Origin of the sequence: Gemmatimonas sp. (assembly GCF_046594945.1) — a bacterium.
Lineage (GTDB): Bacteria > Gemmatimonadota > Gemmatimonadetes > Gemmatimonadales > Gemmatimonadaceae > Gemmatimonas.
The window spans coordinates 1-48,806 of sequence record NZ_JBKJRB010000056.1 but is presented as its reverse complement, the minus strand read 5'-3'; the positions used below and the strand labels follow the sequence as shown (position 1 = coordinate 48,806).

40 protein-coding genes and 2 pseudogenes are annotated in these 48,806 nt (G+C 66.1%); 15 read left to right on the top strand and 27 right to left on the bottom strand.

What is annotated here, in order from left to right; all coding sequences use genetic code 11:
• From ACLL97_RS06475 to ACLL97_RS06390, 18 genes and pseudogenes are all read right to left on the bottom strand, one after another.
• Positions 1-91, bottom strand: a pseudogene (locus ACLL97_RS06475) (hypothetical protein); the annotation flags it as partial.
• A 69-nt stretch (positions 92-160) separates the two neighbouring features.
• Positions 161-676 carry a transposase gene (locus ACLL97_RS06470; protein WP_411279667.1) on the bottom strand — a complete coding sequence of 172 codons (516 nt, stop codon included), beginning with the start codon at positions 674-676 and terminating at the stop codon, positions 161-163.
• Between the two features lie 6 nt (positions 677-682).
• Complete coding sequence (locus ACLL97_RS06465; RefSeq protein ID WP_411279665.1) at positions 683-898, bottom strand: hypothetical protein; 216 nt, start codon at positions 896-898, stop codon at positions 683-685.
• An 82-nt stretch (positions 899-980) separates the two neighbouring features.
• Positions 981-2,558 carry a hydantoinase B/oxoprolinase family protein gene (locus ACLL97_RS06460; RefSeq protein WP_411279664.1) on the bottom strand — a complete coding sequence of 526 codons (1,578 nt, stop codon included), beginning with the start codon at positions 2,556-2,558 and terminating at the stop codon, positions 981-983.
• Positions 2,555-3,220 (bottom strand): uracil-DNA glycosylase family protein, encoded by a 666-nt coding sequence (locus ACLL97_RS06455; RefSeq protein WP_411279663.1) that lies wholly within the window; start codon positions 3,218-3,220, stop codon positions 2,555-2,557. The genes ACLL97_RS06460 and ACLL97_RS06455 overlap by 4 nt, the downstream gene beginning before the upstream one ends.
• Positions 3,217-5,184 carry a hydantoinase/oxoprolinase family protein gene (locus ACLL97_RS06450; RefSeq protein ID WP_411279662.1) on the bottom strand — a complete coding sequence of 656 codons (1,968 nt, stop codon included), beginning with the start codon at positions 5,182-5,184 and terminating at the stop codon, positions 3,217-3,219. Before ACLL97_RS06450 ends, ACLL97_RS06455 begins: the two co-directional genes overlap by 4 nt.
• Positions 5,181-6,506, bottom strand: coding sequence for a DUF4105 domain-containing protein (locus ACLL97_RS06445; protein ID WP_411279661.1), 1,326 nt, complete (start codon positions 6,504-6,506; stop codon positions 5,181-5,183). Before ACLL97_RS06445 ends, ACLL97_RS06450 begins: the two co-directional genes overlap by 4 nt.
• Positions 6,506-7,510 (bottom strand): Gfo/Idh/MocA family protein, encoded by a 1,005-nt coding sequence (locus ACLL97_RS06440; RefSeq protein WP_411279660.1) that lies wholly within the window; start codon positions 7,508-7,510, stop codon positions 6,506-6,508. The genes ACLL97_RS06445 and ACLL97_RS06440 overlap by 1 nt, the downstream gene beginning before the upstream one ends.
• Before the next feature lie 22 nt (positions 7,511-7,532).
• Positions 7,533-8,861: a SpoIID/LytB domain-containing protein gene (locus ACLL97_RS06435; protein ID WP_411279659.1), complete on the bottom strand. Its 1,329-nt coding sequence runs from the start codon at positions 8,859-8,861 to the stop codon at positions 7,533-7,535.
• A gap of 11 nt (positions 8,862-8,872) precedes the next feature.
• Positions 8,873-10,201: a glutamate-1-semialdehyde 2,1-aminomutase gene (hemL, locus tag ACLL97_RS06430; RefSeq protein WP_411279658.1), complete on the bottom strand. Its 1,329-nt coding sequence runs from the start codon at positions 10,199-10,201 to the stop codon at positions 8,873-8,875.
• Positions 10,198-11,619 carry a 30S ribosomal protein S12 methylthiotransferase RimO gene (gene rimO, locus ACLL97_RS06425; protein ID WP_411279657.1) on the bottom strand — a complete coding sequence of 474 codons (1,422 nt, stop codon included), beginning with the start codon at positions 11,617-11,619 and terminating at the stop codon, positions 10,198-10,200. The genes hemL and rimO overlap by 4 nt, the downstream gene beginning before the upstream one ends.
• A 25-nt stretch (positions 11,620-11,644) precedes the next feature.
• Positions 11,645-12,145 carry a YajQ family cyclic di-GMP-binding protein gene (locus tag ACLL97_RS06420; protein WP_396219293.1) on the bottom strand — a complete coding sequence of 167 codons (501 nt, stop codon included), beginning with the start codon at positions 12,143-12,145 and terminating at the stop codon, positions 11,645-11,647.
• A 15-nt stretch (positions 12,146-12,160) separates the two neighbouring features.
• A complete protein-coding gene (locus ACLL97_RS06415) occupies positions 12,161-13,021 on the bottom strand; it encodes an RNA polymerase sigma factor RpoD/SigA (protein WP_411279656.1) in 861 nt (286 codons plus the stop codon).
• A 158-nt stretch (positions 13,022-13,179) separates the two neighbouring features.
• Positions 13,180-13,950, bottom strand: coding sequence for a signal peptidase I (gene lepB, locus ACLL97_RS06410; RefSeq protein ID WP_411279655.1), 771 nt, complete (start codon positions 13,948-13,950; stop codon positions 13,180-13,182).
• Positions 13,951-14,002: 52 nt separating this feature from the next.
• A complete protein-coding gene (locus ACLL97_RS06405; RefSeq protein WP_411279654.1) occupies positions 14,003-15,487 on the bottom strand; it encodes an aldehyde dehydrogenase family protein in 1,485 nt (494 codons plus the stop codon).
• A 9-nt stretch (positions 15,488-15,496) separates the two neighbouring features.
• On the bottom strand, positions 15,497-16,021 hold the full coding sequence (locus ACLL97_RS06400) for a hypothetical protein (RefSeq protein ID WP_411279653.1): 525 nt from the start codon (positions 16,019-16,021) through the stop codon (positions 15,497-15,499).
• A gap of 17 nt (positions 16,022-16,038) precedes the next feature.
• The gene (locus ACLL97_RS06395; protein WP_411279652.1) at positions 16,039-17,415 is read right to left on the bottom strand and encodes a sigma-54-dependent transcriptional regulator; all 1,377 of its coding nucleotides are present in this window, start codon (positions 17,413-17,415) and stop codon (positions 16,039-16,041) included.
• Positions 17,412-18,179: a hypothetical protein gene (locus tag ACLL97_RS06390; protein ID WP_411279651.1), complete on the bottom strand. Its 768-nt coding sequence runs from the start codon at positions 18,177-18,179 to the stop codon at positions 17,412-17,414. Before ACLL97_RS06390 ends, ACLL97_RS06395 begins: the two co-directional genes overlap by 4 nt.
• A 446-nt stretch (positions 18,180-18,625) precedes the next feature.
• On the opposite strand from ACLL97_RS06390, the gene ACLL97_RS06385 reads away from it, so the two are divergent.
• A complete protein-coding gene (locus tag ACLL97_RS06385) occupies positions 18,626-19,312 on the top strand; it encodes a hypothetical protein (protein ID WP_411279650.1) in 687 nt (228 codons plus the stop codon).
• A gap of 14 nt (positions 19,313-19,326) precedes the next feature.
• Here the strand turns inward: ACLL97_RS06385 and ACLL97_RS06380 are convergent, their stop codons facing one another.
• Entirely contained in the window at positions 19,327-20,190 is an 864-nt protein-coding gene (locus ACLL97_RS06380) for an N-acyl homoserine lactonase family protein (RefSeq protein WP_411279649.1), read from the bottom strand.
• Between the two features lie 397 nt (positions 20,191-20,587).
• On the opposite strand from ACLL97_RS06380, the gene ACLL97_RS06375 reads away from it, so the two are divergent.
• The 3 genes and pseudogenes from ACLL97_RS06375 to ACLL97_RS06365 form a co-directional block, all read left to right on the top strand.
• Positions 20,588-22,483, top strand: coding sequence for an Ig-like domain-containing protein (locus ACLL97_RS06375; RefSeq protein WP_411279648.1), 1,896 nt, complete (start codon positions 20,588-20,590; stop codon positions 22,481-22,483).
• 154 nt (positions 22,484-22,637) lie between these two features.
• Positions 22,638-24,206, top strand: coding sequence for a YifB family Mg chelatase-like AAA ATPase (locus ACLL97_RS06370; RefSeq protein WP_411279647.1), 1,569 nt, complete (start codon positions 22,638-22,640; stop codon positions 24,204-24,206).
• A 248-nt stretch (positions 24,207-24,454) separates the two neighbouring features.
• Positions 24,455-24,739: pseudogene (locus tag ACLL97_RS06365) on the top strand (type II toxin-antitoxin system RelB/DinJ family antitoxin); the annotation flags it as partial.
• A 217-nt stretch (positions 24,740-24,956) separates the two neighbouring features.
• Here ACLL97_RS06365 and ACLL97_RS06360 read toward each other — a convergent pair.
• The 3 genes from ACLL97_RS06360 to ACLL97_RS06350 all read right to left on the bottom strand — a co-directional run bounded on the left by ACLL97_RS06360 (position 24,957) and on the right by ACLL97_RS06350 (position 28,060).
• Positions 24,957-25,841: a glutaminyl-peptide cyclotransferase gene (locus ACLL97_RS06360; RefSeq protein WP_411279646.1), complete on the bottom strand. Its 885-nt coding sequence runs from the start codon at positions 25,839-25,841 to the stop codon at positions 24,957-24,959.
• Complete coding sequence (locus ACLL97_RS06355) at positions 25,838-27,451, bottom strand: N-acyl-D-amino-acid deacylase family protein (protein WP_411279645.1); 1,614 nt, start codon at positions 27,449-27,451, stop codon at positions 25,838-25,840. Before ACLL97_RS06355 ends, ACLL97_RS06360 begins: the two co-directional genes overlap by 4 nt.
• A gap of 78 nt (positions 27,452-27,529) precedes the next feature.
• On the bottom strand, positions 27,530-28,060 hold the full coding sequence (locus ACLL97_RS06350; protein ID WP_411279644.1) for an FKBP-type peptidyl-prolyl cis-trans isomerase: 531 nt from the start codon (positions 28,058-28,060) through the stop codon (positions 27,530-27,532).
• Here ACLL97_RS06350 and ACLL97_RS06345 point away from each other — a divergent pair.
• A complete protein-coding gene (locus ACLL97_RS06345; RefSeq protein ID WP_411279643.1) occupies positions 28,059-29,498 on the top strand; it encodes a threonine/serine exporter ThrE family protein in 1,440 nt (479 codons plus the stop codon). The genes ACLL97_RS06350 and ACLL97_RS06345 overlap by 2 nt on opposite strands.
• Positions 29,499-29,524: 26 nt before the next feature.
• On the opposite strand, the gene ACLL97_RS06340 is transcribed toward ACLL97_RS06345, so the two are convergent.
• On the bottom strand, positions 29,525-30,889 hold the full coding sequence (locus tag ACLL97_RS06340; RefSeq protein WP_411279642.1) for an MFS transporter: 1,365 nt from the start codon (positions 30,887-30,889) through the stop codon (positions 29,525-29,527).
• 91 nt (positions 30,890-30,980) lie between these two features.
• Between ACLL97_RS06340 and ACLL97_RS06335 the strand changes: the two genes are divergently transcribed.
• On the top strand, positions 30,981-31,787 hold the full coding sequence (locus tag ACLL97_RS06335) for a 4'-phosphopantetheinyl transferase family protein (RefSeq protein WP_411279641.1): 807 nt from the start codon (positions 30,981-30,983) through the stop codon (positions 31,785-31,787).
• A gap of 102 nt (positions 31,788-31,889) precedes the next feature.
• Here ACLL97_RS06335 and ACLL97_RS06330 read toward each other — a convergent pair whose 3' ends face one another.
• The gene (locus ACLL97_RS06330) at positions 31,890-32,675 is read right to left on the bottom strand and encodes a ubiquinone/menaquinone biosynthesis methyltransferase (RefSeq protein WP_411279640.1); all 786 of its coding nucleotides are present in this window, start codon (positions 32,673-32,675) and stop codon (positions 31,890-31,892) included.
• Positions 32,676-32,703: 28 nt separating this feature from the next.
• Between ACLL97_RS06330 and ACLL97_RS06325 the strand changes: the two genes are divergently transcribed.
• Entirely contained in the window at positions 32,704-33,315 is a 612-nt protein-coding gene (locus ACLL97_RS06325) for a TlpA family protein disulfide reductase (RefSeq protein ID WP_411279639.1), read from the top strand.
• 16 nt (positions 33,316-33,331) lie between these two features.
• Here ACLL97_RS06325 and ACLL97_RS06320 read toward each other — a convergent pair whose 3' ends face one another.
• Entirely contained in the window at positions 33,332-33,748 is a 417-nt protein-coding gene (locus tag ACLL97_RS06320) for a vitamin K epoxide reductase family protein (RefSeq protein WP_411279638.1), read from the bottom strand.
• A gap of 112 nt (positions 33,749-33,860) precedes the next feature.
• Here ACLL97_RS06320 and ACLL97_RS06315 point away from each other — a divergent pair, with 112 nt between their 5' ends.
• The 4 genes from ACLL97_RS06315 (at position 33,861) to ACLL97_RS06300 (ending at position 38,865) form a co-directional block, all read left to right on the top strand.
• Positions 33,861-34,211 (top strand): DUF485 domain-containing protein, encoded by a 351-nt coding sequence (locus tag ACLL97_RS06315; protein WP_411279637.1) that lies wholly within the window; start codon positions 33,861-33,863, stop codon positions 34,209-34,211.
• Entirely contained in the window at positions 34,208-35,734 is a 1,527-nt protein-coding gene (locus tag ACLL97_RS06310) for a sodium:solute symporter family transporter (protein ID WP_411279636.1), read from the top strand. Before ACLL97_RS06315 ends, ACLL97_RS06310 begins: the two co-directional genes overlap by 4 nt.
• A 315-nt stretch (positions 35,735-36,049) precedes the next feature.
• Positions 36,050-37,363: a diguanylate cyclase domain-containing protein gene (locus ACLL97_RS06305; protein ID WP_411279635.1), complete on the top strand. Its 1,314-nt coding sequence runs from the start codon at positions 36,050-36,052 to the stop codon at positions 37,361-37,363.
• Between the two features lie 86 nt (positions 37,364-37,449).
• Positions 37,450-38,865: an aldehyde dehydrogenase family protein gene (locus ACLL97_RS06300; protein WP_411279634.1), complete on the top strand. Its 1,416-nt coding sequence runs from the start codon at positions 37,450-37,452 to the stop codon at positions 38,863-38,865.
• Here ACLL97_RS06300 and ACLL97_RS06295 read toward each other — a convergent pair.
• Positions 38,813-40,594, bottom strand: a complete 1,782-nt coding sequence (locus ACLL97_RS06295; protein WP_411279633.1) for a protein kinase domain-containing protein — start codon at positions 40,592-40,594, stop codon at positions 38,813-38,815. The two genes, ACLL97_RS06300 and ACLL97_RS06295, sit on opposite strands and share 53 nt — an antisense overlap.
• A gap of 28 nt (positions 40,595-40,622) precedes the next feature.
• Positions 40,623-44,687, bottom strand: coding sequence for an ATP-binding protein (locus ACLL97_RS06290; protein WP_411279632.1), 4,065 nt, complete (start codon positions 44,685-44,687; stop codon positions 40,623-40,625).
• A gap of 221 nt (positions 44,688-44,908) precedes the next feature.
• Here ACLL97_RS06290 and ACLL97_RS06285 point away from each other — a divergent pair, with 221 nt between their 5' ends.
• The 4 genes from ACLL97_RS06285 to ACLL97_RS06270 all read left to right on the top strand — a co-directional run.
• Positions 44,909-45,559, top strand: coding sequence for a hypothetical protein (locus tag ACLL97_RS06285; RefSeq protein ID WP_411279631.1), 651 nt, complete (start codon positions 44,909-44,911; stop codon positions 45,557-45,559).
• A 103-nt stretch (positions 45,560-45,662) separates the two neighbouring features.
• The gene (locus tag ACLL97_RS06280) at positions 45,663-47,150 is read left to right on the top strand and encodes a TolC family protein (protein ID WP_411279630.1); all 1,488 of its coding nucleotides are present in this window, start codon (positions 45,663-45,665) and stop codon (positions 47,148-47,150) included.
• Positions 47,151-47,162: 12 nt separating this feature from the next.
• A complete protein-coding gene (locus ACLL97_RS06275) occupies positions 47,163-48,449 on the top strand; it encodes an efflux RND transporter periplasmic adaptor subunit (protein WP_411279629.1) in 1,287 nt (428 codons plus the stop codon).
• An 89-nt stretch (positions 48,450-48,538) separates the two neighbouring features.
• On the top strand, positions 48,539-48,806 hold a 268-nt coding region (locus ACLL97_RS06270; protein ID WP_411279666.1), incomplete at its 3' end, for an ATP-binding cassette domain-containing protein.

Below are 48,806 nucleotides of genomic sequence, written 5' to 3'. Positions count from 1 at the left end.
AGGCGGCGTACGCACGCACCGTGTTCTTCGCGAGCCCGCGATACCGCACCGTGGCAAAGCCCCACCGCCGCTTCACGACATGAAACACATGCTCGACGCGCGCCCCGTGCGCGACCGGGTGCGATGAATCGCGTCGACGTAGGGCGTGCGCTTGCCACTCTTATTCACGAGATACCGCCCGCCACTGAGTTCCCTTTGCACTTTGTCGTCGCCTTTGTAGTACGCCTTGTCGCCGTGGAGCGTCGTCTCTCGGCCCATGCAGCCGGTGCGGGAGCTGCGTGATGTCGGCGGCGGCCGCATGCGTGGTGGTGCGCGAATGTACCAGGCCGTGCCGATCCGTGCCGACGTGCCGCCTCATGCCGAAGTACCACTGATTGCCCTTCCGCGACTGCTTCATCTCGAGGTCGCGGGCCCTGTCCGCATTCTTCGTCGAACTCGGGGCGGCGATGCTGATCATATCGACGATAGTCCTCGCCTTGAGCAACAGCCGTTTCTTCTCGAGCAGCGTCTTGACCGCGGCAAACATTTGCGCGGTGAGCTCGGGCTCCTCCAGCAGATGGCGGAAGCGCAGGATCGTCGTCTCGTCCGGGACGCGGTCATCGAGCAGATCGACCTGCGCAAAGCGCCGCATCGCCTCCCAGTCGTACAGCATGACTTCCGCCTGCGGATCCGACAGATCAAACTACTGCTGCAGGAAGTACACGCGGAGCATCGTTGCCAGCGGCATCGGCCGCCGGCGGCGACCCGCCGTCGGATAGTGCGGGGCCATCAGCGCCAGCAGCGTCGCCCACGGAATCACCGCGTCCATCTCCTGAAGAAACCGCTCGCGGCGCGTCACTTTGCGCTTAGTGTCGTAGGCGATGCTGGACAACGTCCGCTGTTCACGCATCAGGCGCATGGGGCTCAGTCACGTAGAGGCAATTCGACAGCGCCAATATTGTGCGAAGCACCGAAAAACGCACGACTTGTTCAGAGTTTCCCTAGCTGTTCGGTGCTCCCCACCCGCCACCACCCGGCGTCTCGATGCTCAGCACATCGCCCGCGTTCATACTCACCCGACACTTGGCCGGCAGCAGCTCGCCGTTCAACAGATTCCGCCCTGGCTGTGCATCGTGGCCACCCTTCGCCCCCGGCGGTGCCACACGACGACGTTCGGTGAGCAGCGTGGCGGTACACGCCACCATGGCTTGATAGCGGCGCACGATGCCGTCGCCGCCACGGCTTGCGCCGGCGCCACCGCTGCCACGACGCACGGAATATTCCACCACTCGCAGCGGATACGCGCGCTCGAGTGATTCCACCGGTGTGTTGCGCGTGTTGCTCATGCCCACGTGCACGGCGTCGGGGCCATCACCGCGCGCACTGCCGCCCTGCCCGCCGCCAAGTGTTTCGTAAAAGCTCCACCCGGGCGCGCCAAGCGTGACGTTGTTCATCGTGCCCTGCCCGCAGGCGGGAATGGGCAGGTCATGCACGCCGATACTTTCCGCCGCCGCCGACAGCGCGGCGAAGCACACATCAGTCATACGCTGCGACAGCTCCACATTGCCCGCCGCCACGGCGCTCGGTCGCTTGGCGTTCGCCACGCAGTCGTCGGGGATCGTGAGCACCAGCGCGCGCGCGACGCCGTCGTTCACGGGCACATCGTCGTCGCACAACACGCGCAACACGAACACCGCCGCCGCGCGCGCCACGGCGGGCGGAGCGTTCACGTTGCCGCGCACGGCGGGTGAGGTGCCGGTGAGATCGAGATGCAACGTGGCGTTCTGTACGCGCACATGCACCACCACCGGAATCGGCGCGTCGCTCACGCCGTCGCCTTCCAGTGCATCGGCAGCTCGGCCCTCGGCGCCTTCCAACAACTCCAGACGCGCGCGCACACGCCGCTCGGTGTAATCGAGCAGCGCATTCACGGCGTCACCCAACGTCTCGGCACCGAGCTTGGCGTACAGCGCCTGCCATCCGGTACGTCCCGCCGCGCAGGCCGCGCGTTGCGCGCGGAGATCCCCTTCGCGTTCGTCAGGGGTGCGCACGTTGGCGAGCACCAGCCGCATGACATCCTCTTGCGCCACGCCGCCACGCTCGATGCGCACCGGCGGCACGATGATACCCTCCTGAAACAGTTCGGTCGCGCCGAACGGCATACTGCCCGGACTCATGCCACCCACATCGGCATGATGCGCCCGCACGGCGGCGTAGCCGATGATGCGCTGGGCATCGTGCGCGTCGGCGATCACTTCGACCATCGTGAGGTCGGGGAGATGCGACCCCCCGTGCGACGGATCATTGAGCAGATACACGTCGCCCGGTGCCGCACCGCAGGCGCGCACGGCCGCCACCGACTCCGGCATGGCGCCCAAGTGCACGGGAATGTGCGCGGCCTGCGCCACCATGCGCCCGTCGGCATCGAACAACGCACAGCTGGCATCGCGCCGCTCGCGAATGTTCGGCGAAATACTGCTGCGTTCCAGCAGTCCGCCCATCTCCTCGGCGAGCATCGCGACGCCTTGCGAAAACACCGTGAGCTCGAGCGCGTCGAAGCGCGCGCGTGACTGCGTCACGACTTGTCGGGCTCGGGGGCGGGAAAGCCCGCCTGCAGAATCGCGTACTGACAGCGCACCATCCACGCCTCCTGCAAATCCGCCATCTTCGCACCTTTGCCGCGATCGGGGGCCATCGACAACAGTCCCTGCGCCGACGGATGCGGCAACGCGCGACGCGCCAGCTCCGGCATCGGCGCGCGCTTGAACAGCACTTCGATCGTGCGCGTCGCGACCCGACCGAGCGTCACGATGCCTTTGAGTCCGCGCCCGCTCAGGATGTTGATGTCGCGGGTGAGTCGGGCGAGGTTCGCCGTGCCCTCGAGCTCTGAGCGCATCGGCGCGCGAAAGGTGGCGCCATCGTCGGTAGGGCAGCGGTCGAAGGCATTGCCCAGCGCCACGCCCTGCGCGACGGGCACGATGCCGCTCGCCACAAAGAGCGAGCCATCCCACGCCATGCACTCGATCTCCGGCGGCAGCGTCATCGCGCCCAAGCGCACGAGGACGTCGTACAGCACCTTGCCCGCCGCGTCGCCGAGAAACGGCACGCCGCTCTTGTCGGCTCCGCGAGGTCCAGGCGCTTCGCCCACCAGCAGCACGTACACAGGGCCGTCCAACGGCATCAGCATCGGCACCGGCGTGCCGAGAATGCGTCCGATATGCGTGGTCTTCGACATCGTCATCGTTGTTGCTGCTCCAGCATCCACCCTCCGATTTCCAGCGACCGCGCGGTCCAGCCGTCCGCGATCCGCATGGTCGCATCCGGCAGTCGTACGACGGCCGGACCCTCAAGCACCCGCGTCATCGCGCGTCCATCATCCACGTCAATCGGCAACTGGCCATCGCGCGATGGACGCGCAAAATGGACCGGCCATGGTGCACTACTGAGCGTGGTGCGCGCGCTGATGAACTCAACCGGCCGACTGAGGACAAAGCCTGCCCGTTGATGATGCCGCGCCACGAACCGTTCCGCGACGGCCGTCGGCGTGTCGCCCGGCTGCACGGGGATGTCGAGCTCATACCCCTGCCCCTCGTAGCGGGCGCGAAGCCACCAGCGCAGGTCGAGCGCTCCGGCGTTGTGCTCGTCGTCGTCGGTACGCAGCTCGTGCGCTTGGGCTTCAAGCAGCGCCCCCAATGACGCCGTACTGAGCGCATCGACCCGCTGCATCACGCTCACCAGCGACTCACGACGCTCGGGGGCCAACGCCAGTCCGACGGCGCTCAACACACCGGCATGCGGTGGCACGATCACTTGGCGCATACCCAACCGCTCAGCCAGTCCACAAGCATGCAGTGGACCGCCGCCACCGAATGCGATCAGCGGTACGTCTCGCGGATCGACGCCGCGCTCCACCGACACGCGGCGCAGGGCCCGCGCCATCGTGGCATCAGCCGTGGCAATGATCGCCTCGGCCGCCCGCTCCAGCGATACGCCGAGCGGCGCGGCGATGGTATCGACCGCTGTACGTGCGCGTTCGAGACTGATGTGCACCCCGCCACTCCATTCGCCCGGCACAATCGTACCCAGTACCACATGCGCATCGGTGACTGTGGGGCGCACACCGCCGCGACCGTACGCGGCCGGACCGGGCGAGGCCCCGGCGCTCATCGGCCCCGTACGCAATGCCCCACCGTCGTCCAGCCAGGCGATACTGCCACCACCGGCCGCGACCGCCTCGACTAACACGCGCGGCAGTGCGATCGGCACACCGGCCACTGCACCGCCACGCTCCACCAGCGGCTCGCCATCGTCCACCAATCCCACATCGGCACTGGTACCGCCGATGTCGATCGTGAGCGCGCGCGATACTCCCAACGCACGCGCAATCGCGGCGGCACCGGTGACTCCGCCAGCGGGGCCGGACAACGCGAGTGCAGCGGCGTGTGACGCCGCATCATGCGCCGACAGCGTGCCACCAGCCGAGGTCATGACGCGCGGCGCCGGATAGGCATGTTGCGCCAGTCGTTCGGAGAGCCCCGACAGATACCGGCGCACGGCCGGTCGCGCATACGCCTCGGCCACCGTGGTCGCCATACGCTCGTACTCGCGGATTTCCGGCAACGCTTCGTGCGAGCACACCACGTCGGCGGCGAGTCCGGCGTCTAGCAACGCCGCGCGCAGCGCATCGCCAAGCGCACGTTCATGCGTTGGATCGCCGTAGGCGTGCAGCAGCGTGATGGCGACGGTATCCGGTTGCTGCGCTTTCACGGCGTTCACCACGTCGACGATCGCTTCGTGTGTGAGCGCGAGCGTAACGCCCTCGGGCGTAATCCGCTCGCGCACCGGAATCACCTGCGCCGGCGCCACCAGCGGACGCGGGTGATGCTTGGCCAAGTCATACAGCGCTGCGCGCTCCTGTCGGCGCAGCTCGAGTAGATCAGTGAATCCGGCGGTCACACAGGCCACCACGCGGGCACCCGCGCGCTCGAGCAGCAAGTTGGTGACGACCGTGGTGCCGTGTGCGATATGCGCGATCTGCGGACCATCCAGCGCAGCCACGCGTAGCGCCTCGAGCACACCGGCGGCGCGATCACTCGCCACGCTCAGAACCTTCGACGTGTGCACCGTGCCATCGACGTGCAATGCGGCGAGATCGGTGAAGGTCCCACCAACGTCGATTCCGACCGCGACGCGGGCTGACGTCATCGCCTGGCGCGTGCCGCGCGCGACGGAAGCTGTGTCGGCAAGCGCAGCATCGCGAGCGCGAACGCGAGGTGCACGGGCACGATCACCGCCAGCACGACGCCACTCTGTTGATGCAGCGACGGCACGAGCTGCAGCAGCAGCCCCACCAGCGAGAGTAGCGCGACCAGCGCCGACACACCGATGGCGGAGCGACTGCGCGTGCCGCGCCACAGAGCGATCGTTACCACGACCGCCGCCACCAGCATGAGCGGATGCAGCTGCAGTACGGTGAGATTAGCGCCCATGTACGGCGCATGCTTGGTGAGCGTACCCGCCAGCAGCAGCGCCATGCCCAAGGATGCACCGACCAGAAACCACAGCGCTGAGAACGCGCTGAGCACCAACCGCGCGACACCCGCACGCGCACCGGCCAGGAGCACCACCAGCGCGGCGAGCACGAGGCCGAGCACGAGTGCTGTCGGGAGCCGAGATGGTGCCTGATCGGGCATCGCGGAGCGATCAGCGGTGAACAGCACAGAGTCGCTGGTGATGAGCTTCACCGGCGCGCCGTTCGCATCGGTCACGGTAAGGGCGGCGAGGTGATTGGCCAGCAACTCGGGCAGAAACGATTCTTCCCACTTGGTGAGCGTGTGATCCGCATTGCGTCCCAGCGCGATCTGAATGCCAGAATACACCAACGGATCGCTGGCGGTGATACGCGCGGTTTCGTTGCGCCACGTGCGTCCGCTACCGGGCGCCTGAAACGGCGCGTCAAGTTGTCCCTGCAGCGTCCAGTTCACTAGGTCGCGCACGCGCGTGGCGCAGTTGTCGGCGTAGTAGTCGTAGCGGTAGTACTTGTTCGCGTCCTGCGCCTTCCAGCTCACGTAGTCGGCGATCGCGCCGCGTTGCACGGCGCTGAGCTGCAGCACCTGTTGGCGGATCGTGCGATTCTCCCCCATGTATGCGGCGTTGAAATCCGCGGTACGGTAGCCGGCCATCCAGTACTTCGTGTCGCCGGTGAGAAAGCGCCCGAGAAAGTGCGGCTGATTGAAATCGAACATGCCCCAGTTGAAGGCGATGTCCTGACCGGTGCTGCTATCCGTGAGCGCGATCGCGATGTGTCCGAACTTCTCGAACACGAACTCGCCCGGCCCATAGGTGATGATCGCCACCGACATGCGCGCCCCGCGCAGGGCCCGGGCACTGTCGAGGGATGCCGACACGCCTGGTGCGGGCGGTGCGGGCGACTGCGCCGTCAACGCCGACGTCAACGCCGACGTCAACGCCGACGAGGCGATCAGCATCGCCGCCGCCAGGGCCCGACGAACTGTCGTGACCGTCATCAGAAGCGGATCTCTTTCCCGTCGTCGGCGGCCTTGTAGATCGCCTCGACCACCTTCTGCACGAGCACCTGATCGGTCGGTGGCTCGTACGGTGCTTCACCGTTGATCACGGCGAGAAAGTGCGCGATTTCGGCTCGATAGCTTTGCAGAAACGGGCTTTCGCGAGCCGCCGCGCCCGAGGGCGACACATCGACCGCACGACCGTTCAGTTCTTTCGTAACGCGCAGCGGTGCCAATCGCGCTGAGCCGCGCGTTGCATGGACTTCGAACCACCAGCGATCTTCATCACCCACGTACGACCACGACACATCGATGTTGAGCACGAGACCGTTCTCGCACTCGAGGAACACCTGCATCGCGTCTTCCACCGACCCTCCAGCGCGACCGCGACGCATCGACGACACGACGCGGATCGGATTGGGGCCCTCCGCCAGCCACATCGCGAGATCGAGCAACGGAAACCCGTGCTCGAGAAATACGCCGCCGCCCGACTCGGCACGACGATTGCGCCAGCCATCAGCCGTGTTTTTCACGTGCAGCGCGCCGGCGCGAATCGACGTGACCTGCCCCAGTTCCGCGTTGCGGATGAACTGATCGAGCGCTTGCACGTCGGAGCGGAACCGGTGATTGTGTCCGACCACCAACCGCCGATCGGCCTTCTGTGCGGCCGCCAGGCACCGCTCGATCCCTCGCGTGGTGAGCGACAAGGGGCGTTCGCACAACACGTGCAGCTTGGCGCGGAGCGCCGACAGCACATGCGGCTCGTGCAGGTGATTGGGCGTGGCGATGATGACCGCGTCGAGTTCGTCGCTGTCGAGCAATTCCTCGAAATCGGTGAACACGTCGGGCACGTCAAAGCGATCGGCCAAGGCCCGCGCCTTGGCCCCATCGTTATCGCACAGCGCGACCAGCTTGGCACCGCGCAGCTTGGACAGAACAGGGATGTGCGTCAGCTGGGCAATTGCTCCCGTGCCGACGACGGCGATACGGACGCCGTCTTTCATTCACGCCTCCAAAGATGACAGATCAGTCGGCGAACCCGACGACGGTCCCCGGATAGTAATGACGCAGGATCGTGCGAGCGTCGAGGCCGGCCCGTGACCGGCCGATCGCTCCCCACTGACACATCCCGACTCCGTGGCCGTTGCCGTGGCCGCGCAGGCTGACACCGGACAGGTGTCCACGAGCACGGGATTCGCGGTCAACTGAAAAATACGTGCTGGACAGGATCGCGCCACGCGCATTCCGCAGCACATTGCGAATCTCGTTGTTGCGCACGGTGACGTCGCCGCGATCGGTCCGCAGCACCAGCGCCGTGGCGCGACCAGATGCCGTCCGACCCTCGACTCGCATTTCCGTGACCACGCCCGGACGCGGATCGCGCGCACCGGCAGCCACCAACGCCCGCCGCACCGTTTCGCTGAGCTGCCCTTCGTCGAACTCCGCCGTCCAGTGGTTCCGCGGCGAAATGTCGCAGTAGGGGCGCCCAGTTTGCGGATCGGTATCGTCCACCGACTGGAGATACGGTTCCTCGCGAACATCCCGCCACGATTCCTTCGGCGCCGCCGTCCGTCCACCGCACGACGAGTAGTAGGGAGCGTCCACCAGCAGGCCATCGTAGCGGATCACCAGCCCGGCCGTGTTGTCGATTGCCTCGTTCACGATCGGCGCCTCGACATCCATGCCGGCGTACACCTGATTCTGTACGGTGGCCACCATGTGCCAGCCCGAACGCGGCTCAACCGCCGCGTCCGACGGCACACGGATATAGCTGTAGCTCCGCGCCGCGATCGCCTGCGCCTCGAGCGCGGCCCGATCGGCCGGCTGTCGCGTGCCCAGCTCGATCGGCACGACGCCGCGGAGGTAGTCCTCGACCGGCAAGCGGTTGACCACGAGAATGCCGCTATCGGTGGGCGTGAACCAGAGCTCGCCTCGATAGCGACGATTGTCGTAGCGCAGCGCGGAGCCCGCATCCGACGCACGGGCTACGAACGGCCCTTCGCGCCAGGGCGTGGCATCTCCGTTGTCACCGGCCACCCGCAGCAACCCGCCCTGTTGCTCGATCCGCCAATTCTCGGCGCCCTGTCCACTCACCAACTTCGTGCGTCCACCTTGCTCATCGATCCGCCAGCGCCCGGTGGCCGACACCGGCGCCTGCCCTGCTTTCCCGGCCAGCGCGATGCGCGCCATCCGGTCTCGTCCGTCCAATCGCCCATGCGCCTCGCCCGTGATCGGGCCCTCACCGACGGGGAGCGGTGTGCCGGGGCCAGTGCTGCCGCCACGAGGAGCGCACGCCACCGTGAGGGCAGCGGCGGCCACCAGCGTACCGAAGGCACCAGCGATGAGCGCGCGCATGAGCTCCCGGGCTAGTCCCGTTGCGCGACGGCCGCGCCCAGCGCGTCGTCGAGTCGGGTCAGTGTTTCGGCGATTTCCGCATCGCCATGCGCCGACGACATGAAGGCCGCCTCGAACGCGGACGGAGCGAGCGACACGCCACGTCGACGCGCCGCATGAAAGAACCGCTTGAACAGCGTGGTGTCCGACAACTTGGCGTCGTCGTACGTGTGCACGGGTTCATCGCGGAAGAAGAAGCCCCACATCGAACCGGCATGGCTGGCCGAGAACGGCACGCCATGTCGGGCCGCAATGTCGCGCATGCCCTGCACCAGCACGGCCGTCTGCGCGGTGATGCCGTCGTGCACGCTCGGCGTGAGTGCGCCGAGCGTGGCGAGTCCCGCCGCCATCGCCAACGGATTCCCCGATAGCGTGCCGGCCTGATACACCTTGCCCGTGGGCGCCACGTGCTGCATGAGCTCACGTCGGCCACCATAGGCCGCCACCGGCAGCCCCCCGCCGATCACCTTGCCGAGGGCCGTGAGATCAGGGGTGACACCAAAGCGCTCGCGAGCGCCGCCGAAGGCGATACGGAAACCGGTCATGACTTCATCAAAGACGAGCAACGCCCCGGTTTCGTCAGCGATTGTTCGCAATCCGGGGATGAAGCCGGGGAGCGGCTCGATAAATCCGCTGTTGCCCACGATCGGCTCGAGCATGATCGCCGCGAGGGGAAATTCGCGGGCAATACGGGCCACCTCTGCGAGGTCGTTGTATCGGCAGGTTAGCGTGAGCTTGGCCAGCGCCTCCGGGACGCCCGGCGAATCGGGCAACCCGAGCGTGGCCACGCCAGACCCGGCACGCACCAGAAATGCGTCGGCATGACCGTGGTAGCAGCCTTCGAATTTCAGAATGTACTCGCGCCCCGTGATAGCACGGGCCAGACGCGCAATGGTCATCGCCGCTTCGGTGCCGCTGGAGGTGAAGCGCACCATCTCCATGTGCGGCATCCGCTCGGCGATCATGTCGGCCAACTCCACTTCACGTTCGGTCGGCATGCCGAAACTCGTGCCGTCCTGCATCGCACGCGACACGGCCTCGAGGACCACATCGGGCGCATGCCCCAGCACCAGCGGGCCCCACGACAGGATGTAGTCGAGATACTCGTTGCCGTCGGCGTCCCACACCCGCGCCCCCTTGCCGCGCTTGGCCACGAACGGCTCACCGCCCACGCCACCGAAGGCGCGGACGGGGGAGTTCACGCCACCCGGAAAACGAGCCCGCGCTCGCGCCATGATCTCGGCGGAACGCGCGCTCGGGCGCGACGTCAACATGGCGGCGAGCTCTGTCGGACTGCTCATCGGCCGAAACTCCCCACGGAAGAACTGTCGGGAATGCCACTGCCGACCAGCGGCAGGATGCGCGACGCGCGACGAATCGGCGCCGCCGCTTGCTCGGCCACGCGCACCAGTGTGGCGCGGAAATCATAGTCATCCACGACCTGCTCGATCCGCACGTCGGCGAAAGAACCGGGCATCATGATGCCCGACGCTGCGCTGATCGGCACGTGCACGAGCCCATCGATGTCATCGGCCTGCCACGGGGCGCGGCACAGCATTTCTCCGGCTACGTCGGAGGCGCGCTCCACGAGCACCCGCGCTTCGACGCCGAGGAAGCGCTCGTAGCGCTCCGACGTGATGGCGCGCTGCAGCTCTTCGATGCGCTCTTTGCGCTCCTGCTTGATCGAATCGGCGACATCGTCGTCCATGCGGTGGGCGCGGGTGCCTTCCTGCGGCGAATACGTGAACACGCCCACGCGATCGAACTGCATCTCCTCGAGAAAGTCACACAGGATCTCGAAGTCGCTTTCCGTTTCACCGGGGAACCCCACGATGACCGACGTGCGCACGGCGAGATCCGGCACGATCGCGCGATACTGCGCGAGTCGCTCACGAATCGTCTTCTGACGTTCGGGGCGACGCATGCGCGCCAGCACCGCATCGGAGCCGTGCTGCATGGGCGTGTCGAGATAGCGCACGATGCGTGGATGCGCGGCAATGACCTCCAGCAGCCGCGGCGTGATGCCAGTGCTGTAGAGGTACATGTTGCGGATCCACGGGATCGATGTTTCGCCTACCAGCGCTTCGAGCAGCTCGGGCAATGCCACACCATCCCGACGATCGCGACCGTAGTGGGCCAGATCCTGCGCCACCAGATTCATCTCGAGGGCGCCCTGTACTTCCAGCAGCTGCGCTTCCTTCACCAGATCATCGAGCGCGAACGACCTATGCTTGCCGCGCATGAGCGGAATCGCGCAGAACGCGCAGCCGTGGTCGCACCCTTCGGAGATCTTCAGGTAGCGCACATGCGGCAAGTCACCACCGAACAGGCGCACGCCGGGATGCTCCACCAGCGACCCACCCAGCAGTCCGCGCTCCACCAGCTCGGGAATCAGACGGTCGATCTCGGAGTTGCCGAGAAACAGGTCGACCTCAGGCAGCGCCTCCTCCAGCTCGGCCTTGTGCCGCTCCACCATACAGCCGATGGCGAACACCGCCTGACACTTGCCGTCGTCCTTCAGACGCGCGGCGGCCACGATCGCTTCGATCGATTCGGCCTTCGCGGCGTCGATAAAACCGCAGGTGTTGACCACCACGACATCGGCGTCACGCAGGTCGGTGACCTGTTCGCCGCCATGAGCGACGAGATCAGCCAGGTACCGCTCGGAGTCTACCGTGTTTTTATCGCACCCGAGGGTGACCAGACCGAACTTGAGCATCCTCGAAAGGTAGCTCAGCCGCTCTTTATCGGAAGTTGCCGAACTGCAGCTCCACCTCGAAGTCTGCCTTCCGAAGCACGGCAATCGCGTCCTGCAGTGCATCCTTGTCTGGGCTCGACACGCGCACCTGATCGCCCTGAATGCTGGCCGTAACCTTCTTGAGCTTGGCATCCTTGATGGTGGCCGACACTTTCTTCGCCTGATCGGAATCGAGCGCCATCTTCAGCTTGATCTCGCGGCGCAGCACATCGCCGCCACCAGGCTTCACGTCGCCGATGTCGAGATTTTTAACCGGCACGCCACGCTTGATCAGCTTTCCGCGGAGGGCGTCGAACAACGCCTCCATCCGCATGTCGCTGTCGGTTGCGAGGTTCACGATGCTGTCGCTGCGCTTGAACTCGATCTCGACCAGAGCGCCCTTGAAGTCGAATCGCTGCGCGATCTCCTTCTGCGTCTGATTGACCGCGTTGTCTACTTCCTGCAGGTCGACGCTCGTGGTGACGTCGAAGGAATACGTAGAAGCCATAGAATTTGTGCGGGCTCAGCCCAGGAAGCTTTCGAGCGACTTGGATCGCGAAACATGCCGGAGACGCGAGAGCGCCTTCTCCTTGATCTGACGCACACGCTCGCGGGTGATGCCCAGCAGCGAGCCGATCTCTTCGAGCGTCATCGGCTCCGTGTCGTCGATCCCGAAGTACAGACGCAAAATCTTCGACTCGCGCTCCTTGAGGCTGCCGAGCGAATCCTCGATCGCTTCGGTCAGCGCCTTCTCGAACGTCTGCTCATCCGGCGTCGCGTGGTTCAGGTCGGGCAGGTAGTCCAACAGCCGGTTGTCTTCGCCCGGCGTGAGCGGCGCGTCGAGTGACAAATGCACCTGCGAGATCGACATCGTCTTGGCGACTTCTTCCTCGGTGATGTCCATCCCTTCGGCGATCTCGGCGTGTGTCGCTTCGCGCCCCAGCTCCTGCAGCAGGGTATTCGCCCGTTTCCCGATGCGATGCAGCGTACCGGCCCGGTTCAACGGCACGCGCACGATACGCGACTGCTCGGCCAGCGCCTGCAGAATTGCCTGACGAATCCACCACACAGCGTACGAGATGAACTTGATGCCCTTCGTTTCGTCGAACTTGTGGGCCGCGCGAATGAGGCCAAGGTTGCCTTCATTGATCAGGTCGGACAACGACACGCCCTGATTCTGATACTTCTTCGCCACCGACACCACGAAGCGGAGGTTCGAGCGCACCAACTTGTCGAGCGCTTCCTGATCACCAACCCGGATGCGACGTGCAAGCTCCGCTTCTTCTTCGCGGGAGATCAGCGGGTACGCGCTGATGTCGCGCAGGTACTGATCGAGGGAGCCTTCCTCGTACGACACCTTCTTTTTCGTGGACGTCACAGCCATGGCGGAGCGGCTCGTGTGGCAGAGAGACTGGACACGCGACCGCGCGGCGGGGGGAGCGCGGCGTCCTGCATACAACAACCGACTTCTACTCCGTTAACTGTGAACTACCAAGGCCCCGTTCGTCAACGCATGCCGCCGCTAAATCGGCCGCGAGATCGCTAGTGAACGATGGCCCCGAGACGTCCCCACCGGATGCGCGTGAGCCACGGTGCACGCGCCGTGGAGTCCGGCGTGAAGCTGAAGTAGATGATCCACGGCGTGCCGCGCAGCAAACTGTCGGGGACAAAGCCCCAGTAGCGGCTATCGAGCGAAGTATCGCGATTGTCGCCCAGCACGAACAGGTGCTTCGCCGGCACAACGATGGGCCCCCAATTGTCCCGCGACGGGCGATAGATCGGCGGCATCCCCGCGTCGGCGGCCGCCGCCGTCCTGGTGAGGTAGCCTCGCTGCCAGCGGAATTCGTCGGTCATCGGATCGACGGTGGGAACCGCATGCGACACGTACGCCTCCTGCAGGAAGACGCCATTTCGCAGCAGCGAACCGCCCTGCATGGACAGCGTATCACCGGGCCGCCCCACCAGTCGCTTCACGAAACTCTTGGTCGGATCGGCGGGCCATTCGAACACCAGAATGTCGCCGATCTGTGGTGCCCGCCTCGCCGGCAACCGACGCGCGGAGTACGGCACCTCGGCGCCGTACAACCACTTGTTCACCAAGAGAAAGTCTCCCACGAGCAGCGTACGCTCCATGCTGCCCGACGGAATCTTGTACGCTTCCACCACAAAGGTGCGGAGCACGAGAAAGAGCAGCACCGCCGGCGGCAGTACTTTGGCCCACTCCCAGAGAAAGCCGAACGAGAACGCGCGCCGACGCGAGCGGCCATTGGCCGCCCGCAAGGCGTTCGCGCGGTGATCTTTCCTCGGCGTCATCAGCCCCTCACCAACTCATCGTCACGTTGCGCGATCGCCTGCACCACGCTCATCAATAGTTGTCGATCTGTGCGCGCTGAAGTGCACCGGAGTAATCCACGTAGCCCACCTTGGTCTCCGAGTAGAACTCGTACACTTCCCAGCCGCCTTCGCGATGTCCGTTACCCGTTTCCTTCACCCCACCGAACGGCAGGTGCGCCTCGGCGCCGATCGTGGGCGCATTCACGTACGTGATGCCGTTGTCGAGATCCTGGAGGGCCCGGAACGCCACATTCACGTTGTTCGTGTACACCGACGACGACAGGCCGTAGCGGACTCCGTTATTTACCGCGAACGCTTCCTCGACGGTCGCGACCTGAATCACCGACAGGACCGGGCCGAAGATTTCTTCCTGTTCCAACCGGGATCCTGCGGTCACGTCCGTAAAAATCGTCGGCTGGAAGAAGAACCCGCGATCGAGCGCGCCGCCCGTAGCCCGCGCGCCGCCGCAACGCAGCGTGGCGCCCTGCTCCCGCCCCAGCTGGATATAGCGCTCGACCTTCTCACGCGCCGCGTCGTTGATGAGCGGTCCGACCTCGTTGCCGGGGAGACGTCCGTCGCCGAGCACAAGCGCCGTCGCCCGTGCTACCAGACGCTCGACGAGGGTGTCATGAATGCCGCGCTGCAAAATGAGGCGGCTGGTGGCGGTGCAGCGCTGACCCGTGGTGCCGAAGGCGCCCCACAACACCCCGTCGATCGCCAAATCGAGATCGGCGTCGTCGAGCACGATCTGCGCGTTCTTGCCACCCATCTCGAGCGACAACCGCTTGTGCAGGCGACCGCACGTCTCGCCCACGACGCGTCCCGTTTCAGTCGAACCGGTGAAGGAAATCACCGGCACCTGTGGATGCTCGACGAGCGCCTTGCCGACCACTTCACCCATCCCGTGCACGAGCTGAATCACGTCGGGCGGCAGTCCGGCCTCGAGCAGAATCTCCACCAACACGGTAGCCGTGTGGGGGACATCTTCGGCCGGCTTGAGAATGACCGAATTGCCGCAGAGCAGTGCCGGGAAAGCCTTCCACGTGGGGATGGCCATCGGGAAGTTGAACGGCGTGATCAGCCCGCACACGCCGATCGGGCGACGCATCGTCATCGCCCACTTGCTGGCGAGTTCGCTGGGCACCGTGTGGCCGAATAGGCGGCGGCCTTCGGTGGCCGCGTAGTACGCCGTATCGATCCCTTCCTGCACATCACCGCGCGTTTCGGCGAGCGGCTTGCCCATCTCGCGCGTCATGAGGTTGGCGATCTCTTCCTTGCGCGCCGCCATCAGATCGCCGACCCGGCGCAGCACATCACCGCGCGCCGGTGCCGGGGTGCGCTTCCAGCGGTCGAACCCACGCTGCGCGCTCAGCACGGCGGCGTCCACGTCGGCCGCGCCAGACGCCGGAAAGCGGCCGATCAGGTCCTGCTGGTCGGCCGGATTGCGATTCTCGAAATAGTCGCCGGTCGACGGCGCGACCCACGCGCCACCAATGAAGTTCTGAAAAGTCGTCATCCCCGTAAGCTAGCCAGAAACGGGGGCGACGGTGGGGAGTCCCGATGGCGCCGGGCAACTCCAGCCTTCGCTACGCTCGGTCGTTGGAATCGCGTACCCGGTGCGCGGCAGGACCTCGCGGGCGCCCAGCACGAGCCCCCAGACCACCACCAGCAGCGACGCCACGTGCGCGAAGCCAAGTCGATGCCTCCACGTCCCGATCGCGCTCCAGAGGCCCAATAGCGCCACCGCGCCGGTGGCCGCCGCAAAGCCAATCAGGGGGCCGCCGCACTGGGCCGGCCACGGCCAGAACATCAACCCAGCCGCGGCACCGACGGCGATCGCCACCTGCACCCAGCCTCGCCACGCACCCGCCGTCGGCGCCAGCGGGGCCGCCCTCCGCGCTGGCGCCGCTACCGTCGGTGCCGCGACCGTTCGCCCACCTGCTTTGGTCGGTGCCACGGCCTTGCTCTCGGCCAGCAGCGCTTCGTCGGAGACCGACGCCAGCTGCTGGTCGATCTTGGCCATTTCGGCTTCCCAATTGCGATCGCTCATCCGGGTCGGGCTGAAGGTCAGGCAGGTGTGCTTTCTCTCGTGAGCGCATAACGCTCGATCTTCTTGTAGAGATTCGACCGGGGCATGTCCAGCGACCGCGCCGTCTCCGACACATTCCAGTCGAACGCTCGCAACTTGGCCAGCAAGAACGCCCGCTCGGCGGCGACTTTGAACTCCTCGAAGGTGGTGCAATCGACAAGGTTACCCAACCCCGCCGGTTCGGCCGACCGCTTCCCCACCAACCGTTCCACATCGGCGGCGGTGATCGTCGCGGCGCTCGCCAGTATCACCAGGCGTTCCACCGTATTGCGTAGCTCGCGCACGTTCCCGGGCCAGTCGAGCTCCGACAGTCGCGCCAGCGCCTCGTCGGTGATGCCGCGCGCGGGCAGTCCGTCTCGCGCCGCGAACTGCTGTAGGAAATACACCACCAGCTGTTCAATGTCCTCGCGACGCTCGCGCAGCGGCGGCACCGTAATGGGTACCACGTTGAGCCGATAAAAGAGGTCTTCGCGGAAGCGGCCGCTCGCGATTTCGTCTTCAAGATGCTTGTTCGTGGCCGCGAGCACGCGCACGTCCACTTGAATGGGCTTGCTGCCACCAATGCGGGTCACGAATCCGTCCTGCAACACGCGCAGTACCTTCGCCTGCGCACTCAACGACATGTCACCGATCTCGTCGAGAAACAACGTGCCGCCGTCGGCCTGCTCGAACTTGCCCGCGCGATCGGCGATGGCGCCCGTGAAGGAGCCCTTCATGTGACCGAACAGTTCACTCTCGATCAGCTCCGACGGGATCGCCGCACAGTTCACTTCCACGAACGGCTTCTTGGCCCGCAGCGACCCGCGATGAATCGCCCGCGCCACGAGCTCCTTGCCCGTGCCATTCTCGCCGGTGATGAGCACGCGCGCCGGCGTGCCCGCCACCTTGTCGATCCGTTCCAGCAGCGCGCGGATCCCGTAGGTGCGTCCCACAATCTCGTACCGCGACTCGATCGTTTCGCGCAGCCGCTCGTTCTCTTCGCTGAGCAACCGTGTTTCGAACGCGTTGCGCAGCAGCACCAACACGCGATCGGTGTCGAGCGGCTTTTCGAGGATGTCATAGGCGCCGAGTTGCGTGGCTTCGACCGCCGTTTGAATCGTGGCGTGACCGCTGATCATCACCACGGTGGCGTTGGGATCGGCCTGACGGAGACGCTTGAGCACCGCGAGCCCGTCGAGTCCCGCCATCTTCACATCGAGAAAGACGAGCTGCGGACGGAAGCTGTCGTAGATCGTGATGCCTTCGGCACCGCCGGTCGCGGTCTTGACTTCATAGCCCTCATACTCGAGCAGCTGGCCGAGGGCCTGCCGAATACCGGGTTCGTCGTCGACGACGAGAATGCGACGGGCGCTCATGGTACTACCGCCTTGTAGAGTGTGACCTTGCCATTGGCGACGCGCACGTCGGCCACGGCCTTGGGCAGCGGAATCGGCAACGCATCGGACGGCAGCGAATCCACGCGTACGGCACGGTGCATCGCCTTGATGAGCGACGGAATCAGCCGCGGCGGCACATCGATCCCCTTGATGCGCAATTCGCGCACGCGGTACTCGGCCAGGCCCGGGCGCACGAGATCGAGCGTGCCGGCCAACCGCAACGTGTCGCGTCCTTCGAGGGCCATCCCAAGCAGGCCGCGCAGCGCCCCGTCACCCGCCACGTCGCGCCGGTCCACCACCGTCCGCAACAGCACGTACTCGTCCACGATCGCCACTTCCGGTCGTGACGCCGACGACGGCAGCGCCTGTGCCAGTCCCGTGGCCAACAGGGCGGCGAGTTCAGGCGCGCGCAGCGACACGTATGTCGGCCCGTTGCGACGTGACAAGCGCGCGATCGTTTCGCGGCCGGCCGATCCCGCTGGAGTCAGTCGCGCCCAGACGATGGCCTTCTCGCGCTTCGCGCGATCGGCGCGGCGGGACTCGTCGTTCTCGGACGCGATGCGCGCGCCCTGATTGCTGTCGAGGCGCTCGCTAGCTCTGGTCGCCGCGTCAGTCACCCGGCTCGCGGCGCCGGACGCGGCCCGTGACAGGACCGACGGCAGTCGATCGCCGTAGAGCCAGTACGCCGCCACGCCACCGACGGCCAGGACAACGATGCAGCCGATTCGAGAGAGACAGCCCAAAGGATGCGGGGGTCGGAGGTGGAACGGGAAGGTACGGCCGACCACCCACCAGCGGCAGCGGTCGTGTCTGGCAACTCCCAGACATGGTACCCCGATTCGCGATGACCGGACCGCGCGCCAGTCGTCCCACGTCGGACCGTCGCCCGCCGGCCACCTGGCCCGTCCCCTTGGCCGCGGCCGCGGCCGCGGGGCGTCCACACGTTGCCCGTCGTTTCACCCGGTGCGCCGCCAGCCTGGCGCTCGTTGGCTGCGGCAGCGCCGACGCCGCCTAGACGGCGAATCTCGAAGGCTCGTGGCGCGAGGGACTCCGGCGCCGCGTCACGAACCGCTGAGGTCGCGCGGTCATTCTGGCGGGACGCGTATTGCGTCGTAGCTTTAACGGATACGGTGCGGCGCACAACGTCGCGTCCACCTTCAGGGTCCACACCAGCGTTGGAGAACACGCCATGACCACCGCGCGACGTGACTTTCTACAGCAATTTGCGCTCGGCAGTCTTTCTGCCACGCTGCTGCCCATGACAGCGCAGGCTGCGTGGGCCGAGCGAGCGGTCGCGGCAAGCACCGGAACGGAAGCGGCGCCGCAGTACGATGTCACGTGGACACGCCGACTGACGGGTAAGTACAAGGCCGTCTACGACAGTCCCGACATTGGTGGTGGACTCGGCGTGTTGCGCGCCGGCATTGTCAGCGCGCAGTACATGTCGGCGTTCAATGTGCCGGCGAGCGCCCTGTCTCCGGTGATCGTGCTACGGCACGACGGCATTGTGCTCGCGATGCAGCAGGACTTCTGGGACCGCTACAAAGTCGGCGAGAAGCATCACGTCACACATCCATGGACCGGAGCACCGTTAACCCGGAGTCCGGCACTGCTTGGTGCAGGTGACGGACTTCCCGCAGGGCTCGAGGCGCATGCGCTCGACAAGCAGCTTGCGCGCGGCGTGATCGTGCTCGCGTGTGCGCTCGCGTTTCAATCTGTCATCGACACCATCGCCACCGCCGATGCGCTGTCGCCCGACGCCGCCGCGACGAAAGCCCGCAGCATGATGCTCCCGGGCATCATCATGCAGCCGTCTGGAGTGTTCGCGACGTCGGTCGCGCAGGACCACGGCTGCGTGTACGTACGCGCCACCTGACGCGCGAGGTCGCGTCAGCGAATACGAACCGCGCCCTTCCCCACCACCGGGAAGCGCGTGAACACGGCGGGATCATGTCCGGGCACCACCACGCCGGTGGTGCCCGCGAGTTCCAGCATGCGTTGCTGCGCCGCAAGATTTGCGGCGCGGTCGAGTGTCTGGGCGATCGGCGTGCGCGTGTCGAGATTTTCGTAGAGGTACGCGTTGTCCGACGCCAGCACGACCGTTCCGCGCGCGGTCTGCACGCCGGCATACTGCGACGCGAAGGTGTGCTTTCCGCCAGTGTACACGCGGATACCGGGCATGATATCCTGCGCGTCGCCGTCCACCAGCTGCACGCGGCCGGCTTGGCGCAGCGCGTATAGCATTGCGGCGTCGAGGGCATCGGCGGCGCGATCAAGTGACACACCACCGTCGCCCACGTGATGCTCGTACTCCTCGCGCTGAATCCAGACGGTCGCATTGGGAAAGAGATCGATGCCGTCGACGTGATCCCAGTGCACGTGCGACACGATGATGTCGGTGACCTGCTCCGGCGTGATCCCAAGCACGCGAATGGCGTCTGACGGCTTCTGGTAGTCCACGGGTTTCCACCGTGCGATGAACTTCTCGCGGTAGAAGCCGGCGTCGACGAGCACGATACGATCGTTCCCGGGCTTGATGACCCACACCGTGAGCGCGACATCGAGTCGTCGGGCGGTATCCGCGCCGGCGATCAGCGAAGACACGGGCATGTTGGCGACCGCGCCGTAGCGTACCGCGTAGATCTCGGGCGCACCCTGGGCCGAGCCTCGTGCCGCGATGGGCCCCCAGGCGGAGCACACCACGAGCAGGGCGGCACGGGCAGCGCGGGTGAATCGTGCGAACGTCGTCAGCATTCTGGTACGGTACGCCCCGCGCGCGCGCGGGGCCAGCCATGCCGGCAACGCGCTGTCTGGGCGTGCACCGCCCGCGAGCTGTCGGCGCTTCGGGCCCGAGGTGACTCGAGGTGGGATCACGGTCAGTCCAACGAACACCAGTTCGTATGAAGTCCGAACAATGTTTGGATCTGGCGCCGAGTGTGCCTCATCGGTCCTTCATGGACAAGAACGGTAAACGCTGGCCGGGGCCCGCGACACCACTTTCTTGACTTTGTGGCAGTTTGCCTCGACTCTTTGTTTTGCTACCAAACAAAGTGCACGCGCGGCGCCGTTGCTTGCTGCTTGGCTCGCATCCCCGCCGCGCGCCCGGACTCCCTCATGTCGTGGTTTCGACATCGCCTTTTGGAGGCCCTGCATGCGTATCTCGCAATTCCGCCGAATTGCCGTCGTTCTCGTTGCCTGTACGAGCGTTCTGCTCGCTGGCTGCGACTCGTCGAGCAGCACCGCGGCAATGACGCTCTCGTCGATCGCCGTTTCCCCCACCACCGCCAGCCTCCCCATTGGCGGTACGCAGCCCCTCACGGTGTCGGCCCCCTACAGCGACAACTCGACGGCCGCGCTCACGTCGGGCGTCACGTTCACCTCGTCGGCCAGCACCGTCGCGACCGCCAGCACGGCGGGCCTGGTCACAGCGCTCGCCGCCAACACCACGACCATCACCACCACGGCGTCAGGCAAGTCGGCCACCGCGCTGATCACGGTGGCCCCTGCGGCGCCGACGCTGTCGTCGATCGCCGTCACGCCGGCCACGGTGACTCTGCTCGTGGCCGCGACGCAGCCGCTCACGATCACCGGCACGTACAGCGACGCCACGACCGGCGCGTTGACCACGGGTGTCACGTTCGCCTCGTCGGCCGCGAACGTGGCCACGGTGAGCAGCACGGGGCTGGTCACCGCGGTCAGCGCGGGTACCACGACGATCACCGCCACCCACACCGCATCCACTCGGACCACGACGCGCCTGGTCACGGTCACGGCGCCCGTCGCGACGGGCTCCGTCGTGTTCTCCGATGCCTATGATGCCGGCATCAGCTTTGCCGATTTCGGCGGTGCCACAAACGCCGTGACGATCGATGCGACGACTCTCTACAACGGCAAGAAGACCATCAAGGCCGTCGTCACCGGCGGCGGTGGGTACTCCGGCGGCGCGTTCGTCGCGACGACGACGCGCAACCTCTCCACTTTTAACGCCCTCACCTTCTGGGCCAGAAGCAGCGCGGCCAACGCCACGCTCAAGGTTGGTATCGGCAACAATGCCGCCACGACGGCGTTGAACGCGGAGTTGATCGGCCTTCCGCTCACCACCACGTTCACGAAGTACATCATCCCAATGCCGAATCCGAGCAAGGCCACGGCGATGAATGGGTTGTTTCACTTCGCCGACGGTCCGAACAACTACACGGTGTGGTTTGCTGACGTGCAGTACGAAAGCCTGCCCGCAAGCCACGTGGCCGCGCCCACGGCGGCCACAGTTGCGTGGCCTGCGCTGAACGTCGCCGTCGGTGCACCACAGCAGCTGAATCCGGGACCGAACACGGTGAGTTTCACCACGCCGGACCTGCCAAACGGCGGGAAGCTCACCGACGTGGCCTGGAGATGGTACACACTCGCGTCGAGCAACCCCGCCGTGGCCACCGTGAGCGTGGCCGGTCTCGTGACCGGAGTGAGCGCGGGCACCGCGACGATCACGGCTACGATGAGCGGGCTAGCGGTGGCATCCAGTTCGACCGTGACGGTCTCCGCACCACTGGCCGCCCCGACCACGATCGCCGCCGCGCCGACCAAGGCCGCCGTCGATGTGATCTCGCTCTTCACCACGGTCTACACGAACCGCGGCGTCGATACGTTCCGCACCAGCTGGAGCGCCGCCAACAGCGAGTTGACAGACCCGTTCACGGTCGCCGGTCGCGCCATCAAGAAGTCCTCGCTCTTCAACTTCGTCGGCATTGAATTCGGCCCGGGCGTGCCCGCCAACAACATCGATGCGACGACGATGACGAGCCTGCACGTCGATGTGTGGTCACCGAATCCATCGACCACGCTCGAAATACAGCTCGTGAACGACGCCACGGGAACGCCGGCCATCGGCCAGTACCAGGCGGGTCAAATCGCCACCGGTAGCTGGGTGTCGCTCAACAGCCCGCTGGCCAGCTTCGTAGGACTCACGGCCAAGAACAAACTGCAACAGATGCTCTTTGTCGCCGGTGGCCCCACGGTGCTGTACGTGGATAACATCTACTTCTTCCGGTAGGTCGTGCGGTCGGTGCTCCACGCTTGCTTTGATTGGGAACTCAAACGGGCGCCCCCGAGGGCGCCCGTTCGTGACTGCGCTCGTGGCGTAGTTCCGATGATGCCCGCCGCATTCGGATGACGGTGCTCCGCGCCAATCGCGCTACACTCGCGCCATGCTTGCCGCCGCCCCCTCCGCCGCCGTCCTCGGCATCGACGCCCTCGACGTGCTCGTCGAAGTGCATGTAGCCAATGGGCTACCTCAGTGGACGCTCGTCGGACTCGCCGCGACGGCAGTGAAGGAAAGCCGCGACCGCGTGCACGCGGCGCTGGTGAATTCAGGATTCACGATTCCACCGCGACGGATCACGGTGAATCTCCAGCCTGGCGATCTGCCGAAAACCGGCACCGCCTTCGATCTTCCCATCGCGCTCGCCCTGCTCGCCGCCAGCGGACAACTCCCCGCCGCATCGCTGCAGCACACTTGTTCGGTGGGAGAGCTGGGACTTGATGGACAGCTCCGGAGCGTTCGCGGGGTGCTCGCTGTGGCGCGGCATGTGGCTGCGACCAGCGACGCCCTGTTGATCGTGCCGCCGGATAATCTGGCCGAAGCACTGCGCGTGCCCAGCGCCCGCGCCATGGCACCACGCACCCTCGCCGAGCTCGTGCGGGCTCTGCGCGACGGCACCGCACGCGGCGACACCCGTCCCCGACGCCTCGACGCGCCCCCGGATGACACACCCGAACTCGGCGATGTCGTCGGACAATCGCTCGCCGTGCGCGCCCTCGAGATCGCGGCCGCCGGATCCCACAACCTGCTCCTGGTCGGACCGCCAGGTGCCGGTAAGACCATGCTCGCCCGTCGACTGCCAGGCATTCTGCCGCCACTCGATGAACAGGAAGCACTCGAGGTGCTCGCGATTCATTCAGTGGCCGGATTGCTGGGACCCGAGCACGTACCCACCAGCGCAACACCCGCGCGCCCGTTCCGCTCACCACATCACTCCATTTCGACCGCCGGACTCGTTGGCGGCGGCAGTTGGCCGCGCCCCGGAGAAGTGAGCCTCGCCCATCGCGGCGTCCTCTTTCTCGACGAACTCTCCCTCTTTCCGCGGCATACACTGGAGTCCCTGCGACAGCCACTCGAAGACGGCGTGGTGGTCGTCGCCCGCGCCGCACGATCGGTGCGATTCCCCTCCCGCTTCGCCCTGATCGCGGCTAGCAACCCGTGCCCCTGCGGCTACGCCGGCAGCGAGGATCGTCACTGCCGATGCTCGGTCGCCGACCTCGCTCGACATCGCGCACGATTGTCCGGCCCACTCGCTGATCGCATCGATCTACATGTCCATGTGCAGCGCGTGCCACCAGCTGACCTGTCCACCCATACGCCACAGGAGCGATCGGCCGACGTGCGAGCCCGCGTGATCGCGGCCCGCGAACGACAGCGGGCGCGATACGCGCACACCGCCGGCACGCAACCGCTCGCCGCACTCACTAATGCCACGGCGCCCGTCCGCCTGATCGCACCCGCCGCTCGGCTCGAACCCGACGCCCGCGCATTGCTCGTGCGCGCTGCCGACAAGCTCGCGCTCAGTGCCCGCGCCTATCATCGCGTGCTGCGCGTCGCCCGCACGATCGCCGACCTCGACGACATCGATGTGGTCAGCCGGCTGCATGTGGGTGAGGCACTCCGCTACCGGCCGGTGGTCGACGAAGCGGCGAGTGGAGAACTTCCCAATGCGTAGTGCAGCGAACCTGCCTACGGTTAAGGGAGCAGAGCGGGCGCATCAGGATAAACGCAGCCGTAACGGCACGTGGTCCACTGCCTCCGCCTTCCTGATACTCTCCAGCCTGCGTTCTAACGCTGCTTCCAGGTCCGACTGTTCAAAATCGATCGAACGACGCATGTAGCCCTGCCGGGCCACGTATTCAGACGGCAGTGAAGCGATTTCCACTACGGGAGCACCGCCTGCCCTAGTCGGGAACCGTACGCGCCCGGGTCGAGCCGAACCTCGGGCACGATGCTGAGGATGTCTTGGCGCAGCTTGGCATATCCCCGACTGCCGCGATCAGCCTGTTCTACGAACAGGTTGCCCGGCGGCACGTATTGCCTTGTGATGTGGCGCTCCCAAACGCCGCCACGCGGGCTGCGATGGTGGACGCCCAAGCTGGACGCGTGATTCGGGCCAGGGACGTGAAGTCGCTGCTCGCTCGTGTCGACGCCGACGATTCACCCGTGTACACGCCGAGCTTTACAGGCCAGTTCAAACAAGATTGAAAGAGAGCCCCGGCGAGCGGTTGGGACATTGAACACTTTGGTCGAGTGATGGTGACGCTGCTTTAGGGCAATGCGCTCGATGCCGTTTTTCGTGCGAACGAGGCACACGCCGTCCTGTTGTAGCGTGGTTGCCGAGCAGGGCACGCCGCCGCGCGCGAGTGCCAGATCCCTAGGCCCGCCCCTACGCGCGCGCCGCGCGCGCTCAACGAATACGCCGCTATCGCGGAACCGTGACCACGAACAGCCACGGCCACAGCTTGCCAGTAAGCAGCACCATATCGCGTGCGCGGTCATACGCGATTCCGTTGGCCGTCCCGCCGCGCACCCCCACAAACGTGCGCTCGTCAGACGTGAGTAGCGCACTCACGTCGACCCATCCTTTCACGGTGCCGCTGGTCGGATCGATGCGAGCGATGAAGTTCGTCTGATATACATTCGCCCACAATTCGTCGTTCACCCACTCGAGTTCGTTCAGCCATCGCACCGGTTGACCCGCTTCGCGCACGTCGAACGTCCGCATTACGGTGAACGTCTTCGGCTCGAGCACGCGCACGATCGACGTGCCGTCGCTCTGATACAGGCTCGATCCGTCGGTCGCGAGCCCCCATCCCTCGCCGTCGTAGCGCACGCTATCGATGACACGCAGGCCGGCCGGCGAGTACACGGTGCCGCGGCCGCGACGCCACGTGAGCTGATACAATCGATCGTTCAGCACCGCGATGCCTTCGCCGAACGCGGCGTCGGGCGTCGCGGTATGCCTGATCACGCGTCCGGTGCGCAGCGCGACTTCACGCACCTCGGATTGGCCTTCGAGACCGGTGCTCTCAAAGAGACGCTTGCCGTCGAGCAACAGCCCTTGTGTGTACGCCAACGAGTCATGCGGGAAGCGCTCCAGCACCGTGGGGCGAACCACTGGCGTGCTTGTGGCAAACGGCACCGCCGGCGCGCTGCCATCGGCGTTCGTGACCGCCGCCGCCATCATGCCCGACGGGAGCGTCGGCCGAGCGCCCGGCGTTGCGCCGGAATCGCCGCCGCCGCAAGCGGTGACAAACGCCATCGTCACCGCCATCGACCACCATCGCGCGCTCACACCGCGAGTCATTTCGCGGTACGCAGCACCACCCGCCCCGCCCGTACCCGCGTCGCCTTCCCGCCACTCACCGCCACCGCGCCATTCACCACCACCGTCTCAATTCCCACCGGATACTGATGCGGCGACGCAAACGTGCTCATGTCCTTTACCGTGGCCGCGTTGAACACCACCACATCGGCCACGTTGCCCACTTTCAACACGCCGCGATCGGTGAGCCCGAGTCGCATGGCCGGCATCTGCGTCATCTTGTGAATCGCCGTTTCCAGCGACAGCAGCTTCTGGTTGCGAACGTACTCGCCGAGCACGCGCGGGAAGGTGCCGTAGGCGCGCGGATGCGGGTGACCGTCGCCGGGACTCGAGATGCGTCCGTCGCTGGCGATCATGGTGAACGGCGCCACCATGATGCGGCGCACGTCCTGCTCGTCGAGCACATGATAAATCGCGTTGCCACCGCCATTGAGCATCGCTTCGAGCACGAGCGCAGCGCCGTTCTCCGGCGTCGGGGCGAGTTTTCGTCGCGCGGCCCAGTCTTTCAGCGTCTTGCCTTCCAGACTTGTGTCCCAGGCCACGCGAGAGAATTGCACGCGTGCCAGATCGCCGCCACCGCGGTCGTTGAGAATGTTGTCGATGATGCCGCGCATGATGCTGTCCTTGAGCGCCGGCACCCCCAGTCGCTTCCGGAACTCGGCATCACCGCCGGCCATCGCCCAACTTGGCACCAGCACCCCGATGCCAGTGTGCGTCGCGGTGTACGGATACTGATCCACCATCACATCGGTACCGGCCTTTCGCGCACTATCGACCAGCGCCAGGGTGAGCGTGCTCTTGCCCCACATCTGCTGGCCGACCGCCTTGTGGTGGGTAAGCACGACCGGAACGTGCGCCCGTTTCCCGATCTCGAGCGCCTCGGCCACGCCATCCAGCAATCCGATGCCTTCCTTGCGCAAGTGCGACGTGTAGATGCCGCCGCTATCACTCGCCACCTGCGCCAGCGCAATCACTTCTTCGATGTTCGAGTACGTGCCGGGCAGATACAGCAAACCGGTACTGAGACCGAAGGCGCCCTGCCCCATCGCGGTGGCGACCAGCAGCTTCATGCGGGCGAGCTCGTCGGCATTCGGTGCGCGCGCTGCCATACCGAGCACCGCACGACGGACGTCGTTGTGACCCACGAGGTACGCCACATTGATTCCGATCGTCGCGGTGCGCACCGAATCGAGGTAGGGTGCCAGCGGCAACGGTGAGCCGCCGTCGGGGCCACCCAGCGCCAACGTAACACCCTGTCGCAAGGCGCTCTCCATGAGCGGGTACTGCAGCAACGGCTCCAAATGGGCGTGGAGATCGATGAACCCCGGCGACACCGTGCGGCCCGCTGCATCGATCACGCGTGCGGCCCGCGCGCGCGCGAGCAATGGCGCCATCGCCACGATGCGATCGCCACGGATGCCGACGTCGAGTCGCTGTGCCGCGCGCCCCGTACCGTCCAACACCGAGCCGCCGGCGATCAGGATATCGAAACGCTCGGCCGCCGCTTGCGCATGCAATGGCGCGGGTCTCAGCGCAGTCGCGGCAGTCAGTGTCGATGCAAGCGCTCGCGCCAGCAGCAGTCGTGCGATCATGCGTCGTCCGGTAAGTGTCCGAATGCAAAAGGGAGCAGGAATTTCCCCGCTCCCTTCCGTACCATCGCGGCGTCGCGCCTACTGCACGCCGAGGAGTTCCACGTCGAACACAAGCGTGGCGTTGGCCGGAATCGGCCCCTGCCCCTGGTTGCCGTACCCGAGCGCCGAGCCGATCACGAGCTTACGCTTGCCTCCTACCTTCATGCCGAGCACGCCCTGATCCCAGCCCGCGATCACCTGTTGGGTGCCGAGCGTAAAGCTGAACGCCGCTCCGCCCACGTTCGTATCGAAGCGGCTACCGCTAATCAGCCATCCCGTGTACGTCACGCGGATCACGCGTCCGGCCACCGCCTCGGCGCCAGTACCAACCACGAGATCCTGCACGAACAAGTTATCGCTTTTTTTCGTCATGTTCGCGATGGTCACGCCGAGCGACGACGCGTACGTCTGCACGGCCGGATTGGACGGGATATTGGGCGCCGTGCTATCGGTACCGCAGGCGTTCAACAGCGCGGCCGCACCGAGCATCGGCACCGCAACCACGCGACGGATGGCGGAGCGGACGACCGACGCGGCGCGACGGGTCAGAAACGGCACAGTATGTTTCATGAATCTCGAAGAAGGAGCGGAGGGAGACCGCGTAACGACGGATGAGGCGCAGGATGTGGTCCTGCTGCCGGTATCCGTAAAAGATAAGCCGTGGCGCCCCGCCTCGGCGTCCCCTACGCTCAGCAACATGGCCCGCCTCACCCTGCCCGACGCCCTCAACACGGCCGAGAACCCATTGGACGTACCGATGGGGTCGACCGGCGGACAGGCGGCGGTGTCGCGTCGGTTTGTGCTGCAGCTGGCGCGGGCCCTCCACAAGCATGGCACGCCGGCGCATCGATTGGAGACGGCCCTTGCTATCACGGCCCGACGGCTTGGGCTCGAGGCCGAGTTTTTCTCGACCCCGACCAGCATCATGGTGGGAATCGGCAATCTCGACGACCAGCGTGTGTCGCTGCTCCGCGTGGAGCCGGGGGAGCCGAATCTCGGGCACCTCTCCACGCTGGGCGACATCACGCGCGGCGTGATCGAGGGCACGCTGTCAGCGGCGGAAGGCCTGAGTCAGGTCGAGGCGCTCGACCTGCAACCACCGCCCTACCCGCAGTGGCTGGTGCTGTTTGCCTTCGTCTGTTCGTCGGCGGCGGTGTCGTGCTTTCTCAAGGTGCGCGTGGGCGACGTGCTCACGGCATCGTTCCTGGGGCTGCTCACCGGTGTGATCGCACTGATGGCCAGCCGCCGGGAAAGCACCCGACACGTGACCGAGCCGCTGGCGGCGTTCGCCGTCACCGCGGTGGCGTTCACGATTGACGACGTGATGGGCACCCGCAGTGGCTTTGCGACGTCGCTGGCGGGGCTCGTGGTGCTGCTGCCCGGACTCACGTTCACGGTGGCGCTTACCGAGCTGTCCACCCGACATCTGGCGTCGGGCACGGCGCGTTTGAGCGGTGCGATTGTCGTGTTTTTGGGGCTTGGCTTTGGTCTCGCGCTGGGTGCGCAGACGGGCGGCTCACTCGGGCCAATGTTGCACGAAGCCCTGCCCTCGTTGCGTGGCGCGTTGTCGCGTGCCGAGCTCCCGGGCTGGACCGAGTGGATCGCGCTGCTCGTCGCGCCTCTCTCGTTTGCGGTGTTGCTCAGCGCAAAACGGCGCGACATCGGCAGTATCGTCGTGGCCTGCGGTGGCGCCTATCTCGTGTCCAAGTTCGCGGGCGCGTCGGTTGGCGAGCAGCTCGGCGCATTTCTTGGCGCGTTCGTGGTCAGCGCCGGCAGCAATCTGTTCGCGCGCTTCACGCGACGCACTGCCATGGTGACGCAGGTACCCGGCCTGCTCATTCTCGTGCCGGGCAGCATCGGCTTGCGCAGCATGCAGTCGTTGCTGGGTCAGGATGTCGAAATGGGCATCGCCACGGGATTTCGCGTGGCAATCATCGGTATTTCACTGGCGGCCGGCTTGCTGGCCGGCAACGTGGTCACGAGCGCGGTGAATCGAATTCGGCGCTGAGCGGCGTGATGGATGCGGGTGCGGCGCTACTCGGTGCGGAGCCGCTGCACCGTGGCACGGAACGCCGGACGTCCCCAAGCCATCAACAGGATCGCCATCGACATGGCGACGACCGTGACGATCGAGAGTGAATACCGCAGCGCCAGCGGATCACGGAACACCTTGTCGGTCATGAGCGCAACAGCGGTCGGCCCCACGACCCCTGAGAACAGATTCACGACGAGCTGATAGAACGAGCTCCCCTGCCCTCGCATCCGCGCCGGCATCGCTTCGGCAATCGCGGCGTTAGCGGCGCCCCACGGCATCGCCGCGAACAGGTTTACGGGTACCAGCATGAGCCCCGCCAACAACGCCGTCGGCATGAGCGGAAAGAGTCCGGCGAACACCAGCATGCCGGCGGCACCAAGCATACCGACGCGCAGCGGTGCATCGATATGGCCCAGACGTGTCCACCGATCGGTGAGGCGACCACCCAGCATCACACCCAGCGGACCAAGGGTGAGCGTGAGCGCTCCCTGCAGCGTGCCGGCCTGTGCCTCGGTCCAGCCGTAGGTGCGAATGAGGAACGACGCCAACCAGGCCACGAGCGCGTAGTTCGCCGACGCCGAGAACGCGAAGCCGAGTGACAACGCCCCGATCGTGCGCAGGTTGGCGCGCATGTAGCGCACGACCTCGGCGAACGGCAGCTGCGCCGCGCGATTGGCTTCGATGGCCGTGGCGTCGAGTACACGTGGTTCGCGAATCGTCAGTGCCAGCAGCGCGACCAACAAGCCCGGCAACCCGACGAAAAAGAATACCAACTGCCACGGGAACACATTGCCCACGAACGGGACCGCCACGAGCCCTGGCTGGCTGAAACGACCGACCACGAACGCGGTGAGTGCGTACGCAATGCCGGAGCCCGCGAACGTACCCAGCATGTACGTGCTCATCGCAACGCCCAGCGATTTCCGCGGAAACGAATCGCTGATGATCGATACGGCAGCCGGACCCAGGGTGGCTTCGCCGGCTCCCACCCCGATGCGCGCCGCAAAGAGTCCGGCGTATGATCGCACGCCGCCCGTGATCACCGTCATCACACTCCACACGGCAGCGCCGAGTGCGACAATGCGGGGGCGATGCCCTCGGTCCACCCACCGCCCGATCGGCAGACCAAGCACGGAATAGAACGCCACGAAGCCGAGCCCCATCAGCAGGCTCACCTCCGTGTCGGTCACGTGCAGGTCGCGCTTGATCGGACGGACCATGAGCGACAGGATCTGTCGGTCGACGTTCCCCGACACATTGGCGATCGTGAGGATAGCGACGGCATACCAGGCCTGCGCAGGCGTCACCTGACGCGAGTTGGCCGATGAGGGTGCCGTCAATTCGGAGCGGAGTGGCGTAGTCACATCCGAAAGCTGCTCTTCCGCGCAGAGAATTGCACGAGAATTGCGAGCCAATCGTGCGACCGACCGGAGCAGATCGCGGGTAGATTGTCGTATGTCCGACGTGTCGCCTGATCCCTCAGCACTACTCTGGCCAGCACCGCAGTTCGTGCCGGCGCCGAGCGACGCCCCGTCGGCGTTCACGCTGGTGCGGGTCAACGTGCCGGTGTTGGTGGATGCCGACCCACGCCGCTGGCTCCCGGCACTGGTGACAGACGCCCGGCTGCATCCCGACGAAGCGGCGCTGGTCGAAACGATGCCGCCGACCCAACGCGCCACGTTCGTGGCAGGCCGTCTCGCCATGCGCGCGGCGTTGGGCCGCGCACTCTCCTCGCAGGGGGCGCCAGATGCCCACGGGCCGATTCTCCGCACTGATCGGGGTGCGCCGGTGCTGCCGCCCACGGTGGCCGGCTCGGTGAGCCACAAGCACGACGCCGCGCTCGGGTTGATGGTGCCGCGCACGCCACTTCCTGCGGGCGCGTCGATGTACGTTGGCGTCGATCTCGAGCATCGCCCCACGGAACGCGATCTCGCCCGTCCCTCTATTGCACGACGTATACTCACCGCCGACGAACTCGACGCCCTGTCGCTGCTCAATCACGATCCGCTCGCGCAACGCGACCGCGTGATGCTGTCCTTCGCGATCAAGGAAGCGGTCTACAAAGCGATCGATCCGACCGTCCAGCGCTACGTGCGCTTCACCGAAGTCGCGTTGCGCTTTAGCAACGATGGCGCGGTTGCCGTGTCATTGCGCCTGCCGGAGTTGGCCAACGGTGAGATCACCGTGGGCGCACAGTACGCGGTCGACGACCGCTGGATCGTGGCGACGGCCGTTGCTTCGACGGAGTACGGCTCGCGGTAACAGCGCAACACGTTCGCGCGAAATCCGCGAAGAACGCGAAGCGACGCGAAGAACAGCGTTTCTTTTTCAATTCTGTTGCTGTGCTTCGCGCGCCTTCGCGAGCTAGGCGATCCGCCGCGCCACGTGCTGCGCGATCCCGCCGAACAGGTAGCGCTTCACGCTCACAATTTCAAAGCCTTCCCGCCGCAGCAGCGCCGAGAATTCATCGGCTGTCATGAAATCCCGGATACTGCGCGCGATGTAGCCATACACGATCGGATCACGGTGCCACAGCCAGCCCACGATGTTGCCGGCCATCGACAAGTACCCCAGGAACAACGCGCGCCACGGGGCGAAGCCCGGACGGTAGAAATCGAGCGTGACCAAGGCGCCGCCGGGCCGCAGCACGCGCGCCATTTCGCGCACACAGAGGGTCGGATCGGGCACGTTGCGCACTCCATAGCTCGCGCTCACTACATCGAGGCTCGCGCGCTCCTGCGGCAGCGCCATCATGTCACCGACCATTGGCGTCACGCGCCCCGACACATCGGCATCGATGGTGCGCAATCGTTCGCGCGCCGCCTCGATCATGCGCGGCGACGCGTCGAGCGCCGTGACGGTGGCCGGTGGGACGGCGCGAGCGAGTTGCGCGGCCACGTCACCGGTCCCGCTGGCCACGTCGAGCATGTGGCGGGCCGTCGGTGCCTCCGCGATTGCGGCGGCAATCGCCCGGCGCTTCCAGCCCGCGTCCATCCCCAGCGAAAACAGTCGCGTGAAGGCGTCGTACCGCGGGGCGATGAGGTCGAACATCGGCGTCACGAACGCCTGCTTGCGCGACGGATCGGCGAGATACGCGTCCACATCGAGTGAGCCTAGCTTTTCGTTGCGCGAACCGGTCGGCAGCGTCATTCGATTCAGGACGGGGTATATTTCAGGTATGACAGCACCGGCGCGTTCTCCTCGCGGCAACATCAGCTTCAGCACGTTGGCGCTCGCGCTGGTCGCGCTTGCCTGTACCGTGTTGATCGCCAAGCGTGCGACCGCCGAGAAGGACGTGGTGAATCTACTGGCCAACCACGGCGTCGTGGCGGGCACTGACACCGCGCCGTCAACGGCGCCTACGGCTGAGCAAGCCATCGGCACCTTCAAGGTGACCGCGTTGAATGGCAAAGTGATTCCCCTTCACACCAAGGGCGAACCGGCCATTCTCATGATCAGCTCGCGCACCTGCAGTTGGTGCAAGCGTGCGCTCAAGGACCTGGGTGTGATGTCAGCCGGACGTCCGCTCCCGCGTCTCAAGCTGCTGACGCTCGAGGGGGCCGGTGAAGGCGTCGCGATGCTCGCCAACGAAAAACTTACCGGCGCGCAGCTCATCGGGCCGGCCGGCAGCTCCGATCAGGTGTTGCTCACGTTCCGTTATCCTGGAACGCCTACCTTCGTGGCGATCGATCGCAACGGACGCGTGGTGCGCACGCTTCCCGGCTACCCGATTCCCGAGGAGATGAAGCACTGGTACGCGGTCATGGTCGGCGATCAGGACGTCCCCTAGCCCCGCCGCCGGGCGCTTAGACTTTGGCGAGCCGCTTGCGGTCCAGCGTGACCAGAATCGCGCACAGCGTGATCGTCACGGCCGAGACCACGCACCATGAGCAGAAGCCCTTCAGGACGACGAATTCGCCGTACTTGAGCCGTAGCGTGAACAGCACCGCCGGCCAGATCATGAGCTGCATGAGCGTATTCGGCCACCTTTCGTCTTCGTACTTCGCCATCGTGCCGATCGTTGCGGCCGCGAACAGGATGGCGTAGCCGACCGCGCCAATAAGGGCCACATCGACCCCCAGGAACCACCCGTAGCGGCTGCCTTGGATGTACTCGCAGCCCCCGGCGCTGCTGCATCCGAGGGCCCCGGTCAGGCCGAGCTTCCAAAGGTGCAGATAGAGCGCGACCAGCCCCGAGATGAGGCTGCCCAACGCGATGCCCATGCGCGGTGTCACGTGATGCGAGGCCGGAGACGGGGGAAGAGACGAGGGAAGAGAGACCGAACGACGGTGGGACTCTACCGCGTAAGATGCCCTGCCCGTACCTTCGCGCGCCATGACGCTTACTCCGACAGCCGACGCGGCGCGCGACGCTCAGATCGCCGCCACCCGCACCCTCGCTCGCACCCGCTGGCGGGTGGCCGCGGTCCTGACCCTGCTGATGGTCGGGGTCTACTTCGGGTTCATTCTGCTCGTGGCCTATCGCCCGGCCCTGCTTGGGGGTCTCGTGAGCGAGGGCCTGTCGCTCGGCATCGTCCTCGGCGCCCTCGTCATCGTGTCCGCCTGGGTGCTCACCCTGATCTACGTGCAGTGGGCCAACCGGGTTTACGATCCGGCGCTCGCCGCGCTCCGCGCGATGCCTGGCTCCGAAGCCGCTGCCCGTGGCACCCAGGGAGGCGTCCAATGACATTGGGCACTCCTGATCCGGTAGCGATCGGCTTCTTCGCGGTTTTCATCGCCATCACGCTCGGCATCACGTACTGGGCGGCTCGGCGCACGCAGACCGCCGACCATTTCTATGCCGCCGGCCGATCGGTCACCGCCGGGCAGAACGGATTCGCCCTCGCTGGCGATTACATGAGCGCGGCGTCGTTCTTGGGCATTGCCGGACTCGTGTCCACCAGCGGGTTCGATGGGTTGATCTACTCCACCGGTTGGCTGGTGGGCTGGCCCGTGGTGCTCTTTCTGATTGCCGAACCACTGCGCAATCTCGGTCGCTACACCTTCGCCGATGTCGTCGCGTCGCGGCTCGATCCGATGCCCGTGCGGATCAGCGCGACCGTCGGCACCTTGGCCACGATCGCGTTCTATCTCATCGCCCAGATGGTCGGTGCCGGCAGCCTCATTCGCCTGCTCTTCGGCATTCCGTACGAAACGGCCGTGGTCATCGTGGGCTGTGCGATGATGGCGTATGTGCTGTTCGGCGGCATGCTCGCCACGACCTGGGTGCAGATCGTGAAGGCGGTGCTGTTGCTCGGTGGGGCGGCCGCACTGGCTATCATGGTGTTGGCCAAGTTCGACTTCGACCCGCGCGTCTTGTTCGCTGCCGCGGCGGCCAAGTACGGCGCCGGTGTGCTGGCCCCCGGAAAGTTGGTTAGCAATCCGCTGGACGCGATCTCGCTCGGCATGGCGCTGATGTTCGGGACCGCTGGGCTGCCGCACATTCTGATGCGCTTCTACACGGTGCCTGATGCGCGCACGGCGCGACGTTCGGTGTTCATTGCCACAGGACTGATTGGCCTGTTCTATCTCATGACGTTTGTGCTCGGCTTCGGCGCGATGGTACTTGTCACGCCCGAAGCGATCAAGGCAATCGACGCGGGTGGTAACATGGCAGCGCCGATGCTGGCCGAGTTACTCGGTGGACGCGCGTTTCTCGGGTTTATTGCCGCCGTCGCCTTCGCCACCATTCTGGCCGTCGTGGCGGGCCTCGCCCTCTCGGGCGCGGCAGCCATTTCGCATGACATCTGGGCCAGTGTGATCCGTAAAGGACATCCTAAGCCTGGCGAAGAGATCAAGGTCGCGCGCATCGCCACGGTTGTCCTGGCCCTCGTCGCGATGGCGCTCGGTATTGCCTTCAAGGGCCAGAATGTCGCGTTCATGGTGGGACTGGCCTTCGCGATCGCGGCCAGCGCCAACTTCCCGGCGCTGGTGCTCAGCGTGTTCTGGCGGCGCACCACCACGGCGGGCGCGGCCAGCAGCATGATCGTGGGCGCGACCTCCACGCTCGTACTCATCGCGTTGTCGCCGGCCGTTCAGGTCGACTTGCTGCACCACGCCACTGCCATCTTTCCGCTCAAGAATCCAGCTCTGATCACGATTCCGCTGTCGTTCGCGACCGGAATCGTGGTCTCGTTGCTGCGCCCAGATCCGGCCAGCGAAGCGAGGCACGAAGCGATCGAAAGTCGTCTGCTGTTGGGGGCTGACTAAGCCACCTGGCAGGAATTTCCGTGTCGGCCCCGGAGGGATTCGCCGAGTGGGACCGGACGTTTAGACCGGCAGAGACTACCGGCTTGCTTGGGGTACCGAGTGTTGGCTTGTGCGTCTGCAGGCTTCGTAAACGATGCCATGACAGCCACTTGGACTTCCTTTGCAGGGCCGCGCAGCCTACTGGCTGCGCTTGTATAGATGAGCGGCACACAGGTTGCATTGGTGATCTACGCCACACGACCGGTGCGACGTGGGCGGGAATTTCCGCGGACCGACGGCGGTTGCGGAATCCCGACAAGCATCAATCCCTCTGTCATGTTCGATCGTCTCGCTCTTCGCACCCCCTTCTGGGGTGTCATCATCATCATCGCGCTGACAGCCGCCGGCGTGTCCGCCGGGCAGTCAGTCGATCGGGTACCGAGCTTCCTGGACGCGGCGCCGTGGCTGTCGGCCGCTGCGCTCATCGTCGCGATCGCCGGCTGGCGGCTGTTGCACCGCGAACTGTTGCATCGAATGCAGGAGGACGAGTCGCTACGCGATCGGATCCGTCGCTTGCAAGACGCGATGCAGTCGAATGTGGACGGCATGTTCCTCCTGCGCGCCGTGCGGACCGCGGCGGGTGAAATCATCGACTTCGAGATCGCCGATGTGAACAGCAGCGGCGCCGCAACCCTCTATCGCACCCGGGAACAGCTGGTCGGTCGCCGCATTCGCGAAGCGCTGCCAACGCCGATGGCCGACACGCTCGTCGAGCGCTACGTCGATGCAATCACGATGCGCACGCCCGTCGTGGAAGAACTTCGCGTGAACCGTCGCGCGGTGGCCGCCAGCTGGCTCTTTCATCAGGCCGCCCCGACTGCCGACGGGCTGGCCGTCACCGTGCGCGATGTGTCGTCGCGCAAGCGTGATGAGCTCCGTCTGCGGAAGGCGTGCTTGACCGACGACCTGACTCGACTGAACAACCGTCGCGGCTTCATGGCCCTTGCCGAGCAGCACCTGCGCATCGCGCGTCGACAGGGCAAAGATGCCGTGGTCATGTACGTCGATATGGACGACTTCAAGCAGCTCAACGATCGTCATGGCCACGCCGCCGGTGATCGTGCGCTGGTGGCCGTGTCACGGCTACTCCAGAACACCGTTCGCGACTGCGACGTCGTCGCGCGCATGGGCGGTGACGAGTTTACGATCCTCGCGCTCGACGCCGACGGCCTGGGTGCCCGTGCGATCCAGAAGCGACTCGACGAACGCCTCGCGCTGTTCAACGCGACGGGCGAGTTGCCGATGCCACTCTCGCTCACGGTCGGACACACACGCGTCCGTCCCAGCGACACGGCATCGGTGAACGAGTTGCTCGCCCGCGCCGATCAGCTACTGTACGCCCGCAAGCGTCGACGACAGCTCACAAAAATGATCGAAGCGCGCCAACAGCATCGCACGACGCGCCCGGCGCCGCGATTGGTGCCAATGCCGGTACCGGCCGAGGTCGCCGCGCTGGCGCGCGCCGCTGCCATGGCACTCACCAGCGCCGCCCCGCCGAGGTCGACCGCGCGCCCCGCCGCGATGTCGGCGCAGCTGGGCAACGCACTACCTGACGTGATTGGGACCTTTCTTCCTCCGCACGCCGCGTAAACGCAGCGCTGTACGCGCGGCGGCGCACGATGCACGGCTCACCTCGGCGCTTGACCCTCATGGGGGCGGGCGCCGAGGTTCAGGGTATGACATTCCGCGCAGTGAATCCGGCGACCGGCGTCGCCTTGCATGAAGTTCCGCCGCTCGCCCCGAGCGAGCGCGTCGCGCTGATCGCACGCGTGCATCGCGAACAACAACAGTGGCGTCGCGCCGATCACGCGCAGCGGGCGCGTTTTGTTCAAGCGCTCGGCGTCGCGTTGCAGGCGCATCGCGAAGCACTGGCCGAGTGGCTCTCGCTCGAGATGGGCAAGCCGATCGTGGCCGCCCGCGCCGAAGTCGACAAGTGCGTCTCGCTTTGCGAACAGGCGCCGGCACTCGCGCGGGCCGCACTCGCCGACGACGTGCTCGCGCACGACGCCATCAACGATGTGCGCATCCAGTACGCGCCACTCGGCACCGTGCTGGCCATCATGCCGTGGAATTTTCCGTACTGGCAGGCGCTGCGATTTGCCGTGCCGACGCTGCTCGCCGGCAACGGCGTGTTGATCAAGCCGGCCGGGTCGGTGCCGGGTGGCGCACGGCTGCTTGACGACTGTTTCGTGGAAGCTCGGGCCGCCGTTCGAGCTGATGATGCGGCGGTACCTGACGCGCCCTGTCACATGGCGTTCATCGAGGTGGAAGCACTCGATAGCGTGATCGCCGACGCGCGCATCGCGGGTGTTACGCTCACCGGCAGCGATCGCGCCGGCCGACACGTCGCGTCGGTGGCCGGAACGCATCTCAAGAAAGTCGTGCTCGAATTGGGCGGCAGCGATCCGTTCATCGTGCTCCCGGACGCCGACATCGCGGTCGCCGCCGCACAGGCCGTGGCCGCTCGCACGGTGAATTCAGGACAGTCCTGCATCGCGGCGAAACGCTTCATCGTGTGCGACGCGGTCTACGACGACTTTCTGGCACGCTTCGTGGACGGCATGCGCGCATTACGCGTGGGCGATCCGCGCGATGAAGCTACACAAATCGGACCGATCGCCACCGAGAGTGTGCGCGACGGCCTCGCCAAACAAGTGCAGGATTCGATTGCCGCCGGTGCGCGCGCGCTCGTGGGCGGCGCCATCGACGGACTCGCCGGTTTCTTCTATCCGCCCACGGTACTCGTGGACATCCCCGACGATGCCCCGGCGTCCCGCGAGGAACTGTTCGGTCCGGTGGCGTCGGTGTTTCGCGTCGCCGACGTGGTGGCCGCGATTGCCAAAGCCAACGACACGCCCTTCGGATTGGGCGCCAGTGTCTGGACGCGCGATCCGGCCATCGCGACGCAGTGCATCGAGGCACTCGACGTCGGCATGGTGTTCGTGAACGAGATGGTGGTCTCGGACCCGCGCTATCCGTTCGGCGGCGTAAAGCAATCGGGCATGGGCCGCGAACTGGGCCCACTCGGATTTCGCGAGTTCACCAACCCGAAGGCGGTTCGACGGGGTCATCTTCCTGAAGCCCCCCGATAAGACGCCGCCACCACGGACGCGCATCTTCCGCGCGTCGCGTCGCACGCACCACCTGTCGCCAGGCGATACGCATTTCGAGCGCATCCTCGAAACGATCTTCCACCCGCGCCGCCAGTCCATTCAGCAGCCAGCCACCGAGCGCCTCGGGGAATCCGTCTTCCTCGAGCCGCGCCGCCAGTGTCTCAGACAGCTGCTGGGCCAGAATCGCCTCCGCTGGCCCATCGCCAAACGGCGCGCGTCCGGTGAGGACGAAGTACACAATGCTCGCCAGCGCGTAACAGTCAGTGGCTGGCCCTTGGGCCTCGCCAAGCAGCTGCTCCGGTGCGGCGAATGACGGTGTGCCCGACGTGCCAGCGCCTTCTTCCCCGAGCGCGTACGCGATGCCGAAGTCACCGATCCGCCACCGGCGGTACCGATCGATCAGAATGTTTTCCGGCTTCAGATCGCGGTGGATGATCCCGCTCGTGTGCGCGGCGTGTAGCGCCTCGAGCACCTCATCGACCTGCGGCGCAATCTCTTCGAACTGGCGCGGTCCACTGCGCGACACGAGACTGGCCACCGACCCACCTTCGGCCAGCTCCATCGTGTACCACACGATGTCGCCACGACTGTCGGTATCGTAGATCGGCACGATCGCCGCGTGCGCGAGCTGGGCCGCCAATCGTGCTTCACGGCGAAAGCGCGCCACCGCCGTGTCGTCCTTCGCGATGTGCGGATGCAGCACCTTGATGGCCACTTCGCGCGACAGTGAGAGATCACGGGCGCGCCAGACGCTGCCGAACATGCCGCTCCCCAGCGGTGACAGGATGTCGTAATCGTCGGCCGTTGCCCAACGCAGACGGGCCTCTGCTGAGTCGAGCGCAGGCGGCAACTCATCGCCCTCGGGCGCGATCATCACCTGCCGCACCGACACATGCCGGTCCATGTCTCGCAGCATCGCCGCGATACTCGGAAACCGGTCTTCAGGCGACGGCGCGAGCGCACGCGCCAGGACCGCGGCCAGTGCCTGCGGGCAGTCCGGGCGAAGCAGCGATATCGGCGGCACATCATGCTCCGGCGGGGTCTCGCCGGTGAGCATCGTGAACAGCATTGCCGCCAACTGCCACTGATCTGACGCCGGTGTCGGACGCCAATCCGCGGCCGACCACTCAGGCGGCCGCGGCGTGAACACCGAGTCGGGCTGAAGTCCGGCCGGACGCTGGTCGCGCGGCAGCACCCATTCCCACCCCAGCACCCACAGTCGCCCGCCGGGGGTCAGCCAGATCGTGCTCGACGAGATCGCGCCGTGCGACGCTCCGGTATCGTGCAGATAGGCCAGCGTGCTCCCTGCCTCGCGCAGCACCTGAAGCGCGAACGGAATCGCCTCAGGCCCAAGCCGCGTGAGGCGCGAATGCACGGTTTCCCCACCGATCCAACGACGGAGATACCCGGGTCCCCGACGACTTTCCTGATACGAAGCCCAGTAGTGGTAGGTCGTCGGCACAGACGGATGATTCCGATGCGCCAGCGCGCGGGCCTCGTTCTTCAACCACTCATCATGACCCGCGTCCGGGGCGCTCACGAGAGACAGTGAACGACCCAGCGCGTCGATCACTTCCTGATAGTGGCGATGCTCGCGCTGAATCGCCTCATGCCCCCACGACCAGCCCGGGGGCAGCGACCACGCCTCGAGATGCGGAGCCGGCGAGGTCGTTGGCCGGTGGTCAGGAGGAGGCGCGGACTGCTTCATGACACATAGTTTAACGCCCCGAGCGAAGTCATGTGCGAGTCGCACGGCGAAGCGTGAGGCGGACGGTGGTTCCAGCGCCCGGCGTGCTCGTCAGGCCGATCGTTCCACCCCATCCTTCAATCAGCCGTCGACTGATCGCCAACCCCAGGCCGCTTCCACTGGTTCGGGTCGAGAAGTGCGGCTCGAACACCTGCGGCAGGATATCCGCCGCGATACCCGTACCGTTGTCTTTGACGTCAATCACGACGTGTGTCGCCGTCCCTTGAACGTGCACGGAGACGGTCCCGGCATCGGCCAGCCGGGCGTTCTCGAGCACATTGAGCAGGACGTCCTTGAGTTCGTCCCGTTGGGCCAGGGCGACCACCTGCTCCGCACCGGGCTCCGGTGCCTCGATGTTCCAGCGAATACCCGCCTCGCGCTCGCCGTCTTCACCCAACCGTTCGAGCGACATCACGTCGTGCACGACCGCCGCGACATCCACCGGCAGGGCCGGCGCGCGATCCTCCGGCGCGGTGCCGTAGCGGCTGAAGGCCCGCGCGATCTCGTCGAGATGATCGATCTCGGCCAACACGCGCGCCACGTTGGTATCGAGAATCTCGCCGAAGTCGCCGCGCTTGTCGCGATAGGCTCGACGCAGGTGCTGCACCCCCAGACGTATCGGCGTGAGCGGATTCTTGATCTCATGCGCGACCTGCCGCGCCATCTCACCCCAAGCCAGTACGCGTTGCGCCGACGCGAGCTCGGTCACGTCATCGAGCGTCAACACCGCGCCACTTGGCAGTCGCGTGAGGCGCGCGCGCACCTGACGTCCGAGTACCATCAGCTCAAACGCTTCCTCGTCGTTCGTGGCTGTGAGGAACGCCGTCGAGCGTTCCACGAGCGGGGCGAGTGTCGCCGGCAGCGCACGCAGCGAGACACTCGGCGCGCGGAGCGACACGCCCAGCATGGCCTCGGCACGCGGATTGGCAATGAGAATGTCGCCGCCTGGTGCGGCGCCATTCGAGGCTGACCGTAGTGCCAGCACGCCACTGGCGACATGCTGCAACACCGCTTCCGTGCGGCGCTGCGCTGCCTCGACCGCGGCGCGACTGGTGACCAGATCATCGGCCATCCGTCCGAACGCACGATACACTGGCGCAAATTCGGTGGCCGGCGCCGTGCCGAGCGCCGGTGCGCGTCCGCCAGCGGCGATGACCAGTGCGGCTTCGCGCAGTGCCCCCACCGGCCGCGCCAAAGAACGGGCCGCCAGTCCACTCGACCAGAGGGCGGCCAGGGCGCCCAGCAGGCTCGCGAACAGCAGGAGCACACCGAGATCTTCGCGGCGGGCATCGAGGGAGAATTCGTCGCCGCGCGCCGGCGTGGCCAGTACCGTGGAACTGGTCGGCGAGAGATGTCGGAAGCCGATCAGCGTACGCGCATCACCGACCGCAATACGACGTGTGGTGAACACGTCATCCGGGCCGAAATCGTCGGTGCGGTAGTCTTCGGTGCCGAGCGACACTGGCAGCAATCGGCCGAGCGGTGCCAAGGCATCAAGCAGCGAGTCGCTGGCCGTCACGAGTTGCGCATCGCGATAGAGAAACAACGGCGCGCCGGTACTCGATGGCGCCGTCCCGATCGAATGCTGCTCCTGCTCGGCGGCCGCCACGCGCAGCGTTTCCCGAACCAGCAGCTCGCGCGCCGCGCGATCGTCGTCCTGCAGACGATACCACGCCCACGACGCAAAGATGGTCGACGGCACGATAAAGAACGTGAGTAACGCGCCGCTCAATCGCACACGATACGAACGTGACCAGCGCACGCGGCGCCGCCGCAGCAGTCGGCCCAGCGCGCCATCAGCCAGCGCCGTGGCCGACCAGAGGAGCATCACCGCGATGACGTCGAGGAATACCAGCAAGGCCCCGCGGGGCAGCAACACGTCGAGTGGGCGGAGATCGACTTCCACATGCACGCGCCGCACGTCGATACCGCCACCGGCCACGCCATCGCCGTGCATCGCATCGCCACGCCGACGCCACTGTAGCGGATGCGCGATCGTATCGCCGGCGAACGGCACGGCCAGAGTCAACTTGTAGGGGGCTTCGGTGCCGCGCGCGCCGGTGACGCCCGTAAACGAGAAAAACGGATCGAGCGGCAGCAGCCGGGTGCGCGGCGGCACCGCGATCGTGGTCACGACGCTATCGGGCGCCGGCACGGCGGCCACCAGCAGCGTCGTCGGTCCATCACCGACGGCGCGAATCTCCACCAAGCCGCTTTCGCGGGCCATGGTCGCAATCACCGCCTGCGCGCCGATCGTATCGTTCACCGGCGCGAGCGACAAATCGGAGACCGGCGTCGTGACGTTGCCCGGAACCCAGCGCGCCAGCCGCGCCGGGTAGCCGGCCAGCGCGAGCTCACTCGAGGCGTAACGTCGCAACAGCGCCTCGGTACTCCGTACCGGTCGCGTCTCTTCTCGCATCGACGTCGCGAATCGTTCGAGCAACCGATATGCATTCTCGTCCACCGCCTCGAGGCGTTCGAGATCGTGCTGGGCGAGCGCCATCCGGGCACGCACCGTGGCTCCCCAGGTCAACGTGGCCGCGCCGGTGCCGGCGACGACCGCGGCCGCCGCGACCTGCGCGAGACCGCGACGCGTGAGCGCCAACGATCCGATCGCGGCGATCCACAGCGCGGGATACCACGCCGGCCATGCGCCCGGAGCATCCCAGAGGATCGGCGCCGCCACACCGGCCAAGATCGCCAGCAGCGGCGCGGCGCTCGATGGCACACCACGGCGCGGACCCAGTGCGGCCCGCCCGGCGGCGGCACCCGCCAGCAAGATCGACACACCGGCCAGGGCGAGCGCGAGCTGCCACGCAATCCACAACACGAAGCCCGCGCCTGCCGCCGGCAGCGCAATGCCGCGCGCCAGATCGCGGAGCAGGAACGGTCCGCCCGACGCCACGATGATCACCACCGCCACCGCGATCCATCGCGATGGCTTCTGGACGGACGTGCGCAACACGAGCAAGAGCACGGCCAGGGCGAGCGCAGTCGTGATCAGCAGGGCGGCCACATTCGACGTCAGTGGTCCGCCCATCGCCGCGAAATAACTCGCCGGGTCAAAGAGCGTCGACACATTCGAGAGGGCGGTCAGGGGCGCGACGGCGATCGCGAGCACCGCCACCGCCGCGGCAGCCACCCGTTGTCCTGTACGAGCCGGCCGACGCCACGCACTGATCAGCATGCCCAGCAGCGCAAGGCCGAGCGACAGATTGGTCCGTGCCCGTGCGCGCTGCAGCAGCGACAGCTGCGTCTCACCCTCCGAGAAATCGAGGGCGCGCACGCGCGCCAATCGATTCGGGCCATCGGGGACCACGACCACCGTCGATCCGGTGGCCACATTCGTCGAGTCAGGAGACTCGATAATCGTATGCGCGACATCGACGCGGCCCGACAGCGTGCGCAGCAGTGGCCGCGCGAAACGATCGGCCGGCGGTGCCGACGACACCAGTGCCACCGCCACCGCTTCAACTCGACCATCGGCGGAACGTGCCCGCGCTACCAGCGACGTGTGAAACGCCCCCTCAATAAGACGGACACCGACCGGTGCGCCCGCCGTGATCGGCGTTCGCGTCTGTCCCGAGCGCGCCACCAACGCGCCGTTCCGGAACACCAGCAGCGCGGACTCCACGCTCTCCTCCAGCGGTGTACTCGCCACGACGGTCGAGTCCAACACGCGCGCGTCGACGACGCGTCGCAAGGTGGAGGCGACGTCGGTCAGACTCGCGGCCACGCGCTGCGCGCGATCCTCCCGTTCCCCGGCTGACCAGGTGGTCCAATCACGGCGTACCGCGAACAGTGTCGCGGTCTCGCCCACGGCCACTGTGACCGTGACGGCGAGCAACACGACGGTCACGGCGGGCATCCCGCGAGGACGTCGCACGGTGGGCAGCATCCACGCCGCACCGACACTTGCGATCAGCGCCACAGCGAGCGACGTCCACCCCGGCGCCTGCTGCCAGAGGGCACAGGCGACGATGGCGATGCAGGCCGCGACGACCCAACCCAACGGCCACGAATCGGCGCGAGCCGCGCGAGGAGAGGAGAACATGGCCCCACAATACCCCGTGGACCCCGCTATAGCGACGCCATCGCGAAGGGGCGCGCCGTGCCGGTTATCTTTCATACATGCCCCCAGTTCGCCGTTTCCGGCGTCATCGTCCGATACTTCTGGCACTGGTCATCACCGTGCTCGCGACGCCTTTGCTGGCAGCGCGGTGGCCATCGAGGTGGCGATCCACGGCGGCCCCGCCGCCCCCTCGACGGCTGTCCGTGCAGCCACCGGCGCCGGCTCGACTCGACGTGGGCAGCTTCACGCTGCTGGTGAATGGACAGCGCGCCGGTCGCGAGCAGTTCTCGGTGCAACGGCTCACGTCGCAGGATGGAGGAACGCTCGAAGTGCGGTCGGAGTCGGCACTCGGCGACCGGCGCGTCGCGATGCGCCTGGAGACCGACTCGGCTGGCACGCCGGTGCGCTATTCCGTCGAGGAGCGCCGCGGGGCTGAGGTCACGCTCCGTCTTGGCGGCCAACGGGTGCGCGGCCGCTTCGCGACACTCGCGCGCAGTTCGACCGGGGAAGCGGCGCGCGAATATCTGCTGCGTCCGGGCGCGGTCGTGATCGAGGATGATGGCATCGTCCAGTACGCCCTGCTGGTGCGCGAGCGCGCGCTCGTCGAGGGCGGCGGCGTCACGCTGCCGCGCCTGACGCCCATCGCCAATACGCAGGGTGCCGTGCGACTCGTCCTCGAAACACGTTCCGATACCATCGTCGTGGCGGGCGTGCGTCGGGATGCGCGTCGCTGGCGGGTGACGGCCAGCAGCGGGGATCTGCGCCTCGTGTGGGTCGACGCCGAGGGACGCGTACTCAAGCTCAGCATCCCGGCCCGCAACCTTGAGGCGCTCCGAGACGACGTGCCACGCTGACGTCCACGACGGTGGCCCACTCTCCTCGGTCCGTTCAGCTGAAACCATACCCACGCGGGGTGCGTACGCCTCCCTGTCTATGACCTTCACCCGCTCCGCCCCCATGAGAATTCACGCTTTCGCGCTCGCGCTCGGTCTGGCCGTCGTCGGGACCGCACCAACGCTTACTGCGGCGCAGTCCGCCCCTGCTCCGGGGGCGGTCATCACGCTGACCGACGCCTTGGCGCTCGCACGCCGGAACAATCCCGCGCTGCAGTCATCTACCAACGCCCGACGCACCGCCGCCGCCGCGGTACGCTCGGCGAACGGCGCGTTCCTACCCAGCGTCAACAGCAGTTTCGGGGGGGGCTATCGTGAAGGTCGGCAGACCTTTTTTCAGGGTCAGGCCTTCGGCTCCACGAACAATCAGCTCTCCACCGACGCCTCCGTGAACGCCAGCCTCCAGCTGTCGCTCGCCACGCTGAACGACAAGCGTGCCGCGCAGGCCAATCAGAACGCAACCGAAGCGGAGATCTCCGCCGCCGAACAGCGCGTGCGGAATGACGTGACCAACCAATACCTCACAGCGCTGCAAGCGCAGGCGCGCGCCTCGCTGCAGGACACGCTCCAGGCAACCACGCAAACCCAGCTGCAGCTCGCCCGGGCCCGGCTGCAGGTGGGATCCGGAACGCAACTCGACGTGCAGCGCGCCGAAGTGGCTGATGGACAGCAGCGTGTCGCCTCGTTGAACACGCGCAATCAGGCCGCGATCGAAATCGTCCGGCTCTTCCAGACGATCGGGATCGAGGCGACGCCCAACGCCGCGCTCGATGCCAATCTCGCCGCTCCGCCCACGATCGACCTTCCGGCCATTCTCGAAATGGCCCGCCGAACCAATCCCGCGCTCGGCGCGTTCCGTGCCCGTGAAGAGTCGGCCCGCAGTAGTCAGACCTCGGCGCGCAGTGCCTACTTCCCGTCACTCGCGCTGCAGGCCGCTGTGTCGGCCTTCACCAACCGCTTCACGAATACCGGACTGCTGATCAGCCAGAGCCAGGCGAATACACTGGCCGGCCAGGCCTCGTGCATTCGCAGTGAAGAGGTGCGCAGTCGTCTCAGCCTGCCCAACAACCTTGCCCAGTGCAGCGCGATCACGTTCACGACGGCGCAGGAAGATGCCATTCGCGCGTCGCAGGGAAAGTATCCGTTCGACTTCACGCGCAACCCGTATTCCCTCTCCGCCACCTTCTCGCTGCCCGTCTTCAACGGCTGGCGTCGTGAGCAGCAGGTCGAGCAGGCCAGCGTGCAGCGTCGCAATGCGCAGAACGATGTACGGGCGCAGGAACTGCGCGTCACGGCCGACGTGACGGCGGCGTCCCTTTCACTGAGCACGGCGCAACAAACCGTCGTGCTTCAGGAGCAGAACGTGCGCACGGCGCGCACCGCCCTCTCGCTGGCCCAGGAGCGCTATCGCGTGGGAGCCATCAGCATCGTGGATCTGGTGCAAGCGCGTGGTGATTACGAACGCGCTGAAACCGACCGAATCACTGCTGTATACGATGTACAACGGGCATTCGCGGCGCTTGAAAATGCCGTCGGCCGTCCCCTCCGCTAACAGAGACCAGTCATGACAAAAGGCGTAAAGTTCGGGATCGGCGGCGTCGTGGTGATCGCCGTTGCCGCCCTTGCAGTGATCAGCGCAAAAAAGAACAGCACGAAGCCGGTGGAAGTGCGCACCGAGGCCGTGGAAGCGCGTGACCTCGTCGCCTCGGTGACGGCCAGCGGACAGATTCAGCCGCGTACCAAGGTCGACGTGTCGGCCGACGTGACCGGCAAGATCGTGCGCCTGTCGGTCAAGGAAGGCGACGTCGTGAAGAAGGGCCAGTTCCTGCTGCAGATCGATCCCGAGCAGGTGACGGCTGCGCTGCAGCGCTCCGAGGCATTCCTCGCGTCATCTCGCGCCCAGGCGGCGCAGTCGCGGGCGAGCCTGTTGCAGGCGCAGCGCAACTACGAGCGCTCGCTGCAGATCAAGCGACAGTCGCCGGAGCTGGTCAGCGACGAACAGCTCGAGCAGCTCAAAACGCAGGCCGAAGTGAACAAGGCGCTGGCCGAAGCAGCCGGCTTCAGCGTGGATCAAGCCGTGGCCTCGGTGCGCGATGCGCGCCAGGCGCTCAACCGCACCACGATCATCGCTCCGATGAGCGGCAAGATTACCCGCCTGAACGTGGAAGAGGGCGAAACGGCGATCATGGGTACGCTGAACAAAGATGCGGCGACGCTCATGACGATCAGCGACATGAGTGTGCTCGAAACGAAGGTAAAGGTCGATGAGACTGATGTCGCCCGCATCAGCGTCGGCGACTCGGCGCTCATCCAGATCGACGCCTTCCCCGACACCACATTCGTGGGCCGCGTTGTCGAAATCTCAAACAGCTCGGTCACCAAAACAGCCGCCGGGAACACTGGCGACCAGGCGATCGACTACGAAGTGCGCGTCGAGCTGGTAAATCCGCCACAGGATACCCGCCCCGACTTCTCGGCCACGGCCAAGATCGTGACGGCGTCGCGGACGAAGGTGCTCAGCATCCCGATCATTGCGCTCACGGTTCGTGAGAACGAGAACTTTCCCAACGGCGATTCGGCCGTGACGGTGGGCCGCCAGCCGACAAAGGAAGTCGGCAAGCGTGATGTTGAAGGCGTGTTCGTGGTCGGCACCGACAACAAAGTGAGCTTCCGCCCCGTAAAGGTCGGTATCGCCGGCGAGCGTCATTTCGAAGTGCTCGACGGACTGAAGCGCGGCGAGACCATTGTGGCCGGCACGTATCAGGCGATCCGCGAACTCAAAGACGGCGCGATGATCCGGACGGCGAAGGTGGACGACAAGAAGGTGCCGGCAACCGGAAAGAAGCCGTGAGCAAGACACTCGACGAGATCGGACTCAGCACCACGGGGGAACGTCAGACAGTTACGACCTCGGCCGGCGTCGCCCCCGGGCAGGACTGGGTGATCGTGACCCGTCAGTTGAAGCGAGAGTACGACATGGGTGGCGAAATCGTCCGCGCCCTTCGCGGAGTCGATCTCGCGATCCGGCGCAACGAGTACGTGGCCATCATGGGTCCGTCCGGCTCGGGCAAGTCGACGCTGATGAACCTCATAGGCTGCCTCGATACGCCCAGCAAGGGCTCGTACCTGCTGAACAGCAAGCAGGTGAGCCAGATGGACGACAACGAGCTGGCCCGCATCCGCAACGAAGAGATCGGGTTCGTCTTCC

Excerpts from the sequence above, each read along its gene's own strand:
- ACLL97_RS06465 (WP_411279665.1), bottom strand. The coding sequence starts at position 898 with ATGCGCCTGATGCGTGAACAGCGGACGTTGTCCAGCATCGCCTACGAC.
- ACLL97_RS06455 (WP_411279663.1), bottom strand. The coding sequence starts at position 3,220 with ATGACGATGTCGAAGACCACGCATATCGGACGCATTCTCGGCACGCCG.
- ACLL97_RS06450 (WP_411279662.1), bottom strand. The coding sequence starts at position 5,184 with ATGACGTCAGCCCGCGTCGCGGTCGGAATCGACGTTGGTGGGACCTTC.
- ACLL97_RS06445 (WP_411279661.1), bottom strand. The coding sequence starts at position 6,506 with ATGACGGTCACGACAGTTCGTCGGGCCCTGGCGGCGGCGATGCTGATC.
- ACLL97_RS06440 (WP_411279660.1), bottom strand. The coding sequence starts at position 7,510 with ATGAAAGACGGCGTCCGTATCGCCGTCGTCGGCACGGGAGCAATTGCC.
- ACLL97_RS06435 (WP_411279659.1), bottom strand. The coding sequence starts at position 8,861 with ATGCGCGCGCTCATCGCTGGTGCCTTCGGTACGCTGGTGGCCGCCGCT.
- hemL (WP_411279658.1), bottom strand. The coding sequence starts at position 10,201 with ATGAGCAGTCCGACAGAGCTCGCCGCCATGTTGACGTCGCGCCCGAGC.
- rimO (WP_411279657.1), bottom strand. The coding sequence starts at position 11,619 with ATGCTCAAGTTCGGTCTGGTCACCCTCGGGTGCGATAAAAACACGGTA.
- ACLL97_RS06420 (WP_396219293.1), bottom strand. The coding sequence starts at position 12,145 with ATGGCTTCTACGTATTCCTTCGACGTCACCACGAGCGTCGACCTGCAG.
- ACLL97_RS06415 (WP_411279656.1), bottom strand. The coding sequence starts at position 13,021 with ATGGCTGTGACGTCCACGAAAAAGAAGGTGTCGTACGAGGAAGGCTCC.
- lepB (WP_411279655.1), bottom strand. The coding sequence starts at position 13,950 with ATGACGCCGAGGAAAGATCACCGCGCGAACGCCTTGCGGGCGGCCAAT.
- ACLL97_RS06405 (WP_411279654.1), bottom strand. The coding sequence starts at position 15,487 with ATGACGACTTTTCAGAACTTCATTGGTGGCGCGTGGGTCGCGCCGTCG.
- ACLL97_RS06400 (WP_411279653.1), bottom strand. The coding sequence starts at position 16,021 with ATGAGCGATCGCAATTGGGAAGCCGAAATGGCCAAGATCGACCAGCAG.
- ACLL97_RS06395 (WP_411279652.1), bottom strand. The coding sequence starts at position 17,415 with ATGAGCGCCCGTCGCATTCTCGTCGTCGACGACGAACCCGGTATTCGG.
- ACLL97_RS06385 (WP_411279650.1), top strand. The coding sequence starts at position 18,626 with ATGACCACCGCGCGACGTGACTTTCTACAGCAATTTGCGCTCGGCAGT.
- ACLL97_RS06380 (WP_411279649.1), bottom strand. The coding sequence starts at position 20,190 with ATGCTGACGACGTTCGCACGATTCACCCGCGCTGCCCGTGCCGCCCTG.
- ACLL97_RS06375 (WP_411279648.1), top strand. The coding sequence starts at position 20,588 with ATGCGTATCTCGCAATTCCGCCGAATTGCCGTCGTTCTCGTTGCCTGT.
- ACLL97_RS06370 (WP_411279647.1), top strand. The coding sequence starts at position 22,638 with ATGCTTGCCGCCGCCCCCTCCGCCGCCGTCCTCGGCATCGACGCCCTC.
- ACLL97_RS06360 (WP_411279646.1), bottom strand. The coding sequence starts at position 25,841 with ATGACTCGCGGTGTGAGCGCGCGATGGTGGTCGATGGCGGTGACGATG.
- ACLL97_RS06355 (WP_411279645.1), bottom strand. The coding sequence starts at position 27,451 with ATGATCGCACGACTGCTGCTGGCGCGAGCGCTTGCATCGACACTGACT.
- ACLL97_RS06345 (WP_411279643.1), top strand. The coding sequence starts at position 28,059 with ATGAATCTCGAAGAAGGAGCGGAGGGAGACCGCGTAACGACGGATGAG.
- ACLL97_RS06350 (WP_411279644.1), bottom strand. The coding sequence starts at position 28,060 with ATGAAACATACTGTGCCGTTTCTGACCCGTCGCGCCGCGTCGGTCGTC.
- ACLL97_RS06335 (WP_411279641.1), top strand. The coding sequence starts at position 30,981 with ATGTCCGACGTGTCGCCTGATCCCTCAGCACTACTCTGGCCAGCACCG.
- ACLL97_RS06330 (WP_411279640.1), bottom strand. The coding sequence starts at position 32,675 with ATGACGCTGCCGACCGGTTCGCGCAACGAAAAGCTAGGCTCACTCGAT.
- ACLL97_RS06325 (WP_411279639.1), top strand. The coding sequence starts at position 32,704 with ATGACAGCACCGGCGCGTTCTCCTCGCGGCAACATCAGCTTCAGCACG.
- ACLL97_RS06320 (WP_411279638.1), bottom strand. The coding sequence starts at position 33,748 with ATGGGCATCGCGTTGGGCAGCCTCATCTCGGGGCTGGTCGCGCTCTAT.
- ACLL97_RS06315 (WP_411279637.1), top strand. The coding sequence starts at position 33,861 with ATGACGCTTACTCCGACAGCCGACGCGGCGCGCGACGCTCAGATCGCC.
- ACLL97_RS06310 (WP_411279636.1), top strand. The coding sequence starts at position 34,208 with ATGACATTGGGCACTCCTGATCCGGTAGCGATCGGCTTCTTCGCGGTT.
- ACLL97_RS06305 (WP_411279635.1), top strand. The coding sequence starts at position 36,050 with ATGTTCGATCGTCTCGCTCTTCGCACCCCCTTCTGGGGTGTCATCATC.
- ACLL97_RS06300 (WP_411279634.1), top strand. The coding sequence starts at position 37,450 with ATGACATTCCGCGCAGTGAATCCGGCGACCGGCGTCGCCTTGCATGAA.
- ACLL97_RS06295 (WP_411279633.1), bottom strand. The coding sequence starts at position 40,594 with ATGAAGCAGTCCGCGCCTCCTCCTGACCACCGGCCAACGACCTCGCCG.
- ACLL97_RS06290 (WP_411279632.1), bottom strand. The coding sequence starts at position 44,687 with ATGTTCTCCTCTCCTCGCGCGGCTCGCGCCGATTCGTGGCCGTTGGGT.
- ACLL97_RS06280 (WP_411279630.1), top strand. The coding sequence starts at position 45,663 with ATGAGAATTCACGCTTTCGCGCTCGCGCTCGGTCTGGCCGTCGTCGGG.
- ACLL97_RS06275 (WP_411279629.1), top strand. The coding sequence starts at position 47,163 with ATGACAAAAGGCGTAAAGTTCGGGATCGGCGGCGTCGTGGTGATCGCC.